This is a genomic window from Agathobaculum sp. (genome assembly GCF_022775115.1).
GTDB lineage: Bacteria > Bacillota > Clostridia > Oscillospirales > Butyricicoccaceae > Agathobaculum.
The window spans coordinates 1-56,505 of sequence record NZ_JALFLA010000056.1 but is presented as its reverse complement, the minus strand read 5'-3'; the positions used below and the strand labels follow the sequence as shown (position 1 = coordinate 56,505).

55 protein-coding genes and 1 tRNA gene (1 of these 56 only partly in view) are annotated in these 56,505 nt (G+C 61.4%); 25 read left to right on the top strand and 31 right to left on the bottom strand.

What is annotated here, in order from left to right; translation table 11 throughout:
- Positions 1–1,420, top strand: partial view of an ATP-dependent Clp protease ATP-binding subunit gene (locus MR935_RS07170; protein WP_290572292.1) — the 3' portion only. It extends 1,064 nt beyond the left edge of the window; the window shows 1,420 of its 2,484 coding nt (coding positions 1,065–2,484); its start codon lies off the left edge, out of view; it ends in the stop codon at positions 1,418–1,420.
- A gap of 129 nt (positions 1,421–1,549) precedes the next feature.
- Here the strand turns inward: MR935_RS07170 and acrA are convergent, their stop codons facing one another.
- Genes acrA through MR935_RS07155 form a run of 3 tightly spaced genes read right to left on the bottom strand, consistent with a single transcriptional unit; the run spans position 1,550 to position 4,652 of the window.
- Positions 1,550–2,659 (bottom strand): acryloyl-CoA reductase electron transfer subunit beta, encoded by a 1,110-nt coding sequence (acrA, locus tag MR935_RS07165; protein WP_290572291.1) that lies wholly within the window; start codon positions 2,657–2,659, stop codon positions 1,550–1,552.
- Between the two features lie 19 nt (positions 2,660–2,678).
- Positions 2,679–3,479 carry an acryloyl-CoA reductase electron transfer subunit gamma gene (acrB, locus tag MR935_RS07160; RefSeq protein ID WP_290572290.1) on the bottom strand — a complete coding sequence of 267 codons (801 nt, stop codon included), beginning with the start codon at positions 3,477–3,479 and terminating at the stop codon, positions 2,679–2,681.
- A 21-nt stretch (positions 3,480–3,500) separates the two neighbouring features.
- Positions 3,501–4,652, bottom strand: a complete 1,152-nt coding sequence (locus tag MR935_RS07155) for an acyl-CoA dehydrogenase (RefSeq protein WP_290572289.1) — start codon at positions 4,650–4,652, stop codon at positions 3,501–3,503.
- Between the two features lie 342 nt (positions 4,653–4,994).
- On the opposite strand from MR935_RS07155, the gene asnB reads away from it, so the two are divergent.
- From asnB to MR935_RS07135, 4 genes are read left to right on the top strand one after another with little or no spacing between them, the layout of a single operon-like run.
- A complete protein-coding gene (gene asnB, locus MR935_RS07150) occupies positions 4,995–6,824 on the top strand; it encodes an asparagine synthase (glutamine-hydrolyzing) (RefSeq protein ID WP_290572288.1) in 1,830 nt (609 codons plus the stop codon).
- Between the two features lie 41 nt (positions 6,825–6,865).
- On the top strand, positions 6,866–7,297 hold the full coding sequence (locus MR935_RS07145; RefSeq protein WP_290572287.1) for a hypothetical protein: 432 nt from the start codon (positions 6,866–6,868) through the stop codon (positions 7,295–7,297).
- Between the two features lie 6 nt (positions 7,298–7,303).
- A complete protein-coding gene (locus MR935_RS07140) occupies positions 7,304–8,743 on the top strand; it encodes a peptidoglycan-binding protein (RefSeq protein WP_290572286.1) in 1,440 nt (479 codons plus the stop codon).
- Positions 8,743–9,291 carry a peptidoglycan-binding domain-containing protein gene (locus tag MR935_RS07135; RefSeq protein ID WP_290572285.1) on the top strand — a complete coding sequence of 183 codons (549 nt, stop codon included), beginning with the start codon at positions 8,743–8,745 and terminating at the stop codon, positions 9,289–9,291. Before MR935_RS07140 ends, MR935_RS07135 begins: the two co-directional genes overlap by 1 nt.
- A gap of 142 nt (positions 9,292–9,433) precedes the next feature.
- Here MR935_RS07135 and MR935_RS07130 read toward each other — a convergent pair whose 3' ends face one another.
- The gene (locus MR935_RS07130) at positions 9,434–10,027 is read right to left on the bottom strand and encodes an ECF transporter S component (RefSeq protein ID WP_290572284.1); all 594 of its coding nucleotides are present in this window, start codon (positions 10,025–10,027) and stop codon (positions 9,434–9,436) included.
- Between the two features lie 161 nt (positions 10,028–10,188).
- Here MR935_RS07130 and spoVAC point away from each other — a divergent pair, with 161 nt between their 5' ends.
- Together spoVAC and MR935_RS07120 are read left to right on the top strand one after the other, a co-directional pair.
- Positions 10,189–10,641 carry a stage V sporulation protein AC gene (gene spoVAC, locus MR935_RS07125; RefSeq protein WP_290572283.1) on the top strand — a complete coding sequence of 151 codons (453 nt, stop codon included), beginning with the start codon at positions 10,189–10,191 and terminating at the stop codon, positions 10,639–10,641.
- The gene (locus tag MR935_RS07120; RefSeq protein WP_290572282.1) at positions 10,638–11,393 is read left to right on the top strand and encodes a hypothetical protein; all 756 of its coding nucleotides are present in this window, start codon (positions 10,638–10,640) and stop codon (positions 11,391–11,393) included. Before spoVAC ends, MR935_RS07120 begins: the two co-directional genes overlap by 4 nt.
- A 14-nt stretch (positions 11,394–11,407) precedes the next feature.
- Here the strand turns inward: MR935_RS07120 and MR935_RS07115 are convergent, their stop codons facing one another.
- The 3 genes from MR935_RS07115 to MR935_RS07105 all read right to left on the bottom strand — a co-directional run bounded on the left by MR935_RS07115 (position 11,408) and on the right by MR935_RS07105 (position 15,342).
- Positions 11,408–12,316, bottom strand: coding sequence for an asparaginase (locus MR935_RS07115; protein WP_290572281.1), 909 nt, complete (start codon positions 12,314–12,316; stop codon positions 11,408–11,410).
- Positions 12,317–12,347: 31 nt separating this feature from the next.
- Positions 12,348–13,505, bottom strand: coding sequence for an iron-containing alcohol dehydrogenase (locus MR935_RS07110; protein WP_290572280.1), 1,158 nt, complete (start codon positions 13,503–13,505; stop codon positions 12,348–12,350).
- A gap of 1,141 nt (positions 13,506–14,646) precedes the next feature.
- Complete coding sequence (locus MR935_RS07105) at positions 14,647–15,342, bottom strand: ClpP family protease (protein ID WP_442863026.1); 696 nt, start codon at positions 15,340–15,342, stop codon at positions 14,647–14,649.
- 510 nt (positions 15,343–15,852) lie between these two features.
- Here MR935_RS07105 and MR935_RS07100 point away from each other — a divergent pair.
- From MR935_RS07100 to spoVAE, 6 genes are all read left to right on the top strand, one after another.
- Positions 15,853–16,371, top strand: coding sequence for a peptidylprolyl isomerase (locus MR935_RS07100; protein WP_290572279.1), 519 nt, complete (start codon positions 15,853–15,855; stop codon positions 16,369–16,371).
- A 17-nt stretch (positions 16,372–16,388) separates the two neighbouring features.
- The gene (locus MR935_RS07095) at positions 16,389–17,126 is read left to right on the top strand and encodes a hypothetical protein (protein ID WP_290572278.1); all 738 of its coding nucleotides are present in this window, start codon (positions 16,389–16,391) and stop codon (positions 17,124–17,126) included.
- A gap of 127 nt (positions 17,127–17,253) precedes the next feature.
- Positions 17,254–17,463, top strand: coding sequence for a DUF6870 family protein (locus tag MR935_RS07090; RefSeq protein WP_290572277.1), 210 nt, complete (start codon positions 17,254–17,256; stop codon positions 17,461–17,463).
- A gap of 110 nt (positions 17,464–17,573) precedes the next feature.
- Positions 17,574–19,238, top strand: coding sequence for a recombinase family protein (locus tag MR935_RS07085; RefSeq protein ID WP_290572276.1), 1,665 nt, complete (start codon positions 17,574–17,576; stop codon positions 19,236–19,238).
- 24 nt (positions 19,239–19,262) lie between these two features.
- Positions 19,263–19,667 (top strand): hypothetical protein, encoded by a 405-nt coding sequence (locus MR935_RS07080; RefSeq protein ID WP_290572310.1) that lies wholly within the window; start codon positions 19,263–19,265, stop codon positions 19,665–19,667.
- A 5-nt stretch (positions 19,668–19,672) separates the two neighbouring features.
- Positions 19,673–20,029, top strand: a complete 357-nt coding sequence (spoVAE, locus tag MR935_RS07075; protein ID WP_290572308.1) for a stage V sporulation protein AE — start codon at positions 19,673–19,675, stop codon at positions 20,027–20,029.
- A gap of 13 nt (positions 20,030–20,042) precedes the next feature.
- On the opposite strand, the gene MR935_RS07070 is transcribed toward spoVAE, so the two are convergent.
- From MR935_RS07070 to MR935_RS07055, 4 genes are all read right to left on the bottom strand, one after another.
- A complete protein-coding gene (locus MR935_RS07070) occupies positions 20,043–20,750 on the bottom strand; it encodes a queuosine precursor transporter (protein ID WP_290572274.1) in 708 nt (235 codons plus the stop codon).
- Between the two features lie 323 nt (positions 20,751–21,073).
- On the bottom strand, positions 21,074–21,370 hold the full coding sequence (locus tag MR935_RS07065; RefSeq protein ID WP_290572272.1) for a hypothetical protein: 297 nt from the start codon (positions 21,368–21,370) through the stop codon (positions 21,074–21,076).
- A gap of 389 nt (positions 21,371–21,759) precedes the next feature.
- Positions 21,760–22,479 carry a radical SAM protein gene (locus MR935_RS07060; RefSeq protein ID WP_290572270.1) on the bottom strand — a complete coding sequence of 240 codons (720 nt, stop codon included), beginning with the start codon at positions 22,477–22,479 and terminating at the stop codon, positions 21,760–21,762.
- 89 nt (positions 22,480–22,568) lie between these two features.
- Positions 22,569–22,934, bottom strand: coding sequence for a hypothetical protein (locus MR935_RS07055; RefSeq protein WP_290572314.1), 366 nt, complete (start codon positions 22,932–22,934; stop codon positions 22,569–22,571).
- Between MR935_RS07055 and MR935_RS07050 the strand changes: the two genes are divergently transcribed.
- From MR935_RS07050 to MR935_RS07030, 5 genes are all read left to right on the top strand, one after another.
- A complete protein-coding gene (locus tag MR935_RS07050) occupies positions 22,816–23,958 on the top strand; it encodes an alanine/glycine:cation symporter family protein (protein ID WP_290572269.1) in 1,143 nt (380 codons plus the stop codon). The two genes, MR935_RS07055 and MR935_RS07050, sit on opposite strands and share 119 nt — an antisense overlap.
- 177 nt (positions 23,959–24,135) lie before the next feature.
- Positions 24,136–25,620: a Na+/H+ antiporter NhaC family protein gene (locus tag MR935_RS07045; RefSeq protein ID WP_290572267.1), complete on the top strand. Its 1,485-nt coding sequence runs from the start codon at positions 24,136–24,138 to the stop codon at positions 25,618–25,620.
- Positions 25,621–25,752: 132 nt separating this feature from the next.
- On the top strand, positions 25,753–26,409 hold the full coding sequence (locus MR935_RS07040; RefSeq protein WP_290572266.1) for an ABC transporter ATP-binding protein: 657 nt from the start codon (positions 25,753–25,755) through the stop codon (positions 26,407–26,409).
- A gap of 26 nt (positions 26,410–26,435) precedes the next feature.
- The gene (locus MR935_RS07035; RefSeq protein WP_290572264.1) at positions 26,436–26,924 is read left to right on the top strand and encodes a deoxycytidylate deaminase; all 489 of its coding nucleotides are present in this window, start codon (positions 26,436–26,438) and stop codon (positions 26,922–26,924) included.
- 75 nt (positions 26,925–26,999) lie between these two features.
- Positions 27,000–27,380, top strand: a complete 381-nt coding sequence (locus MR935_RS07030; protein WP_290572262.1) for a desulfoferrodoxin family protein — start codon at positions 27,000–27,002, stop codon at positions 27,378–27,380.
- 46 nt (positions 27,381–27,426) lie between these two features.
- On the opposite strand, the gene MR935_RS07025 is transcribed toward MR935_RS07030, so the two are convergent.
- Both MR935_RS07025 and MR935_RS07020 read right to left on the bottom strand, forming a co-directional pair.
- Complete coding sequence (locus tag MR935_RS07025; RefSeq protein WP_290572260.1) at positions 27,427–28,794, bottom strand: citrate/2-methylcitrate synthase; 1,368 nt, start codon at positions 28,792–28,794, stop codon at positions 27,427–27,429.
- Positions 28,795–29,059: 265 nt separating this feature from the next.
- Entirely contained in the window at positions 29,060–31,744 is a 2,685-nt protein-coding gene (locus tag MR935_RS07020; RefSeq protein ID WP_290572259.1) for a L,D-transpeptidase family protein, read from the bottom strand.
- Between the two features lie 197 nt (positions 31,745–31,941).
- Here MR935_RS07020 and MR935_RS07015 point away from each other — a divergent pair, with 197 nt between their 5' ends.
- Positions 31,942–33,252 carry a hypothetical protein gene (locus MR935_RS07015; RefSeq protein ID WP_290572257.1) on the top strand — a complete coding sequence of 437 codons (1,311 nt, stop codon included), beginning with the start codon at positions 31,942–31,944 and terminating at the stop codon, positions 33,250–33,252.
- 137 nt (positions 33,253–33,389) lie between these two features.
- Here MR935_RS07015 and rplA read toward each other — a convergent pair whose 3' ends face one another.
- The 5 genes from rplA to rpmG all read right to left on the bottom strand — a co-directional run bounded on the left by rplA (position 33,390) and on the right by rpmG (position 35,707).
- Positions 33,390–34,085, bottom strand: coding sequence for a 50S ribosomal protein L1 (gene rplA, locus MR935_RS07010; RefSeq protein ID WP_290572255.1), 696 nt, complete (start codon positions 34,083–34,085; stop codon positions 33,390–33,392).
- Between the two features lie 95 nt (positions 34,086–34,180).
- On the bottom strand, positions 34,181–34,606 hold the full coding sequence (rplK, locus tag MR935_RS07005; protein ID WP_290572254.1) for a 50S ribosomal protein L11: 426 nt from the start codon (positions 34,604–34,606) through the stop codon (positions 34,181–34,183).
- Positions 34,607–34,753: 147 nt separating this feature from the next.
- Entirely contained in the window at positions 34,754–35,290 is a 537-nt protein-coding gene (nusG, locus tag MR935_RS07000; RefSeq protein WP_290572252.1) for a transcription termination/antitermination protein NusG, read from the bottom strand.
- Positions 35,291–35,308: 18 nt separating this feature from the next.
- Entirely contained in the window at positions 35,309–35,539 is a 231-nt protein-coding gene (gene secE / locus MR935_RS06995; RefSeq protein WP_290572250.1) for a preprotein translocase subunit SecE, read from the bottom strand.
- Positions 35,540–35,557: 18 nt separating this feature from the next.
- Complete coding sequence (rpmG, locus tag MR935_RS06990; protein ID WP_031472614.1) at positions 35,558–35,707, bottom strand: 50S ribosomal protein L33; 150 nt, start codon at positions 35,705–35,707, stop codon at positions 35,558–35,560.
- Positions 35,708–35,962: 255 nt separating this feature from the next.
- Here rpmG and ruvX point away from each other — a divergent pair, with 255 nt between their 5' ends.
- A complete protein-coding gene (ruvX, locus tag MR935_RS06985) occupies positions 35,963–36,382 on the top strand; it encodes a Holliday junction resolvase RuvX (RefSeq protein ID WP_290572248.1) in 420 nt (139 codons plus the stop codon).
- A gap of 85 nt (positions 36,383–36,467) precedes the next feature.
- Here ruvX and secA read toward each other — a convergent pair whose 3' ends face one another.
- The 4 genes from secA to MR935_RS06965 all read right to left on the bottom strand — a co-directional run bounded on the left by secA (position 36,468) and on the right by MR935_RS06965 (position 43,904).
- Positions 36,468–39,224, bottom strand: a complete 2,757-nt coding sequence (secA, locus tag MR935_RS06980; protein WP_290572245.1) for a preprotein translocase subunit SecA — start codon at positions 39,222–39,224, stop codon at positions 36,468–36,470.
- 305 nt (positions 39,225–39,529) lie between these two features.
- Positions 39,530–40,750, bottom strand: coding sequence for an FprA family A-type flavoprotein (locus MR935_RS06975; RefSeq protein WP_290572243.1), 1,221 nt, complete (start codon positions 40,748–40,750; stop codon positions 39,530–39,532).
- 21 nt (positions 40,751–40,771) lie between these two features.
- On the bottom strand, positions 40,772–42,685 hold the full coding sequence (locus MR935_RS06970; RefSeq protein ID WP_290572242.1) for an acyl-CoA dehydrogenase family protein: 1,914 nt from the start codon (positions 42,683–42,685) through the stop codon (positions 40,772–40,774).
- A 289-nt stretch (positions 42,686–42,974) separates the two neighbouring features.
- Positions 42,975–43,904, bottom strand: coding sequence for a calcium/sodium antiporter (locus tag MR935_RS06965; protein WP_290572240.1), 930 nt, complete (start codon positions 43,902–43,904; stop codon positions 42,975–42,977).
- A 462-nt stretch (positions 43,905–44,366) separates the two neighbouring features.
- Here MR935_RS06965 and prfB point away from each other — a divergent pair, with 462 nt between their 5' ends.
- From prfB to MR935_RS06950, 3 genes are read left to right on the top strand one after another with little or no spacing between them, the layout of a single operon-like run.
- Positions 44,367–45,491, top strand: coding sequence for a peptide chain release factor 2 (gene prfB / locus MR935_RS06960; protein ID WP_290572238.1), 1,125 nt, complete (start codon positions 44,367–44,369; stop codon positions 45,489–45,491).
- A gap of 30 nt (positions 45,492–45,521) precedes the next feature.
- Positions 45,522–45,968, top strand: a complete 447-nt coding sequence (locus tag MR935_RS06955) for a sulfite exporter TauE/SafE family protein (protein WP_290572236.1) — start codon at positions 45,522–45,524, stop codon at positions 45,966–45,968.
- Positions 45,965–46,345: a sulfite exporter TauE/SafE family protein gene (locus MR935_RS06950; protein WP_290572234.1), complete on the top strand. Its 381-nt coding sequence runs from the start codon at positions 45,965–45,967 to the stop codon at positions 46,343–46,345. Before MR935_RS06955 ends, MR935_RS06950 begins: the two co-directional genes overlap by 4 nt.
- Before the next feature lie 55 nt (positions 46,346–46,400).
- Here the strand turns inward: MR935_RS06950 and MR935_RS06945 are convergent, their stop codons facing one another.
- The 8 genes from MR935_RS06945 to MR935_RS06910 form a co-directional block, all read right to left on the bottom strand.
- On the bottom strand, positions 46,401–47,369 hold the full coding sequence (locus tag MR935_RS06945) for a tRNA dihydrouridine synthase (RefSeq protein WP_290572233.1): 969 nt from the start codon (positions 47,367–47,369) through the stop codon (positions 46,401–46,403).
- Positions 47,370–47,388: 19 nt separating this feature from the next.
- Positions 47,389–47,853, bottom strand: a complete 465-nt coding sequence (locus MR935_RS06940) for a regulatory protein RecX (protein ID WP_290572231.1) — start codon at positions 47,851–47,853, stop codon at positions 47,389–47,391.
- Complete coding sequence (gene recA, locus MR935_RS06935) at positions 47,850–49,031, bottom strand: recombinase RecA (protein WP_290572230.1); 1,182 nt, start codon at positions 49,029–49,031, stop codon at positions 47,850–47,852. The genes MR935_RS06940 and recA overlap by 4 nt, the downstream gene beginning before the upstream one ends.
- Before the next feature lie 561 nt (positions 49,032–49,592).
- A complete protein-coding gene (gene prmC / locus MR935_RS06930; protein ID WP_290572229.1) occupies positions 49,593–50,465 on the bottom strand; it encodes a peptide chain release factor N(5)-glutamine methyltransferase in 873 nt (290 codons plus the stop codon).
- Positions 50,466–50,504: 39 nt separating this feature from the next.
- Complete coding sequence (locus MR935_RS06925) at positions 50,505–51,440, bottom strand: DUF1385 domain-containing protein (RefSeq protein ID WP_290572228.1); 936 nt, start codon at positions 51,438–51,440, stop codon at positions 50,505–50,507.
- Positions 51,441–52,997, bottom strand: a complete 1,557-nt coding sequence (locus MR935_RS06920) for a sensor histidine kinase (RefSeq protein WP_290572226.1) — start codon at positions 52,995–52,997, stop codon at positions 51,441–51,443.
- A gap of 40 nt (positions 52,998–53,037) precedes the next feature.
- A complete protein-coding gene (locus MR935_RS06915) occupies positions 53,038–53,727 on the bottom strand; it encodes a response regulator transcription factor (protein ID WP_290572224.1) in 690 nt (229 codons plus the stop codon).
- A gap of 24 nt (positions 53,728–53,751) precedes the next feature.
- Positions 53,752–55,092, bottom strand: coding sequence for a hypothetical protein (locus MR935_RS06910; protein WP_290572222.1), 1,341 nt, complete (start codon positions 55,090–55,092; stop codon positions 53,752–53,754).
- A gap of 293 nt (positions 55,093–55,385) precedes the next feature.
- Between MR935_RS06910 and MR935_RS06905 the strand changes: the two genes are divergently transcribed.
- Together MR935_RS06905 and MR935_RS06900 are read left to right on the top strand one after the other, a co-directional pair.
- Positions 55,386–55,468 (top strand) — tRNA-Leu (locus MR935_RS06905).
- Between the two features lie 165 nt (positions 55,469–55,633).
- Positions 55,634–55,885, top strand: a complete 252-nt coding sequence (locus MR935_RS06900) for a DUF6061 family protein (protein WP_290572221.1) — start codon at positions 55,634–55,636, stop codon at positions 55,883–55,885.
- A 389-nt stretch (positions 55,886–56,274) separates the two neighbouring features.
- Here the strand turns inward: MR935_RS06900 and MR935_RS06895 are convergent, their stop codons facing one another.
- A complete protein-coding gene (locus MR935_RS06895; protein ID WP_290572219.1) occupies positions 56,275–56,463 on the bottom strand; it encodes a hypothetical protein in 189 nt (62 codons plus the stop codon).
- Between the last annotated feature and the right edge of the window lie 42 nt (positions 56,464–56,505).

Sequence of the window (56,505 nt, the reverse complement as noted above, 5' to 3'; positions counted from 1 at the left end):
CATTCTCAAGGGGCTGCGCGACCGCTACGAAGCGCACCACCGCATCAAAATCCCGGACGAGGCGATCGAAGCCGCGGTCAAGCTGTCCGTCCGCTATGTGACCGGCCGCTTCCTGCCCGACAAGGCGATCGACGTGATCGACGAGGCCTGCTCGCGGGTGCGCCTGTCCACGCAGACCGCGCCGCCCGACCTGAAGGCGCTGGAGGACGAGATTGCCGCCCTTTCGGCCAAGAAGGAGGAAGCCGTCAAGGGGCAGGACTATGAAAATGCCGCCGCACTGCGCGACGAGGAAAAAGCCAAGCGCGACGCGATGGAGGCTCGCAAAAAGGAGTGGGCCGACCAGCAGAGCAAGGCGCACGGCACCGTTACTGAAGCCGATATCGCCGCCGTCATCTCCGGCTGGACGGGCGTACCCGTGCAGCGGCTGACTGAGGACGAGGGCGCGCGCCTGCTGCGGCTGGAGGACACGCTGCACCAGCGCGTCATCGGGCAGAACGAGGCCGTCACAGCCGTTTCCAAGGCCATCCGCCGCGGGCGGGTCGGCCTGCGCGACCCCAAACGCCCCATCGGCTCGTTCCTGTTCCTCGGCCCGACCGGCGTAGGCAAGACCGAGCTTTCCAAGGCGCTGGCTGAGGCCATGTTCGGTGACGAAAACGCCATGATTCGCGTTGATATGTCCGAGTATATGGAAAAACACGCGGTTTCCCGCATGATCGGCTCACCTCCGGGCTATGTCGGCTATGACGAGGGTGGCCAGCTCTCGGAAAAGGTGCGCCGCCATCCGTATTCGGTCGTGCTGTTTGACGAGATCGAAAAGGCGCACCCCGATGTGTTCAATCTACTGCTCCAAATCTTGGAGGACGGTGTACTGACCGACGGGCAAGGCCGCCATGTGGACTTCAAAAACACCATTATCATTATGACTTCAAACATCGGTGCGCACAAGATCACAGGCAGCGGCCGCAAGTCGCTCGGCTTTGCCGACGGCGAGGCCGACCAGTCCGCCCGCACCTTCGAGCAGATCAAAGAAGATGTGCTGGGCGAGCTGAAAAACGCGGTGCGGCCAGAGTTCCTCAACCGCATCGACGACATCATTGTGTTCAACCGCCTGAATGAAGACGAGATCGCGGCCATCGCGGAAAATATGCTGCGTCAGGTCGCCGCCCGCATGAAGGACATGGAGATCACGATGGACTGGACGGAAGCGGCCAAAAAGCATCTGGCCAAGGCCGGCTTCGACCCGGTGTACGGTGCGCGTCCGCTGCGCCGCGCCGTGACGAGCGAGGTCGAGGACCTGGTGGCCGAGACTTCCCTCCGGGGCGAGATCAAGGCCGGACAGCATGTCACGCTCGATGTGGCGGACGACAAGCTCACGCTGCGCCCGGCAGAGCCTGCGCCGCAGCCCGAAGCCGCGGAGTAAACAGTAACAAAGCGCCTGTCCGAAAGGACGGGCGCTTTGACCTTGCCCAAATCCCCGTGCCGCCCCGCGCTTGAAAAAAGAAAAGCGCCTGTCCAAAAGGACAGGCGCTTTGCCTTGTTTCGTTTTCGCTTACTTGCCAGCCTTGGCAGCCTTGAATGCGTCCAGCAGCATCGGGCCGACCTTGAACAGGTCGCCGCAGATGCCGTAGTCCGCCACGTCGAAGATCGGCGCGGAGTCTGCCTTATTGACAGCGATGATGCACTCGGAGTCCTGCATACCAGCCTTGTGCTGGATAGCGCCCGAAATGCCCAGCGCGATGTACAGTCTCGGATGTACGGTCTTGCCGGTCTGACCTACCTGATGGTCTGCGGTCAGCCAGCCGGCGTCAGTCGCGGCGCGCGAGCCGCCCACAACGCCGCCAAGCTCAGCGGCCAGATCCTCAGCGATCTTGATGCCCGCCGCAACGTCCTTGGAAATGCCGCGGCCAACCGATACAACAACGTCAGCGCCAGCCAGATCGACCAGCTCCTTGGCCTCCTTGACGACCTCGAGCACCTTGGTCTCGAGATCGGCCTCGCTCAGCGAAACGGCGATCTTCTCAACCGCAACGGCATTGCCCTTGGCCTCGTCGTACTCGCCCTTCTTGAACACGCCCGGACGCACGGTGGCGATCTGCGGACGGAAGCGCGGGCAGATGATGGTGGCCATCAGGTGGCCGCCAAACGCCGGACGGGTCATCTTCAGGTTGCGGTCGGCGCGGTTGAGCGCGTCGATCTGCGCCGCCGGCAGGGTGGACGCTTCACGCAGGAAGTCGGCGTACTTGTCCACATCCACGTCCAGATGGGTGCAGTCCGCGGTCAGGCCGGTGTGCAGGCGTGCGGCGCAGCGCGGGCCGAGGTCGCGGCCGATGTTGGTCGCCGCGATCAGCATAATCTCGGGCTTCTTGTCCGCGACGATGTCGCAGATGACCTTGGCGTAAGCGTCGGTCGTGTAGGTCTCCAGCAGCGCGTCGTCGGCTACATATACCTTGTCCGCGCCGTAAGCGCCCAGCTCCTTGGCGATGCCGTCAACGTCCTTGCCCAGCAGCAGGCCGCACAGCTCGGTGTTCAGATCGTTGGCCAGCTTGCGGCCCTCACCCAGCAGCTCGAGAACCGTCGGCTGCAGCTTGCCCTGACGCTGCTCGCAGAATACCCAAACGCCGGAAAAATCCTCCAGCTTGGTGCTATTGAATTCAGCCATTAGTAGTTTCTCCTTTCAATCAGATGATGTGCTTGGTCAGAAGCTCGGCTGCGAGGCTCTCGCAGGTCGCCTTGTCAGCGCCCTCGAGCATCTTGCCCTTGCCCTTCTGCGGGGGAGTGAAGGACTTGAAGATATTGGTGGGAGAACCCTTCAGGCCAATGGTATCGGGCTCGATCAGCGGATCGTCCTTCAGGGTGTTGTAATCATAAACGCTAAGCGGCTTGGCGTAGCAGTCCATAATGCCGCTGAGGGACATGTAGCGGGGCGCGTTAAGCTCCTTGATGCAGGTGAGCAGGCAGGGGGTGCTGGTCTGGATGGTCATGTAGCCGTCCTCCAGCATACGCTTTACCGTCACCTTGCCGCCCTCGATCTTGAAGTCGGCCGCGTAGGAGACCTGCGGGATCTCGAGCTTTTCCGCGATCTGCGAGCCTACCTGTGCGGTGTCGCCGTCGATCGCCTGACGGCCGCAGAGCACGATGTCCTCATCCTCGATGCCGATCTTGTTGATGGCCGCGGCGAGGATCTGGGAGGTAGCGTAGGTATCCGAGCCGCCGAACTCACGCGAGGAGACCAGCACGGCCTCGTCCGCGCCCATGGCGAGCAGCTCACGCAGCATACCCTCGGCCGGCGGGGGACCCATGGTCACCACGACCACCTTGCAGCCGGTCGCATCCTTGAGCTGGAGCGCGGCCTCAACGGCGTTCAGGTCGTCCGGGTTGGTGATGGTCTGCATCGACGCGCGGTTGAGCGTGCCGTCCGGGTTGACCGCGACCTTGCCGGAGGTATCCGGAACCTGCTTTACACAAACAATTGCCTTCATCGTTCTGTTTTCCTCCTTTTCTTAGCGCAGTACCTGACCGGCGATGACCATTCTCTGAACCTGAGAAGTGCCCTCGTAGATCTCGGTGATCTTGGCGTCGCGCATCATGCGCTCCATCGGGTATTCACGGATGTAGCCGTAGCCGCCGTAGATCTGCACGCACTTGGTGGTAACGTCCATGGCGACCTCGGAAGCGTACAGCTTGGCCATCGCGGCCTCCTTGGTGAACGGCAGGCCAACGTCGTGGTTGAACGCTGCGCGGCGCACGAGCAGGCGGGCAGCCTCGATCTGGGTGTGCATATCGGCCACCATCCACTGCAGGCCCTGGAACTTGTCCAGCGTCTTGCCGAACTGCACGCGCTCCTTCATGTACTGCACGGCCTTGTCCAGCGCGCCCTGCGCGATGCCGAGCGCCTGCGAGGCGATGCCGATACGGCCGCCGTCGAGGGTCATCATGGCGATCTTGAAGCCGCCGTTCTCCTTGCCCAGCAGACGGTCGGCGGGCAGGTGCACATCCTCAAAGATCAGCTCGGAGGTCTGCGAGCCGCGGATGCCCATCTTGTGCTCGATCTTGCCGATCGAGAAGCCGGGGTCGTCCTTATCCACGATAAAGGCCGAAATGCCCTTGTTGCCCTTGGTCTTGTCGGTCATTGCGAAAACAACATAAGTATCCGCGCGGCCGCCGCCGGTGATGAACACCTTGGTGCCGTTGAGGATGTAGGAGCCGTCGGCCTGCTTCTCCGCGATGGTCTGCTGCGCGGCGGAGTCAGTGCCGGCGTTAGGCTCGGTCAGGCCGAACGCGCCGATCTTCGCGCCCTCCTTGGGCTCGATCAGCGGGCGGAGCCACTTCTCCTTCTGCTCGGGCGTGCCGAAATGGTAGATCGGCCAAGCGCCTAGCGTGCCGTGCGCGGACATGATGCCGCCGGTCGTGCCGCAGAACTTGCTCATTTCCTCGATGGCGATCGAGTACATGACGTAGTTGCCGCCCGAGCCGCCGACCTCCTTGGGGAACTGAATGCCCATCAGGCCGTACTTCATCAGCTTCTGGACGGTTTCCTCAGGATAGCGCTCCTGCTCGTCGATCTCCGCGGCGAGCGGTTCAACTTCATTGATCGCGAACTCACGGCACATCTTCTGGAACAGTGCTTCTTCTTTCGTTAGCCTAAAATCCATGCCATATACCTCCCAAAAAAAATTCGCGGGTAACAGGGCGCGCCGCGTGCGGAGCCGTTTGACCGGCACCGGGCAGCGCACCAGCCGACACCCAACTTTGGAGCATGTCTATTTCTATTATATCGTTTAGTGGAAATATGTCAAGGATTTAACATGCCTTGCCGGTAAGTTTTGCCGAACTTTTGCGCATACTTTTCGCCTGCCTGTTCCACGGGCTTTTACGCGCGGTCAAAATGCCTGCAAAGTCTCCGTTTTGTAATCTACGCGGCACGCATATCCGCCGTCCCGCCGGCATAAAAAACAAAGGAGACCGTAGCTTGCAGTTGAAGGAGGAAAAAGCCTATGTGTGGAATCGGCGGCTTTGTCGATTACCAGCGCGGCGCGGCGCGCTACGCGCCTGCGGCGCAGCGCATGAAGCGCGTGCTGACCCCGCGCGGGCCGGACGCGGCGGGCGAATACGGCGACACGGACGCCATACTCGTCCACCGCCGCCTGATCGTTATCGACCCGGCGGGCGGGCGGCAGCCCATGTCATCGCCCGACGGTAATACCGTGCTTGTATATAACGGAGAGTTATATAATACTGAAGAAATACGCCGCGACCTGCTCGCCCGCGGGCATCACTTTGCAGGGCACTCGGATACCGAGGTGCTGCTGCACGCCTTTTTGGAGTGGGACACCGACGCTTTCCGGCGGCTCAACGGCATCTTTGCCTTTGCCGTTTGGCAGAAGGAGCGGCGGCGGCTCATCCTCTGCCGCGACCGGCTGGGCGTAAAGCCGTTGTTTTTCGCGCGCACGCCGGGCGGATTGGCGTTCGGCTCGACGATCGGCACGGTGCTCTGCCACCCCGAGGTCGAGCCCGACGTGGACGAGGACGGCCTGCGCACGCTGCTACTGCTCGGCCCGGCGCGTCCGCCGGCTGCGGGCGTGTTCCGGCAGATCGACGCGCTGCTGCCCGGCCATTATGCCGTGCTGACCCCCGAGCGCCTGACCGACCACACCTATTGGCGGCTGGAGGCGCGCGCGCACGAGGACGACACGGAAACCACCATTGCACGCACGCACGAGCTGATCTGCGACGCGGCGCGGCGGCAGCTGGTCAGCGATGTGCCGCTGGCCTGCTTTCTGTCGGGTGGGCTGGACTCGTCCATCCTGTCCATGCTGGCGGCGGGCGACTACGCCGCGCGCGGCCAAACGCTCAACACTTGGTCGGTCGATTACCGGGACAACGACAAGTATTTCACCAAAAGCGCCTTCCAGCCCAACAGCGACGATGTGTATATCAAGCTGATGGCCGACACGCTGCACACCGCGCACCACAACGTCGTCATCGAGCCGGAGGCGCTGTGCGCCGCACTGCTGCCCGCCACCGATGCGCGCGACCTGCCCGGCATGGCCGACGTGGACTCCTCGCTGCTGCTGTTCTGCGCCGCGGTCAAAAAGGGCGGGGCGACCGTGTGCCTGTCCGGCGAGTGCGCCGACGAGCTGTTCGGCGGCTACCCATGGTACCACCGGGAGGATATCCTGTTCAGCGAGGGCTTTCCGTGGTCGCGCTCGGTCGATCTGCGGCTCTCGCTGCTCGCGCCCGATGTGGTGCGGGACGGCGAGGAATTTGTGCGCGCGCACTATCTGGACGCCTGCCGCCGCGCCGACAAGCTGCCCACCGACAGCCCGAAGGACGCGCGGATGCGCGAGATGTTCGTGCTCAACCTCGACTGGTTCATGGCCACCCTGCTCGACCGCAAGGACCGCATGAGCATGTACTCCGGCCTTGAGGTGCGCGTACCCTTCTGCGACCACCGCATCGTCGAATACGCCTACAACATGCCGTGGCACATTAAAGCGCTGGACGGACGGGAAAAGGGCGTAGTGCGCCGCGCGTTTGCCCGCGAGCTGCCCGAGGACATCGTTTGGCGCAAGAAAAGCCCCTATCCAAAGACCTTCCACCCGGCCTACACCCGCCTGTGCGCCGACTATGTGCGCCGCATCTTTGCCGACAGCACCTCGCTGGCTGCGCAGCTGTTCGACCACCGCGCGGTCGAGCGGCTGATGGAGCAGCCCGACAGCCTGCCCGAGCCGTGGTTCGGCCAGCTCATGCGCGCACCGCAGATCCTCGCCTATATCATCCAGCTCGACTGCTGGTTCAAGCAGTACCATGTGCGGCTGGTGTAGGCCGCGCACCCTCACCCCGCTGACCGAATAAGGAGGTTTTTATGCCACAAACCAACAGCGGCATGGCCGATCTACGCGTGGTCGTCACGACCGCGCTCGGCGCCGTCCCGATCGAGGGCGCGTCGGTCACCGTGTCCACCGAAGCCGACCAGAACGGCGCGCGCACGCTGCTCTACTCGGTGCGCACCAACAGCAGCGGCATGACGCCGCCCCTTGCGCTTGCCACCCCGCCGCGCGCAAACTCGATGACGCCGGATGGCGGCACGCCCTTTTCGGTCTACACGGTCGAGGTCGCGCACGAGGGCTTTAACCCAGTCACCGCGCTGCGCGTGACCATGTTCGAGGGCGTGCCCGCAGTGCTGCCCGTCACGATGGTGCCGCTTGCCGAAAACCAGCCGACCGGCGAGACCGACCTGACCGCCACCGGCGAGCCGCAGGCGCTGTATCTCGGCCGCTACCCCGGAGAGGAGTGAGCCGCCATGCCCGAAACACCACCGGTTACTATCCCCGAGACCATCACCGTGCATCTCGGCCCGCCCTCGTCCAACGCGGAGAACATCACCGTGCCCTTTGCCGAGTACATCAAGAACGTCGCCTCGAGCGAGATATACCCCACTTGGCCGGAGGAGGCCATCCGCGCCAACATCTATGCGCAGGTGTCCTATGCACTCAACCGCGTGTTCACCGAATGGTATCGCGCGCAGGGCTATGACTTTGACATCACCAATTCGACCCGCTACGACCAGTCCTTTGTGCCCGGCCGCGATATTTTTGAGAACATCTCGACGATCGTCGACGATATGTTCAACAACTACCTCGTGCGCGACGACGCGATCGAGCCGCTCTTTGCGCAGTACTGCAACGGCACGACGGTCACCTGCCCGGGCGGGCTGAGCCAGTGGGGCACCGTGCCGCTGGCCGAGCAGGGCATGGACGCCCAGCAGATCGTGCGCCACTTTTTCGGCGACGATATCAACTTCGTCATGAACGCGCCGGTCTCGCCCAACGTCGGCGGCTCGTGGCCGGGCGTGGTATACCGCTTGGGCGACGTGGACGAGGACGTGCGCACCATCCAGCGCCGTCTCAACCGCATCTCGTCCAACTATCCCAGCATCCCCAAGATATACCCCGCCGACGGTGTGTTTGACGCGGACACCGAGCGCGCCGTGCGCGCCTTCCAGCAGCAGTTCAACCTGACACCCGACGGGCTGGTCGGCAAGGCGACCTGGTACCGCATCGCCTTTATTTACAACAACGTCAAGCGCCTTTCCGAGCTGGACAGCGAGGGGCTGCGGCTGGAGGACGTGTCCCGCCAGTTCCCCGAAACGCTGCAAACGGGCGCGTCCGGCCCGGGCGTGCAGCTGCTGCAATACTTCCTTGCCGTGGTCGGCGCGTATTACGACCAGCTGCCCGAGTGGAACGTCAACGAGATCGACGGCGTGTTCGGCTCCAAAACGCGCGAGGCCGTCGAGGCCTATCAGCGCATGATGGGGCTGCCAGTCAACGGCATCGTCGACCGGGTGACGTGGAACGCGCTCGTCTCGACCTATCAATCGGTGCTGCGCGCCCGTCCGATCGAGGAATGGCTGCCCGGCGCGGTCGGGCTGAACCTGCCCGGCGGCATTTTCCTGGTCGAGGGCATGCGCGGCGAGCCGGTACGCGAGCTGCAGCTTGCCATCAACACCATCGCGCGCGCCTATCCCAATGTGCCAACGGTGGCGGTCGACGGCGTGTTCGGCCCGGCCACGCGCGACGCGGTTTCGGTCTTGCAGGCCATGTTCGGCCTGCCCGCGACCGGCGCGGTCGGCCCGCTGACTTGGGAAGACCTCGCCGCGCTGGCCAATGACGTGCTGGCCGGCAGCCAGACCGCCGAGGGGCAGTATCCGGGCTATCCGGTCGGAGAGGAGGGCGAAGGCTGATGTATACCGAAGCGCAGCGCCGCGCCCATATTGACAATTTGCAGCGCTTTCTGCGCCGCATCCAACGCGCGCAGGGGCATCTGCAGCCGCTTGCGCCAGACGGTCTCTTTGGCACCGAGACCGCGGCCGCCGTGCGTGATTTTCAGCGCCAAAACGGTCTTCCCGTGACCGGCACAGCCGATTACGACACTTGGACGCGCATTTACGCGCAGTATCTGCCACTGATCGTGGGCGATGTGCTGCCCACCGCCGCCGTGGTCTTTCCGCCCAGCGCGGACGCCTGCCTGTCTCCCGGCGCGCGGGGCGCGGCTGTGCTTGCGGTGCAGATGATGCTGAACACCGCCGCACCGCATTTTTCCAGCGTGCCGCCCGTGCCGTTGACCGGCGTGTACGACGCGGACACGACCGCAGCCGTTCGCCGCGCGCAGGCCGTGTTCCTGCTGCCGGTCACCGGCGTGACCGAGCGCGCCACATGGGAGGCGCTCGCACTCTTCCACAACAGCTTTGCCTACCGCACGCCACTGCCTTGGCTGCTCGGTGAGCAATGATCGACACAAAAACAAGCCTTGCGGGCCGGTGGCTCGCAAGGCTTGCTGCGCTTGTGGAAAACGGCGGTCGTCCTTACCCCGGCAGCACCGAGAGGTTTTGGTCAACCGAGAACAGCGCTTCGTCTTTCCCGCTTAAAATGGCTTACGACCGGTTTCCCGCCTGCTCCATGCGCTGTCCGAACGAGGTCGACTGCATGGCCTTTTGCAGCGCGGGCAGCAGCGCCAGCGACACGACGACCGCGATGATCGTGTTCGGCGGCGAGGTCAGCATTTTGGGCAGATTGGCCACAAACGCCGGCACGAACGCGCTGCCGCCGAGCATCAGCGTGATGATGCCCTTGAACATATAAAACACGCTTGAGAACACCGCGGCGATAATGGTCGCGCACAGGTTGCGACGGAAGCTCTTGGCGCGCGCGCCCGCCCAGTGGGCGATCACGCCGCACAGCCACGCCATCAGGAAGAAGCGGACAAAGGTGATCCATGCCTCGGGCACATATTCGGGCGTCATCAGGTCGAAGAACATCGAGCCGAGTCCGGCGGCCAGACCGCCGCGCACCGGCCCGAGCAGCAGGCCGCACAGCAGCACGAAGGCGTTTGCCAGCTTGATCATGGTCGTGCCGGTCGGGGTCGGAATGCGGATGGACAAAAACATGGTGACGACGAACACGACCGCCGCCATCAGCGCGACCGCGACAATGTCATACAGGGTAAGCTTGCTCTTTTTGGTTTCCATGCAGGATTCCCCCTCTTTCTGAGATGTAGAATTGGTTTTCCCTATCATACCGCAAATATGACCTGTTTGAAATGGTCAATTTATATTTATTTTATAATGCCAGATGGATAATGGCGCACGCGCCGCACATGCTATGGGAAAAACGGAAGGGGAGAACATCCATGCAACTGGATAAACAGCGCTATCAGCAGCTGCTGGCGCAGAAAAGCCCGAACTCGCCCCTGTGGCGGGACTGCCTGATGGCATTCCTGTTCGGTGGGGCTATCTGCACGGTGGGCGAGGCGGTGAGCAATTTTTATCAAGGCCGCGGGCTGGAGACGACGGACGCCGCCGCCGCGACCGCGATCACGATGGTCTTTCTCGGCGCGCTGCTGACCTGCCTGCACCTGTATGACAAGATGGCCAAGCACGCGGGCGCGGGCACGATCGTGCCGATCACCGGCTTTGCCAACGCGATCGTCTCGCCCGCGATGGAGTTCAAAAGCGAGGGGCTGGTGCTCGGTCTGGGCGCGAAGCTGTTCGTCATCGCGGGGCCGGTGCTGGTTTACGGCATCTCGGCCAGCGTGCTCTACGGCCTGATACTCGTTCTGCTGGGAGGAGGCGGCGCGGCATGATCGAACGCATTGGACAACGCACGCTGCGCTTTGCCGCACAGCCCTACCTGCTCGCCCACGCATCGGCCGTCGGTCAAAAGGAAGGAGCGGGCCCGCTCGGCGCGCTGTTTGACTATGTGGCCGAAAACGACCGCATGGGCGAAAAATCGTGGGAGCTAGCCGAAAGCCGCCTGCAGCAGACTGCAATTGACGCGGCGCTGAAAAAGGGCAATTTGCAAAAGGACGAGCTGGATGTCATCCTCGCGGGCGACCTACTCAACCAATGCATCAGCTCGTTTTTGGCCTCGGTCGATTCGGGTGTACCCTATCTCGGCCAGTACGGCGCGTGCTCTACCATGGCGCAGGGACTGGCGCTCGGCGCGTGTCTGGTCGAGGGCGGCGCGGCGCGCCACCTGCTTGCGGCAGCCTCGTCGCACTTCTGCTCAGCCGAGCGGCAGTACCGCTTTCCACTGGCCTATGGCGGGCAGCGCACCCCCACCGCCCAGTGGACGGCGACCGCCGCAGGCGCGGCCGTGCTCTCCGCCAAGGGCACGGGGCGCATCCGCGTCACCCATGCGCTGTTTGGGCGCATGGTCGAGCTGGGCGTGACCGACGCTAACAACATGGGGGCGGCGATGGCACCCGAAGAGGTCAATATAGACCCATACATCCCCCGGCACGCCGGAATACTGTGTTTGAAAGCAAAAAGCGATCGCCCTGCGCGCTGCAAGGGATCGCTTTTTCCTTATACATTATATAATTGGATATCGTGATGCGCGCCGCCGCCCTATATCTCCCCGCACATGATCGCGGCCAGCGCGTCCTCGGTCGTGCGGTGGCCGAGCGAAACCGCGCCCATGGCCTCGGCCCGGCGGCCGACCTCGTACCTGCCCAGATCGGTCTCGCCCTCGATGCACTGGCTGGTCAGATAGACCTTAGTGCCGCTCTGGATGAGCTTTTGCACGACCTTTTCCAGCCGCTGCGGAATGCCGCCCGAGCCGAAGCCCTCGATGATGACCTTGGGATAGCGGCTGAGAAAGTCCAGAATAGAGGGGTCAAGGTCGGGCACCAGCTTGAGCAGCACGATGCGGGGATCGACATGCTCGACAAACCGCGGCTCGCCGCCCAGCAGCGGCACGATCTTGAGCCAAACGCGGCCGCTGTCGTCCACCGTGCCGGCCAGCGGCGCGCCGACCGAGCGGAAAGCGTCGACATCGGTCGTATGCACCTTGGCGACGTGATTGCCGCGGATGATCTGCCCGTGCAGCACGGCAGCCACGCCGACGTAACCGGCCTCGATGACGCGGAAGGCGTCGAGCAGGTTGCGCTCGGCGTCCGAGTCCGGCTCGCCCACCGGGTGCAGCGCACCGGTGATGATGACCGGCTTGTTCAGGTTGCGCAGCACATGATAGAGCAGCGCGGCCGTGTAACTGAGCGTATCCGTACCGTGCGCGATGACAAAGCCGTCGTAGCGGTCATAATTCTGCCAGATGATGGTGGCCAGCTTCATGCGGTCCTCGGCGCACATATCGGTCGAGTCGATGCTCATCGGGTTTTCGACCACGACCTTGCAGATACGGCCCAGCGCGGGCAGAAAGTCCAGCAACTCCTCGCCGGTGAGCGAGGGCGCCAGCCCATGGCCGGTTTGGCGGCTGGCGATCGTACCTCCGGTGGCCAGCAGTAAGACGTGTTTCATCGAATGCCTCCTTATGACTGGAAAAGCGCGCTCAGCGGCAGCTTTCCTGTACGATTTGGACGATATCCTCACGCGAGAGCGGCGCGGGGTCGACCTTAAACAGGCCGCCCATGGTCTGCATGGCGTTGTCCGCGATCCAGTCCGCGTCCTCGGGCCGGAAGCCGTAGTCGGCAAGGCGCAGCCCATCCACGCCGCAGCTTTGCTTGAGCCGGGCGAGCGCGGCGATAAAGGCCTCCGGCCGGTCGGCGGACACATCACCAAGCGCGCGCGCCATGGCGGTCATCCGCTCGCCTGCGGCTGCGAAAAAGCGCTTCCAATACGCCTCAGAGAGCAGGATAAGACCCGCGCCGTGCGGCAGCGCGGGATGGAGCGCGCTCAGCGCGTGCTCAATGGCGTGCTCGCCCGTGCAGCTGGACAGCGTTTCGACAAAGCCGGCCAGCGTGTTGGCCAGCGCCACCTCGGCGCGCGCATCCTTGTTATCCCCCTCCCGCACAGCAGTGGGCAGCGCGCGGCCGATCAGCTCGATCGCGCGCAGCGCGAACATATCGCTCATCGGGTTGCCGGTCTTGGCGACATAGCCCTCGCAGGCGTGAAACAGTGCGTCAAAACCCTGATAGGCGGTCAGGTGCGGCGGCACGGTCAGCATAAAATCGGGGTCGACGATCGAGATGGCCGGAAAGCACTTCTCCCCGCCGCCGCCGATCTTCTCCTCCCCGTTGGTGATGACTGTGAAGGGATCGGCCTCGGTACCCGTGCCCGCCGTGGTCGGTATGGCGACGATGGGCAGGCCGTCGTGCGGGATGCGCTTGCCGCCACCCGTGCCGCCGTGGACGTAATCCCACCAGTCTCCCTCGTTGGTGGCCATGATGGCGACCGCCTTGGCCGTGTCGATCGACGAGCCGCCGCCCAGACCGACGACAAACGCGATGCCCTGCTCACGGCAGATGGCCGCGCACGCGCGCACGCCCTCGATGGTCGGGTTGGGCTGCACCTTGTCATATACGATGATCTCATGCCCGCCCTGCGCGAGCGCGTCGGCCACCTTGGCCACATAGCCGAAGCGCGTGGTCGATGAGCCGCCCGTAATGATAAGCCCCTTGCCTTCAGGCAGGTGCGCCTTGGACAGCCTTGCGACCGCGCCCGCGCCGAAAAACAGGCGCGTGGGCATATAAAAGCTGAAGTTCTGCATATCAATCGTCCTCCTTTTCCAAAAAAGGGAGTCACCCGACCCCCTTTTAGACATAACACGCCAGATGTAACCATTATACCAAATTCTGCGTCCTGTGAAAAGGGGGAAAACGATGAAAGCGATTCGTTTTTTTGGTGCAGAATGCCCATATAAAAATAATAAATAACGCTTGACCTTGTGCAAAGTTAATGATATGATAAAGGCACAGAAAAGAGAAGGGCAAACACCGCAAGCGCAGGACACAGACCCTGCGGCGCGGCGGCAACCCAGTCTCTCATCTGAACGGGCGGCGGCAGAACCGCCGGAAAGCTCGAGAAAGGGGTGAGTCCAATGGTAACAGAAGAAATATCCTGTTCATTCGCGGGGCTCGCCGCGGTGCGTTCGCCAGGATAAAGCTAAGGTGAGGGCTATCGGAAAAAGCGAGTTTCACATCCCCCAGACGAACTGCCTGAAAAGCGCGATCGGCTTGTAAAGCGTGGGAACGGAAGCCTTGGAGGAAGCTATCCTCAGCAATCAAAAACGTCCGTAAAACAAACCGGAAGGCAAGGCGGATCGAGGCAGCAGGACAGCAAGGTTCGCACAGGACAGGGATATCAGGCATACACGACGTGCCGGCGAAAAACACAACCGGGCGATGACCGCATACGCCGCACAAACGCGCACCCGTTGGCCGATGGGCATACTGATGAGTATGGTGCGCACAAGGCAGAGCCAAGGCGGCAGGCCGCGATGATATCAAGGCTTGACCACACCGGATGCCGGGCGGTGCGGATTCGAATCGAACAGTTATCCGCCGTGTAAAGGGCGCGTCATGCATAGGAACATAGAGTTTGCGCGTGTTGCAGGTGACCGGACGGTACAAAGCGTTCGGTGAAAAGCTGAGAACATGACGATGGTGCGAACATCAATCCGTGAGGTTGCAAGCAGCATCCAAAGGTTCGATGAAAAAATCAAGAACCGCAGCCGGGCAGCCCCGCGAATGCAGGATAAAATGACACACTCGTTCGCTTATGGCGCAAAGGAATGGAAGGCAGCGGCATACACACCAAGGAAAGGGAACGATTCCCATGGGACAGACGGCATAAAAGGCCTCGTCGATGAGCAACTCATACGGCGAGGCCTTTGTTCTGTCCGCGGACACTCACGGCGCGGCAGCCGCCTTGCCGCGCGCCGCCGCGATCATCTCATACAGCGCGTCCAGCGCGTCGGACAGCGTGCCGACCTGACCGATCAGCCCCAGCTCAGCCGCCTGCCGACCGGAGATGACCGTGCCCACATCGGCGGTCAGCTGCCCGGTCTCGCGCATGAGCGCCTGCAGCCGCTCGGCTGTGATGTGCGAGTGCGCCGTGATAAAATCGACGATGCGCTCTTGAATACGCACGAGGTATTCAAAGGCCTGCGGCACGGCGATGATCGTGCCGTTCATGCGCACGGGATGGATGGTCATGGCGGCTGAGGCTGCGATAAAGCTCTGTTTCGCGGCAACGGCCAGCGGCACGCCGATCGAGTGCCCGCCCCCGAGGACGAGCGAGACGGTCGGCTTTGTCATGCCCGCGATCAGCTCGGCGATGGCCAGACCGGCCTCAACATCACCGCCGACCGTGTTGAGCAGCACCAGCATACCATCGATCTCCTCGGATTGCTCGACTGCGGTGATCTGCGGGATGAGATGCTCGTATTTGGTTGTTTTGTTCTGCGCCGGCAGCTCCATGTGCCCCTCGATCTGGCCGACGATGGTGATACAGTGCACCGTGCCGCGCGCGGTCTTGGCGGTAATCGAGCCGGTTTCCGCGATGCTGTTTTCCTCCGGCGCTTTGATGGACTGGATATCCTCCAATGCGAAGCTCCTCTCTTGATACATAGGTGGATGTATCAACAGTGTGCCGCGCGGCGGCCGCTTTCATACGGGATTTTTCCTGTTTCTGTATCGGATATTACAGCGCGTAAAGGGCAGATACAGGTATCACCGCGCTCTGCCGCCGGGGAATACCCGAAGTTATCCACTTTGTACACAAGGTTATCCCCAGCCATCCTGTGGAAACTTTTGTGCATAATGTGGATTTATTGACAGCTGCACAACCTCCCCCGCCCGGCGGCGCGGCGGCATTGTTTCATTATGGTAACATGACTTGCCGTTGGCGCAAATATTTGCTACAATAGTAGTAAGTCAGCGCCGCGTATGTTTTTCCCCGGCGGATTGCGGAAATTTTGTGCCCTGATTTGGCCGCGCGCCGTGCCTTATCAGAACAGAAAATTTCCACGCAAGCCGCCCCGGCTCAATGCCGCGGCGCTGCCTTTACTATCCGCCGGTGCATTGCGGGAATTATGATAATGGAGTGAAAAAACGATGAGCAATCCGGTCATCACCATCGAAATGGAAAACGGCGGCGTGATCCGTGCCGAATTATACCCTGAGGTAGCGCCCAACACCGTGCGCAATTTTATTGCGCTTGCGCAAAAGGGCTTTTATGACGGCACGATCTTCCACCGCGTCATCCCGGGCTTTATGATACAGGGCGGCGACCCGGACGGCACGGGCACGGGCGGCCCCGGCTATGAGATCCGCGGGGAGTTCACCGCCAACGGCTTCCGGAACGACCTCATTCACAGCCGCGGCGTGCTTTCGATGGCGCGCACGATGGCGCCCGATTCGGCCGGCAGCCAGTTTTTCATTATGGTCGAGGATTCGCCGCATCTGGACGGCGAGTATGCCTCCTTCGGCATGGTGACCGAGGGCATGGATGTGGTTGACGCGATCGTCAGCACCAAGCGCGACTGGCACGACCGCCCGCGCGAGACCCAGCGGATGAAGCGCGTAACAGTCGATACGCAGGGTGTGGAATACGAGCCGCCTGAGACCCTGTAAGAAAGAAGGGGACGGTATTGTACTACACCAATAAGGATATCTTCGTCCTGTCCGCGGTCGGCTGCATGGATACCGAACGGGATGGGCTGGAGTCCATCCTTGCCGGCAACGAGGAGGGCGCGAAGGGCTGCTGTTTGTCGGTCGATATGACGGCGGACGGCATCGCGGTGCTCTCGTCGGACGGATACTGCGTTTCGGCGGACGGGGTGCGCATGAACATCTCCGACTATACTTACGCCGAGCTGCATCAGACAGCGCCGCAGCTTGTCCCGGCCGGACAGGCCATCGACCTTGCGCGCGCATGCCACGCCAAGATCGCCATCACGGTGCACAACCAGACGCTGCTGCCCCAGCTGCGCATGACGCTGCGCCACGCGAACTATCTGGACAATACCATCTTTGTCGGCCTTGGGCTGGTTGAGGCGGCGCGCATCGCGGTTGCCAACCCCGACCTGCACATCATGGGCGAGCTGCCCGCTCTGCCCGATAACATTGACGCGCTCGTGCGCGCCGCGCAAACGACCGGGCTGTTCGGCCTGCGCGCCGCCGCGGGCGACCTGACCCCCAAGCTGATCACGGCCTGCCGCCGCGCCGGCCTGTTCACCATGAGCCTGCCGACGGGCAGCGAGCGCACGCTCGCCGGGCTGATCCACAGCGGCGTCAACTTCATCGAGACCCAGCGGCCGGATATCGCCGCCATGCTGCTGCCCGCAGGCGAGAGCGAACCGCACCCTATCCCGCTGATGCGGTATTGATACCAAGCCGCCCCCTGCAAAGCCGTTCCTTGGAAGCAAGGAGCGGCTTTTTTCTTTTGCCGCGCGGCAAAACCGCATAAGCAGACCGTCTTGCGCGCATAGTATAGCTGAAAAGGAGGCAGCTTTCATGAAGCCTACACCCTACTGCCCGCTTCCCGACATCCGCTCCACCCGCATCGACCCCACCCTGCCGGTCGACGAGCGGCTGCGCCTGTTCGCGGCCGCCGTAGGCGACCCCTACCGCTTCCGTGTGGGTGAAACCACGGTGCAGGTGCTGTTCGATGACGGCGCACCCAGCCTGCAAGCCTGTTTAACCGGCCTGTGCAGCCGTCTCTGACAAATTTAACCGCCCTCGCGCATCGCTTGCGGCACACCGGCGGCTGTGGTACAATCAAGGTACAAACACAGTCATCGGCGTGCCGCCTGTTTTTTGAGGAGGCACACAAAATGGCAAGAAAAAGTAAATACGACCAAGCCACATCCGCTCCCACGATACGGCTGTGGCACCCCGCACTTTACGTCCGTCTGTCCCGCGAGGACGGCGACCGCGACGAGAGCGACAGCGTTATCAGCCAGCGCGAGCTGCTGGCCGAATTTACCGCCGCGCAGACCGATATGACCGCGCCCCGGCTCTATACGGACGACGGCTGCACCGGCACCGACTTTGACCGCCCCGCCTTCCGGCAGATGCTGGCCGACCTGCGTGCGGGCGCGGTCGATTGCGTGATCGTCAAGGATTTGTCCCGCTTTGGGCGCAATTACGTCGGTGTGGGCGAGTATTTGGAGCGTGTTTTTCCGCTGCTCGGCGTGCGCTTCATCTCGGTCAACGACCGTGTGGACAGCCATCTTGATCCCCAGTCGATGCACAGCCTGATCGTGCCGTTCCGCAACATTCTCAATGACGAGTACGCCCGGGACATCTCCAACAAGGTGCGCGCCTCGCTCGACCTCAAGCGGCGGCAGGGCAAGTTCATCGGCTCGTTTGCCAGCTACGGCTACCGCAAAGACCCGGACGACCACAGCCGTCTGCTGGTCGACGAGCCTGCGGCCGCGGTCGTGCGCGATATTTTTGAGTGGTTTGTCGGCGGTATGAGCATCCTCGGCATTGCCAAGCGGCTCAACGCGGCGGGCGTGCCCAATCCCTCGGCCTACAAGCGGGCGCAGGGTATGAACTACCGCCATCCCGCCTCGGACAAGCTCGACGGCCTTTGGCCGGACAGCTCGGTGCGCCGTATCCTCAAAAACCGGCTGTACACCGGCACGATGGTACAGGGCAAAAACCGCATCAAAAGCCACAAGCTGCACGTCAGCGAGGCCGTGCCCGAGGCGGACTGGATCGCGGTCGAGGCGACCCACGAGGCCATCATACCGCCCGCGCTGTTCCGGCAGGCGCAGACCCTGCTCGCACGGGACACCCGCACCGCCCCGCAGCGCGGCAGGGTATATCTGTTTTCCGGCTTTATCCGCTGCGCCGACTGCGGCAAGGCCATGCACCGCAAGCAGATCTCCCAGCCGTATGGGAACTATGATTATTATATATGCTCGACCTTCAAAAAGCAGCACAGCGGCGCATGCACCAAGCATACCATCCGCAGCGACCACTTGGAGCAGGCCGTGCTTGAAACGCTGCGCCAGCAGATCGCGCTGGCCGTCGAGATGGACGCGCTGATCGCAGAGATCGAGCGCAGCGGCGTCAACAACCGCGCTGCCGCGCGGCTGACTGCCGAACGGGAGCGGCTGACGCGCGAGCGCGCGCGGCAGGAGCGCATGATGCTCGACCTGTATCCCGACTGGAAGGCAGGCGATATCTCCCGCGAGGAGTATCACCGGCTGAAGGCGCGCTTTACGCAAAAGCTGGGGCAGCTTGACGGGCAGCTCAAGGCGCTCGACAGCCAGCTTGCCGCCGCACAGGGCGGCATAGGCGAGAGCAACTGCTTTCTGACGCAGTTTGTCAAGCACCGCAACCTGCAAACGCTGACGAGAGAGGTCGTGGTCGAGCTGATCGACATGATCCTTGTCCACGAGGGCGGCGGCATCACCATCCGCTTCAAGTTCGCGGACGCCTACGCCGCAGCCAAGGCGTATATCGCGGGTCATACCCAGTCCGCGTGAGCGGCAGAACGGTATTGCCCTAAAATCACATCATCCCCCGCCGCCTACGACACCATTAGCGCGCTGCTGCGCGATTTGGGCGCGCAGCCGTCGGATTTTGACTGCATCGTCACCGGCGACCTCGGCCGCGTCGGCGCCGATCTGCTGCTGACGCTGCTGCGCGAGGACAAGATCGACCTTTCGCCGGTGTACTCGGACTGCGGCAGCCTGCTGTTCGGCGACGAGCAGGACGCGCACGCGGGCGCGTCGGGCTGCGGCTGCTCAGCGGCCGTGCTGTGCGGCCCGCTGCTGCGCGATATGCAGGCCGGGCGCATCCGGCGGCTGGTCTTCGCAGGCACGGGCGCGATGATGAGCCCCACCTCGGTGCAGCAGGGACAACCCATCGCGGGCATTTGCCACGCGGTCGTGATCGAAAGGAGCGGCACATGAACTGGATGGACTATATCAACGCCTTTTGGGTGGGCGGCGCGATCTGCGCGGTATGTCAGGTGTTTATCGACAAAACCAAGCTGACCCCTGCGCGCATTCTGGTCAGTCTGGTCGTGCTGGGCGTGATCCTACAGGGCATCGGCGTGTACCAACCGCTTGTCGACTACGCGGGCGCGGGCGCGACCGTGCCGCTTTTGGGCTTTGGCTACTCGCTGTCCAAGGGCGTGGCCAAGGCGGTGGCCGAAAAGGGGCTGCTCGGCGCGTTCACCGGCGGCGTGACTGGCGCGGCGGGCGGCATTGCGGCGGCCATCGTGTTCGGCTGCCTGTTCGCCCTGCTTGCCAAGCCCAAGTCCAAGAGCTGAGTGTCCGCTTCCCTCATTCCCCCGCCACGCTGCCGCGCCGGTCGTGCATCCGCCGCGCGAGATAAACGACCGGTGTGTCCAGCAGCGAGGTGACAATGAATATCGCATAGCTTGACAGCGCGACCGACAGCAGCGTCGGCATGTCATAGGTGCCGTAAAACGCAAAGACGGTGAACAACACAGCGTTGACCAGCTGGGAGAGCAGCGTCGAGCCGTTATTGCGCAGCCAGAGGCACGCCCGGCGGCTGCCGGTGTACCGCTCGGTCAGCGTCCACCATTTGTGGTACAGCCACACATCAAAGCTCTGCGCGAGCGCGTACACTGCCAGCGAGGACAGCATCATGCGCGGCGTGTTGGAAAAAACCGTGCGCATGGCCGGCATGACCCAGTCCCCCGCCGCCGGGACATAGACCAGCCACGATTGGGACACCAGAATGAACAGCAGATTGGCCGCGATGCCCGCCCAAACCGCCTTTTGCGCGGCCTTTTTGCCCGCAGTCTCGCTCAGGATATCGGTGGCGAGAAAGGTCGTGGCGAACAGGATGTTGCCCAGCGTCATCTCCATGCCGAAGGCGTCAACCAATATCATCACCTCGATGTTGGCCGCGATGGTGGCAAATACCGTAAACGCCATCAGCCCGCTCACACCGAACAGGTAAAACCACAGCAGCACCGCGCCGTACAGCACGAGCAGCGAGCCGGTCAGCAGCAATTCATTCATTTTTCTTTTCCTCCCATGTTAGCCCGGCAAACCGCGGCGAAAAAATAAGGCATACCCGCCGGGTATGCCATCACAACAAAGCCCCCGCGCCGTCCGGCCGGGGAGAGCCATAGTTTTGTTTAGAGACAGGATGGTCACGAACTGTCTGTTCTTCGCTTTACTGCCCCAGTATAGCGGAAAAATGCGGTCAAGTCAAGCCTGCTTTTACCCGCGCGGGCAAAACAAAGGGAATCGGCGGTCACAGTCTGCGCGCCCGTGGTCGTGCCGTAGGTTATAGTGCCGAAGTCGAGCGCCGCCAGCATATCTTGACCCTGAGCGCTCAGCTACATGCCATCCTGCACACCTACGGCCGAGATCGTTATCACGCCGGTGAGCGCGCCAGCGTCAACTGCAACCAGTCCGCTATTCGCATCATAGGTGTATCCGCTGTTCACTGTCAGCGTTGTGCCGCCCACGCTTACAGTAATCGTCTCAGGCAGACCGTAATCATTCACGCCCGCCTGCTTGGGCAGTGTGGTGGTGTACGGATGACCCTGCACCGCGTACCCCACGCCGCTGCCGTTTAGATTGGTCAGCGTTGTGGGTGACCTTGCCCCACACGCTTGCCGGTGCCGTCCCACGCGCGTCCTGTCGGCGCTTCCAGCTCATCGGTGATGGATTCGCTTGCGGCGAAGCTGAGCGCTCGGGTCGATCTTGATACCAGGGCGCGTCATTGCATTAGCAAATTGATCGCGCACCAGATCGATTGTTCCGGTCATATCCATACACTTCGGTCGCACCGGCAGACGTTCTGACCGGTACGATCTCGTTTTTCTCCGGCTCAGAAAAAGCCGCGTTGAAATACACGCCATTCTGTACTGTATTTTTATTAATAGCGGTGTTGCCTTAACAATAATTTTTCCACAATTTACAGGAAGATGTGGTTTTTTGTGCCTATGCATTAACGAAGGCAAACACTGTACACCTGCTTTGTCGATTTCAGCCGGTGCACCGCCGGAAGCGGGATAAGCTACCTTTTTTCTCCCTGCCCGCCAACGCCGAAATCCGTGTTGTCCAGCAGGATGTCAACGCGCGGCTCGTCCCGATAGCGCGGATACACCGCCCGCAGAAAGGCGGCGCGCGCGGCGGCATCCGGCCGGACAGGCGTGGTGTTTTCCACCATCAGGTTTACGCACACGCGGTCAAAATGGGCAAGGCCAATCTCAATATCACGCATCATGCCCTCGGCTGTCTGCCCGCTAAGGCCAAAAAGCAGGCAGCATTCGTCAAAATCCGCAGCGATCGCGGCGGGATCGGTCTGGTCGATGCCCTTGTCGAGCAGGCGCTCGCGGTAGTCCGCGTCGAAGGTCTCCACCCCGATTTTAACGTGCAGGCGCACCCCCTGCGCGGCAAACCGCGCGCGCAGCGCGGGCAGCGTGCGGCGAAAAAGCCAGTGGCTTTCAATATGCAGGTCGGCGATGCGCTTTTCGCGGCACACCCGCTCGACAAGGCGGACGGTGGATGCGTCCAGCTCGGCAAACGAGCCGGAGTTGATGACCTCCAGCCTATGAAACCGTCCGGTAACGCACGCGAGTGCCGCGCGGTTGATGGAAAGATTGTCCTGCTCGTCTCCGGATGCGTCCAGATGGTAGTCGCAGAATTTGCAGCGCTTCCACGCGCAGCCCCGCCCGCGCAGCAGCACGATTTCGCGGGGGTTTTTCTCCTGAATGACTGAATAACGGGTCAGCATGGGTGCGCCCGCCTCCTTTTTGGCAAAAATAAGCGCCACCGGTAGGGGTGGCTGTCCAAAACGCAGTATAGCGGAAAAATACGCGCGGGTCAAGCATATCCTGTTGCAAAGGGGGCGTTTGGATGCTTGACCGTTTGCTTTTGGTGAATGATATGGTGCGCGCGTTTGTGTGGGGTGTGCCGCTGCTGGTGCTGCTGCTCGGCGCGGGAATGTATTTTACGATAGAGACTGGTTTTTTCCAGCTGCGGTGCGCGCCGCTGTGGCTGCGGCGCACGCTCGGCGGGTGTTTTTCGCGCGCGGCGCGGCGCGGCGGGCGCACCCTCGCCCTTTGCGACGATGTGCACCGCGCTTGCCGCAACAGTCGGCACGGGCAACATCGCGGGCGTTGCGACCGCGCTGACGCTCGGCGGGCCGGGGGCCGTGTTTTGGATGTGGATCTCGGCGTTTTTCGGCATGATGCTGGCCTTTGCGGAAAACGTGCTGGGCATCCTCTACCGCGAGCGCGGCACGGACGGCGCGTGGCGTGGCGGGCCGATGTTGTATCTGAAGAACGGGCTGGGCAGCCCGTTTCTGGCAGGGGCGTTCGCGGGTCTGGCGGCGGCGGCCTCGTTCGGCGTGGGTAATATGGTTCAGTGCAACTCGATCGCGCAGGGACTGTGGGGCACGTTCGGCGTTCCGCCGCTCGTCACCGGGCTGGCGGCGGCGGCGCTGCTGACGGCGGCGCTGACGGGCGGACTTACACGCATCACCCGCGTAACGGGGATGCTCGTGCCGTTTATGGCGCTGTTTTACATGGGCGGCGCGGTGTATGTGTTGTTTGTACACCGCACGGCGCTGCTGCCCGTCCTGCGGGAGGTCGTAGCGTGCGCGGTTGGCCTGCGGCAAGGCGCGGCCGGCCTTGCGGGCTACGGCATGGCGCAGGCGGTGCGCGTGGGCGTGGCGCGCGGGGTGTTCTCCAACGAGGCCGGGCTTGGCTCGTCGGTGATGGTACATGCTGCGGGCGCGATCAGCGAGCCGTGTGAGCAGGGCATGTGGGCGGTGTTCGAGGTGTTTTTCGACACCATCGTCATGTGTACGGTGACGGCGCTGGTCATTTTGTCGAGCGGCGTTTACCAAGGCGCGGGCGGCGTCACCGGTGCGCTGCTGACCGCCGCCGCGTTCTCGACCGTCTTCGGCCGGGCGGGCGGGGCGTTTGTCGCGCTCTCGTTGGTGCTGTTCGCCTTTTCGACGCTGCTCGGCTGGTCGTTCTACGGCCAGCGCGCGGCGGAGTATCTGTTCGGCGCACGCGCTGTGCCGGTTTACCGGGCGCTGTTCGTCGCGGCGGTCGTGCTGGGCAGCACGATGCGACTCGAGCCTGTCTGGGCGCTGGCGGATACGTTCAACGGCCTGATGGCGCTGCCCAATCTGGCCGGGGTGCTCGGTCTGCGCCGTCAGGCGCTGGCCGAATGGCGCCGCTACGCCCGTGCAAACCATATTTGATAAAATCTGCCATATTCGGCGGCCGTCCTCCCGCAATTTGCACAAAACCATAGCGCAGAGTGGGTTTGCGGGCATTTTGTCCTTGTATTTCCCGCGGAATAATTGTAAAATTGAGATGTATTTGTGTGCAGCGCCCGCGCTGCGCCGCAAAATAATCTTAGGGGGAATCAAGAAATCATGACGGCTACCGTTTGGACGCTGCTCCCGCCGATCATCGCGATCGCGCTGGCGCTTATCACCAAGGAAGTCTACTCCTCGCTGCTGATCGGCATTCTGTCGGGCGCGCTGCTGTATACCGGCTTCCATCCGCTCACCGCCGTTGAAACGACCTTCACCATCATGGGCGATAAGGTCGGCGGCAACATCAACATCTGTATCTTTCTCGTGCTGCTGGGCATCCTTGTCTCGCTGGTCACCAAGTCGGGCGCGTCCCGCGCTTATGGCGAGTGGGCAGTCAAGTCGATCAAAAGCCGCCGCGGCGCGTCGTTTGCGACCTCGTTCCTCGGCATGTTCATCTTTGTCGATGACTACTTCAACTGCCTGACCGTCGGCACGGTCATGCGCCCGGTGACCGATAAGTACAATATCACCCGGGCTAAGCTCGCCTATATCATTGACGCGACTGCTGCGCCGATCTGCATCATCGCGCCGATCTCCTCGTGGGCGGCGGCGGTCGGCTCCTCGCTGCCCGAATCCAGCACGATAGACGGCTTTTCGCTCTTTCTCCAAACCATCCCGATGAACCTGTATGCCCTGCTGACGCTGGCCTTTCTCATCTGGCTGATGGCAGCCGATATTGACTTCGGCCCAATGCGCAAATATGAGCAGGCGCACAAGAACGACGACCTCGCCCATCTGGCGGAGACCCACGTCGTCGGCGGCGCGGGCAAGGTATCTGACCTTGTGCTGCCGATCGTTGTGCTGATCGTGATGTGCGTGGCCGCCATGCTGTACACCGGCGGCATTCTGGACGGCGTCGGCATCATCGAAGCCTTTGCCAACTGCTCGGCCTCGACCTCGCTGGTGCTCGGCTCGTTCTTCGCGCTGATCTTCACCTTTATCCTGTATATCCCGCGTAATATCCTGACCTTCAACCAGTTCTGCGAGTCCTTCACCGCGGGCTTCAAGGCCATGGTGCCCGCCATCCTGATCCTCACCCTCGCGTGGACGCTGTCCGGCGTCTGCTCGGGCGATTATCTGGACATCGGCGGCTTTGTCTCCTCGGTCGTGCAGAACAACACCACAGTCACCATGCTGATGCCCGCGATCTTCTTCCTGATCGCGCTCGGCCTGGCCTTTGCCACCGGCACCTCGTGGGGCACTTTCGGTATTCTCATTCCGATCGCGGTGGCCGTGTTTGGCGATGTGCCCAGCACCATGCTCATTATGACCGTCGCGGCCTGCCTGTCGGGCGCGGTCTGCGGCGACCATATCTCGCCCATCTCGGACACGACCATTCTCGCCTCGGCGGGCGCGCAGTGCAACCACATCGACCATGTTTCCACCCAGATGCCCTATGCGCTGCTGATTGCCGTGCTCTGCTTCTTCGGCTATCTGGCCGGCGGCATCACCGGCAGCGGCATCGTCGCGCTGGCGGTCGGCGCGGTGCTGCTGGTCATCGCCACGCTGGTCATCCGCGCGAAGTTCGCGCGCCGCGCCTGAGCACCACAGCTTACAAAGCTCCTCCATCCCCGGAGGAGCTTTTTTGCGCGCCCTTTCATTCCCCGGGGCATGGCGCGCCGGGTATAGTTTGTCCTCTTTTTCCATAAACTGAAAAAAAGGAGGTGAAAAATCTTGCTAAAACTCATTCATGCGAGTAAAATATACGATAGGGGCGGCGTGCGTGCGCTCGACAACGTCAGCCTGACCGTGCAAAGCGGCCAGTACGTTTCGATCACAGGCGCATCCGGCTCCGGTAAATCGACGCTTATGCACATCCTCGGCCTGCTCGATACGCCGACCGAGGGACGCTACCTGCTCGATGGGAACGAGGTATCCGCCCTGCCGCCGCGCGCGCTCGCGCGCCTGCGGGGGGAGCAGATTGGCTTTATCTTTCAGCACTTCCAGCTCATTGGCGGGATGAGCGCGCTGGAAAACGTCGCGCTGCCGCTAACGCTGCAAGGCGTACCACGCGCCGCGCGGCTGCGCCGCGCCGAACAGGCGCTAGCCTCGGTTGGCCTGATGCACCGGGCGGCGCACAAGCCCGGGCAGCTCTCGGGCGGGCAGCAGCAGCGCGTGGCTATCGCGCGCGCCCTTGTCACGCGCCCCTGTGTGCTGCTGGCGGACGAGCCGACCGCCGGTCTCGACCCCGCGTCGGCGACCGATGTGCTCGACCTGTTTGACCGGCTGCACCGCTGCGGCAACACTATCGTGCTCATCACGCACGACCCGGCCGCGGCCGCGCGCGCCGGGCGGCGGCTGTATCTGGAAAACGGTGTGCTGTCCAGCTGACGGACGGATACCGGAGGAGGCATACCATGAACCGACGGGACAAGGCCAATTACTACCTCGATATGGCCGAGGTCGCGCTCGAGCGCGGCACCTGCCTGCGGCGCAATTTCGGCGCGGTGATCGTCAAAAATGATGTGATCGTATCCACCGGCTACTCCGGTGCGCCGCGCGGACGGGATAACTGCATTGACATCGGCTTTTGCATCCGCCAAAAGCTGGGCATACCCCGCGGCGAGCGGTATGAGTTCTGCCGCTCGGTACACGCCGAGGCCAACGCGATCATCGCCGCCCCGCGCGAGCAGATGCTCGGCGCGACACTCTATCTGGTCGGCCGCGATATGTCCACGGGCGAAATCATGCCCGACGCCAATGCCTGCACCATGTGCAAGCGGCTCATCATCAACGCCGGTATCGGACGGGTGATCATCCGCCGCGACCATAACGTTTACGACACGGTCGATGTGCGCGAATGGGTCGCCTGCGACGATGTGCTGGACGGCCGGCACGGCTACTGACGCCGCACCCATTTCACACTGGAAAACGCGCAAACTGCGTTTTCAAAATACCAAAATACAAGGAGGACTTCAACAATGGAACTGAAGATTTTTAAGTGTATGCACTGTGGTAATATCATGGAAATGATTGACGACAAGGGCGTGCCTGTATTCTGCTGCGGTGAGCCGATGAAGCAGTTCAAGGCCGGCGAGACCGAGGGCGCTTCCGAAAAGCACCTGCCGGTCGTCAAGGCCGAGGGCGACACTGTGTCCGTCTGTGTGGGCGAGGTCACCCACCCGATGCAGGACGAGCACCACATCGCCCATGTCTGGCTGGTGACTGACAAGGGCGTATACCGCCGCGATCTGCCGCACACCGGCGCGCCGGAGGCGACCTTCCGCCTTGCGGCGGACGAAAAGGCCGTAGCGGTCTACGAATTCTGCAACCTGCATGGCCTGTGGCGCACTACGCTGTAAGGCAGAAACACAACAAAAACGGGTCGGGATTTCCCGACCCGTTTTTTTATTCCCGCTCGTCCAGATTGCGGTATTCCATCGCCTTGCCCAGCGGCTTGTACGCCGGGCGGATGATCTTGCCGCCCGTGGTCAGCTCCTCCAGCCGGTGCGCCATCCAGCCGACGATACGCGCCGTGGCAAACAGCGGCGTGTACAACGATTCGGGCAGGCCGAGCAGCTTGTAAACAAAGCCTGAATACAGGTCGACATTGGCACACATCGGCTTGTCGAGCTTTTTCTTTTCGTTAAAGACGGCGGGCGTCAGCTTTTCGACCAGCTCGATCATCGCCATTTCCCGGGAGAAGCCCTTGCGCTCGGCCAGCGGGCGCGCGGCCTCCTTGAGCGCGACGGCGCGCGGATCGCTCAGCGTGTACACGGCGTGTCCCATGCCGTAAATCAGGCCCGAGCCGTCCCCCGCTTGCCCGTCCATGATCTTGCGCAGATAGGCGGCGACTTCGTCCTCATCCGACCAATCACCGACGTTGGCCTTGATCTCGTCGAGCATACGCACCACGCGCAGGTTAGCGCCGCCGTGCCGCGGCCCCTTGAGCGCGGACACCGCCGCCGCGATCGCCGAGTAGGTATCCGTGCCCGACGAGGTGGCGACGCGCACGGTAAACGAGGAGTTGTTGCCGCCGCCGTGCTCGGCGTGCAGGATCAGGCAGCGGTCGAGCAACTTGGCCTCATCGTCGGTATAGCTGCCGTCCGGCCGGATCAGGTGCAGGATGTTTTCGGCCGTTGAGCGGGCGGGGTCGGGCATGTGCAGATACATCGAATCCCCGTCAAAATAGCGGCGCTTGGCCTGATAGGCGTGTGAGATGATGACCGGAAACTTGGCCATCAGGCTGATGCCCTGCCGCATGACGTTTTCGACCGTCGTCTCATCCGGGTTTTGGTCGTAGGAATAGAGCGCGAGCGTCGCCCCGGCGAGCTTGTTCATAATGTCTCGGCTGGGCGCGCGCATGATCATGTCCTCGGTAAAGTTATTGGGCAGCGCGCGCTCCTGTCCGATCATGGCCTGAAAATCAGACAGCTGGCGGCGGGTGGGCAGCGCGCCGCACATGAGCAGATAGCCGATCTCCCCAAAGCCAAAGCGGTTTTCCGCCTCCAGCCCGCGGATTAGATCGTACACGTCGTAGCCGCGATAGGTCAGCCGCCCCTCGATCGGCTCGCGCTCGCCCTCGTTGACGATATAGCCGTGCACGTTGCCCAGCCAGCTCGCGCCGACCAGTACGCCTGTGCCGTCCGCATTGCGCAGGCCACGCTTGATGCCGTACCGGGAGAACAGCGCTTCGGGTATCTGATTATGTGCGCGAAAGCTCTCGCTCAGCTCCTGCAAGAGCGTCTCGTTTGCAAAAGTATCCTCATATGTCATGGATGTGCTCCTTTCCGCAGCAAATGGCAGAATATGCATATATTTTACCGCACGGCTGCAGGATTGTCAAACCCCGCACCGGCCGCAGTCACGCAAAAATCATGTTTTTTGCAACTTTAATTCTACATTAAAACCACGATTTGCAGGATTTTATTTGTATTGATGCAAATAATTTTATACAGCAAAGCAGAAAAGCGCACAGCCTCCGGCGAGAGACTGCGCGCTTTGGTCTGTCAAACAGGGCTTTGGCGGTGCGGCGGGCGAATCAATGGATCACAACCGTCGTACCGACCGGAATGGTATCGTATATCCACTGGATATCGGGCTTTTTCATGCGCACACAGCCGTGCGAAACCGGGTAGCCGCTGCTGAAGTCATATTCCCGGTCGGTGCCGGGGTAGCACAGGCGCGAATGGAATGCATAGCCCGTGCCTGGATAGAAGCCAACCACCGGACGCACGGTGTACGACCCGGTCGTCCAGCCGGCGGCCGACTTATAGCTTACCGTGGTCACACCGACCGGCGTGGGTGAGCTCATTGCGCCCGTGCCGACGAGGAACGAGCGGTCGAGCTTCCAGTTGCCCTTTGAGCCGGTGAACACATTGACGTGCTGGTAGGCACGGTTGATCCACACGAGATACTCGGTCTTGCTGCTGTATCCCTTGGCATTGACCCAGATCTCCTTCTCATAGGGCTGGTAGTCATTGTTGATAGCATAGGCCGCGGCAAAGTTGCCGCGATAGGTCGAGGAGACCAGCCCCAGCACCCGCTCGGCGCTGCGCTGGTAGTACCAATCGTCCGAGTAGTTTTCGATTGGCACGGTGATCTCCCGAAATACCTCCTCGGTCCGGCCGGTCGAGGGGTTTTCATACAGCAGCTGGAAGCCCATCGTGACCGACGGCTTCATATCCTTGGTGAAAGTGAAATATGTAGTATGGTAGGAGGTTTTGTCCGGCGTGATGACAAATGCGTCGTTGGCGCAGTCCGGGATGGGCGCGCCGTCCTGATACCACACAGCGCGCACAGTCCTTGGTTCGTCCACGCCGGTGAAGCGGACCAGCGTGTTGAGCGCGCCGCCCGGCAACACCTTATTCGGCACGCCGAACTCGATACCGACCCCCGCAAGGCCTGAGTCGATATTCTCCACCATCGAGTTCGCCTTGACGCCGACCTTACAGTCGATCGCGCGGATATCGACCGCATCCGCCTTGCCGTGGCCGTCCACCACCGTGCCCCGGCCCGCAACGAGCAGCGTACTCACCGTGCCGTCCAGCGTGATCCTGTTGCCGCTGCCGGTGACGGTCAGCGTATCGGCTTTCATGCCGCCAAGGTCGATTTCACGGCCGGACGCGGTGATCTCAATGTTCGCCGCCTCGCCCGAGAAGGAGACCTTGCCGCCCTGTCCTGCAATGAGCAGCGTGTGCGCGGCGGCATCCTTTTTCAGCTTGACCGTCGCGCTGCCCGCCGGGTCGAGCGCCAGCACGCCGATCGCGGTCTCGCCGCTCGCGGTGAGCGAGAAATCCGCCGCGCCCTTGACGACCACCCGGCCGGGCACATTGGTGCTGTCCAGCGTGGCCTTGGCGGCGGACACAGGAAAGACCAAATCGCCGTCAACCGTGCTGTCCGCCAGCGTGGTTTCGGGCGCGAACAGCAGCGCACCGCCCGCCAGCCGCTCCATATCGCCACCCTCGTCAATGTTGGTGCGCACCACGCGCGTCAGCATCGTGACAAATTCGGCGCGCGTCAGCGGCGCGTCCGGCGAAAGGGTGGACGCCGTCGAGCCGTTGATGATGCCCGCCACAGCCAGCGCGGCAGCCGCCTGCTTTTGTTCGACGCTCATCGCCGCCGTGTCGGTAAACCCGGCGAGCGCATTCGTCTCATCCGCCGCACGCGCAAAGACAAACGCGCGGGAGAGGAGCACAAAGGCTTCGCCGCGGGTGGCGGCGGCATCAAAGTCGCGGCTGTCGTCCGCGTCGATCAGGCCGAGATAGATGCCCTTGGCCAGCTCGGGCGCGTACCACTGCTCACCCGTTACGCGGGTGAGACCGGAAAGGTTGGCCTGCTCAGTCGCGCCGAGCGCACGGACGAGCATGGTGACGGCCTCCGCCCGCTTCAGCGTGTTATTCGGCAGAAGCCGGCCGTCAATCCCCTTGAGCAGCCCCATCTGCACACCGGCTTGCAGCGCCTGCTCGGCCCAGTGGCCGCTCATATCGTCAAAAACCGGCTCTGCGGGGACTGCTGGCGTTTGCGCCGTGTCCTCCGCCTGCTCGATCAGCCGGAAAGGCACCGGCAGCGCACCGGCATTGACACGCGCGGCCAGCGCGGCCGCATCACTCTCGCTCAGCCCGGCGGCGATGTTCCAGCAGTCAGTCTCGATCCGTGCGCCACCGGGTATCTCGCCCAACGGCTCACCGCCCAGCGTGACCAGCAGTCTGCCGCCCGCTTCGCTCGCTTCCGCGAGCGCGCGCGCGCCCTGCTCGGTCAGCTCAACCTGCACAAGCGGCGCTTGGAGCGCACCCAGCACCGCATCCTCCACGTCCTCGGTCACAACGCGCGCCGCGCCATAGTCCGCCGCGCTGCCCAGCCACACCCTGCCGCTCTCATCGGCAAAGGTCAGGCCGGTGTAGGCATTCAGCGCATCCAGCAGCCCCGCCGCATCCGCCCCGGCGGGCAGCGAAACCAGCAGCGTATCCCCCTGCTGCGTTACCGTGCTGCCCGCATAGCCAAGCTGCGGCAGCTGCATCTCGAACACGCGCGCGGCGCGCTCCATCGCGTCCTGTGCGGCCTGTTGGCTGGTATTTTCCGGGAAAACAGCCTGAAACGCCGCCTGCTGCGCCTGTTCGACAGTTATACCCTCATTTTTCTGTTCGGCCGATACACCTTCGTTGACAGCCGCGGCCGTGAACAGCATCAGCGCGGCCAGCAGACCACTGAGCATTCTCTTTTTCAAGGTCTCTCTTCCCCCTGTGTTCCATAGTATTTATATTGTACGGTCGGCGGATAGGCTTGTCAAGCATAATCAAACTGCTTTGCAAACGATTCCCCGTGTTTTCCCGCCAAAATCAAGCAAAGGTTTACAATCGCGCAACTATGTGCTATACTTAAACTCAGACCTTTATGATGGACAAATCGAGGAGGAAACCACCCATGCTTTGCAAAAATTGCGGCAGGGAGCTGCCTATTTCCGGCAAATTCTGCCCCTTTTGCGGCGCGACCGTCGAGCAGACGGGCGCAAACGATGAGACCGCCGTATTCACCGGCCTGCCGGACGAGTTGAACACACCAATCGATCTTTCCGCGTTTGACGCCGCGATGGAGGACAGCCATCCTGGCGCCTCCCTTTCCGGTAAGGCGGGCGTGACCACCGGTGACCCGCTCACCGTGACCGATCCGCGTATGCCCACCGCCGGTGAGCGGCCGTCCACGCGCCGCCCTGCGGGCGCACCTCAGTCATCCGCGCAGTCCGCGCCCCACACTACATATTTCGATGCAGGCGCCCCGGCCGACGAGCCTTACCGCCGCCCCTCTAAGGCGCAGCGCGGTGTGACGGTCGTGCTTATCCTTCTGCTCATCCTTGGGCTGATCGGCGGCGGCGTGTGGTTCGCGCTCAGCCGCCGGCCGGATGAAAACCTGACCCTTGCCGAGAAATATATGGAGCGCAGCAAGTTTGATGACGCACTCATCGCCTTTGAGGCCGCACTGGCCGAAGCCAAGGATCCTGCTGCCATCCAGCTTCAGATCGACCAGCTCAAGAGCTTCCAGCAGGCGCGCAGCCTGGTTGAGAGCGGCGACTATACCGCCGCGCTGGCTACGCTCAACGACCTGCGCGGCCGTTTGCTCGACAAGACCGCCCCGCTGGGCGAGGCCGTGGACGCGCTCATCGAGCAGGCAACCGCCGGGCAGGCGGAAAACGAGTTTGCCGCCGATATCGCTGAAGCGCAGGCCTATTTTGATGATAAGAAGTACGATGCGGCCGCGGGCAAGCTGGACGCGCTCGCCGCGGACGACACGCTGAGCGCCGAGCAGAAGCGGCAGGTCGAGCAGCTGCGCACGCAGCTTACTGAGGCGCAGGAGGCCGCGCAGCGGCAGGAGCAGAACGCGCAGGAAGCCGCCGCGAAAAAGCAGGCCTTCAGCGCGCAAATCGAGCAGCTTGAGCAAAACGACCGCCAGATCGCCGAGGCCGAAACGACTGAGCAGGCCTTCGATCTGACCGCCGCCTCGTTCGAGGCGTGGGATCAGCTGCTGAGCAACATGTACGATCATCTGGCCACCGTGCTCAACGCCGACCAGTACGCAGCCGAGGAGGCCAGCTACCAGCAATGGGTCGAGGAGCGTGACGAGGGCGCGAAGAGCGCCTCGCGGGAGAGCGAGGACGAGATTTCCGCCCAGCTCGCCGCCGCCAGCTTTAAGCAGAGCTACACCAAGACCCGCTGCTATAAGCTGCTTGATCTGATGTAAGCACGGCCCTGCCGCAAAACCAAACGGGGAGGAACCTGACCGTTCCTCCCCTGCTTTTTTGTGCTGTCCCGGCGGACGGCATGAAAAAAAGGCGCATCATGCGCCTTTTTTTATTTTGTTTTACCGCGAAACCAGCCTTAACCCATGAGCTTGGCCGCGTTCACCTTGACGCCGGGGCCCATGGTGGACGCAACGACGCAGGAGCGGATATACTGACCCTTGGCAGCAGCCGGCTTAGCCTTGATGATCGCGCCCATCAGCGCGTCAAAGTTGTCCTGCAGCTTTTCCGGGCCGAAGGACGCCTTGCCGATCGGGCAGTGAATGATGTTGGTCTTGTCCAGACGGTACTCGATCTTACCGGCCTTGGACTCCTGCACAGCCTTGGCAACGTCCATAGAGACCGTGCCGGCCTTGGGGTTGGGCATCAGGCCCTTGGGGCCGAGCACGCGGCCCAGACGGCCGACAACACCCATCATATCGGGCGTGGCAATGACCACGTCGAACTCAAAGAAGTTCTCCTTCTGGATGCGCTCCATCAGATCCTCCGCGCCGACAATGTCCGCGCCGGCGGCCAGCGCCTCATCGGCCTTCGGGCCCTTGGCGAACACCGCCACGCGCACCTGCTTGCCGGTGCCGTGCGGCAATACGATCGCGCCGCGCACCTGCTGGTCGGCGTGGCGGGAGTCTACACCCAGCTTGACGTGCAGCTCGATGGTCTCATCGAACTTGGCCTTGGCGGTCGAAATCACGGTGGAAAGCGCGTCGGCGGTATCGTACAGCTTGGTGCGGTCGATGGTCTTCGCGCTGTCTACATATTTTTTACCTTTATGCACAATAAATCCTCCTTAAGTGGTTAAGCGGGAACTTAAAACCCTCCCACTGTATGCGGCGGTATGCCGCAGCTTGGTTTGGCCAGCGGCGCTGGGGCTTACTCCTCGACGGTAATGCCCATCGAGCGCGCCGTGCCGGCGATCATGCTCATCGCGGCCTCGAGCGAGGCGGCGTTCAGATCGGGCATCTTAGTCTCCGCGATCTTCTGGCAGTCCGCCTTGGACAGCTTGGCAACCTTGGTCTTGTTCGGTACGGCCGAGCCGGACTCAATACCGCAGGCCTTCTTGATCAGCACAGGCGCCGGGGGCGTCTTGGTGATGAAGCTGAACGAGCGGTCAGCGTAGACTGTGATGATGACCGGGATGATCATGCCGGCCTCATTCTTGGTGCGCTCGTTAAATTCCTTGGTAAAGGCCATGATGTTCACGCCATGCTGGCCGAGCGCCGGGCCTACCGGGGGCGCGGGGGTCGCCTTGCCGGCGGGAATCTGGAGCTTGATATAACCTACTACTTTCTGTGCCATGTTGAAAGGTTCCTCCTTCAATAAATGTGGTGGTTGGCGAGCGCGGTGGGCGCTCTCCCACTTCGGCGGCCGCAGCCGCCCGCCCGCCCGCTGCGCGGGGGGACTTTTCCGGACGGAGCGCACCCTTTGGCGGTGTGCTCCGGTGATTTATTCGTCGAGTGTCTCCACCTGATCGAGCTCCAGCTCGACCGGGGTCTCGCGTCCGAACATGGAAACGACGACATTCACACTGTTCTTCTCCGGCTCAACAGCCGAAACGACGCCGATAAAGCCGGCCAGCGCCCCGTCGATGACGCGCACGCTGTCTCCCACTGCGTAATTGACCTCGATCTCGCGCTTTTCCACGCCCATCGCGGCGATCTCCTCTTCGGTCAGCGGGATCGGCTTGGAGCCGCCGGACTTGTCCTGCCCGACAAAGCCGGTGCAGCCGCGCGTGTTGCGCACGAGATACCAAGTCTCATCGGTCATCACCATTTTGACCAGCACATAACCCGGGAACAGCTTGCGCTCAACCTCCCGGCTTTTGCCATCCTTCACCTCGGTGACGGTCTCGGTCGGGATGTTGACGGCTGTGATCAGGTCATGCAGCCTGCGGTTTTCGACCGCTTTTTCGATCGAAGAAGCCACTTTGTTCTCATAGCCGGAGTATGTGTGCACCACATACCATTTTGCAGTGTCTGCCATAAATGCCTCCTTTATCGGTTAGGCGGCAAAACTTGTGAGCAGCGCCTGTATGCCAAAGCCAAAGACGATATCGAGCACCCAGATAAAGATGCCGACAACGATGACGCAGGCGAATACGACCAGCGTGTTGTTGGTCGTCTGCTGGCGGGTCGGCCACACGATCTTGCGGCACTCACCCTTCAGCTCGCGGAACCACTTGCCGATTCGAGCAAAGAAACCGGGCTTCTTAACCTTGGATTCTTCAGCCATGGGGCTACTTCCTTTCTCTTACTTTGTCTCGCGGTGCAGCGTGTGCTTCCGGCAGAAACGGCAGTACTTGTTCATTTCCAGACGGTCCGGATTGTTCTTCTTGTTCTTCATCGTGTCATAGTTTCTTTGCTTGCACTCAGTGCAGGCCAGCGTGATCTTTACGCGCATAAATAACGGCACCTCCTTCTTAAAATTCGTCCGTCCCCTGTTGCGGGGCGCGGGACTGTTTGCCTCCCTTTGCCGGTGTTCCGGCGCGCGTTTTCCGGACACACGAAAAATGCGCGCAAAAAAAAGAACCCGCATAGGTTCTTAAAGTATAGCATGGCCATGTTTGGCGGTCAAGTAGTTTTTGTGAAAAAAGTGCTGATTTTTTTGCGTATCTATGCTATACTATGGCAAACCACAAGATATAGGAGTGTAGATATGCGTATTTTGGGTATTGATTACGGGGATGCGCGCACCGGGCTGTCCATATCCGATCCGTCGGGCTTTCTGGCCGGCTCGCCGCGCGTCATCCACGAGTGGAACCGAGACAAGCTGGTGGACAAGCTCTGCGCCGTCGTCACCGAGGAGCGGATCGAAAAGATTGTGCTGGGCTATCCGAAAAACATGGACGGCACGGTGGGCGCGCGCGCGCAGCAATGCGAGGCCCTTGCCGAAACCCTGCGGGCGCGCACGGGCGTGCCGGTCGTGCTGTGGGACGAGCGCCGCACCACGGTAGCCGCGCACGATATTCTGCATCAAGCCGGCAAGAAAACCCGCAAGCACCGCCAGACGGTCGACGCGGTGGCCGCCGCTCTGATTTTACAAGGCTATCTGGACTACAAGCGCAGCCGGGGATGACCATGTCGCCCTACATGACAGCCGCCGCGCGCCGGTATCACCCGGTGCGCGGCGGCTTATTCTCTGCTTTTCGTAGGCTATCCGCTTATTTGTACGGGTTATCCGCCTTCAGATAGCAGCATTTCTTATATTTTTTGCCGCTGCCGCACGGGCACGGGTCGTTCGGGCCGACCTTTTTGCCCACGCGCTTGGGCTGCTTCTGCACCGTGCCGTCGTCCGCGCCCGCCGCGGCGGTCTCCTTGGCGACCTGCTCGCGCTTGGGCTCTTCGCGGGTGCGCACCTGCGCCAAGAAGATCATGCGCACGGTGTCCTCCCGGATGGAGTCGATCATCGCGTCGAACATATCAAAGCCTTCGCGCTTATACTCGACCACCGGGTCATGCTGACCGTAGGCGCGCAGGCCAATGCCGCTGCGCAGCTCGGTCATCGCGTCGATGTGATCCATCCACTTGCTGTCAACGTTCTTGAGCAGCACCACGCGCTCCAGCTCGCGCATGATGGCAGGCGTGAGCGCCTGCTCCTTGGCTTCATACACCCGGTGCGCCTGCGCGGCAAGGCATTCGGTCAGCCGCTCGGCGGTCAGATCGTCGCACTCCTCCGGCGTGAAGGTGCAGTCCTCCGGTCGCAGGAACACGCCGATAAACGGGCGGCGCGCCTGCTCGACCATCGACGGCTCGATGACCGTGTGCTCACCAATGGCGGCGTGCACTGCGTTGGCAACAGTATCGTCGATCATACGCAGGATGCTGTCCTTAACATCCTTGCCCTCAAGCACCTGCAAGCGCTGGCTATAAATGGTCTGGCGCTGGGTGTTGAGCACATCGTCATATTCGAGCACATGCTTACGAGTGGCAAAGTTACGGCTTTCGATCTTCTTCTGCGCGTTTTCGATCGCGCCCGACAGAATCTTCTGGTCGATCGGCTCATCGTCTGCGATGCCGAGGCTGTCCATCATGTTCTGGATGCGCTCCGAGCCGAACAGTCGCATCAGGTCATCCTCGAGCGAAATATAGAAGCTCGACTCGCCCGGGTCGCCCTGACGGCCGGCGCGGCCGCGCAGCTGGTTGTCGATGCGGCGGGACTCGTGCCGCTCGGTGCCGAGGATATACAGGCCGCCCGCCGCGCGCACCTTGGCGGCATCCGCATCGGTCTCGGCCTTGAACTTTTTGTACAGCTCGTCAAACTTCGCGCGGATGGCCAGCACCTCGGGGTCATCGGTCTCCGCGTGGCCGTTGGCCTCATAGAGCAGCTCGGGCGTGTAATCACCCTTTTTCAGCTCGTCAAGCGCCATCGTCTCGGCGTTGCCGCCGAGCATGATATCCGTGCCGCGGCCGGCCATGTTGGTTGCGATCGTCACCGCGCCCGACTTGCCCGCCTGCGCGACGATATCGGCTTCGCGCTCATGGTACTTGGCGTTGAGCACGGTATGCTTGATGCCCTTGCGTTTGAGCAGCGCGGAAAGCTCCTCGGATTTTTCGATGGACACCGTACCGACCAGAATGGGCTGCCCCTTGGCGTGGCATTCCTCGATGCGCGCGATGGTCGCGCTGAGCTTGCCGCGCTCGTTTTTATAGACCGCGTCCGGGTTGTCCTTACGGGCGACCGGCTTGTTGGTCGGTATCTCGATCACGTCAAGCTTATAAATGTGGCGGAACTCCTCCTCCTCGGTCAAGGCCGTGCCGGTCATGCCGGACAGCTTGCCGTACAGGCGAAAGTAGTTCTGGAAGGTGATGGTGGCCAGCGTCTTGGACTCATGCTCGACCTTGACGCCCTCCTTGGCCTCGATGGCCTGATGCAGCCCCTCGTTATAGCGGCGGCCAAACATCAAACGGCCGGTGAACTCGTCGACGATGATGACCTGCCCGTCGCGCACAACATAGTCCACATCGCGCTGCATCACGCCGCGCGCCTTGATCGCCTGATTGATGTGGTGCTGAAGGGTGGTGTTGGCCGGGTCGGACAGGTTTTCGACCTTGAAGTAGCTCTCCGCGCGCGCTTGTCCCTTGGGTGTGAGTGTAGCGGTGCGCGCCTTTTCGTCGACGATATAGTCCGCGTCGATCTCGTCCTGCTCCTCCTTGGCGTCGACCTCCTTGACGCGCAGGCACTTCAGCCCGGCGGCAAAGCGGTCGGCCAGCTCATAAAGCTGGGAGGATTTCTCCCCTTGGCCGGAGATGATGAGCGGGGTGCGCGCCTCGTCGATCAGGATGGAGTCGACCTCGTCGACGATGGCAAAGGCGTGGCCGCGCTGCACCATGGCTTCCTTATAGATGGCCATATTGTCGCGCAGGTAGTCAAAGCCGAACTCGTTGTTCGTGCCGTAGGTGATATCGGCCGCGTACATCGCCTTGCGCTGGTTCGGCTCGATATCATGAATAATCAAGCCGACCGACAGGCCGAGGAAGCGGTAGACCTTGCCCATCCACTCGCTGTCGCGCTTGGCGAGGTAATCGTTCACCGTGATGATGTGCACACCCTTGCCGGTCAGCGCGTTCAGATAGGCAGGCAGGGTGGCGACGAGCGTCTTGCCCTCGCCGGTCTTCATCTCCGCGATGCGCCCCTGATGCAGCACGATGCCGCCGATCACCTGCACGCGGTAGTGGCGCATACCAAGCACGCGCCACGCGGCCTCCCGGCAGGCGGCAAAGGCCTCAGGCAGAAGCTGGTCGAGTGTTTCGCCGTTCTGGTAGCGCTGCTTAAATTCATTGGTCTTGGCGCGCAGGTCGGTGTCGGACAGCTGCTTGTATTGCTCCTCAAGCGCGTCCACCTTATCTGCGATGGGGTTTATTTTCTTCAGCTCGTGTGACGAATGTGTGCCGAAAAGTTTGGTGAGAAAATTAGCCATTTTGTTTGTTCAGCCTTTCAAAGGGGACATAAAGCACCCCTCGTTTTCATCATAGTTAGATGTATTATATCACAAAGGCGAGCGCTTGTGAAGTCAAATCATCCACACTGCGCCGCTGGTAATATAACTGTGCAATAATTGATATAATAGTCAATCTTCGGCTATTATATCACAGGCGAAGGGGGAAACAAACATATTTTTTGTAAACTGCAAAAACCTTTCTCCGTGCGCGCAAAAGCGCCGGAAAGCGGCGTATGCCAGCTTTCCGGCGCTTGTAAGCGGTTGGGATTGGATAGGTGAGAGGCTTACTTCTCGACCTTCATGGACTCGATGATCGCATCGGCCAGCGCATCAAGCTCGGTCTCCTTGTCGCCCTTGAGCGCGGAGGACATCGACAGGCGCTCGTTGAGCACAGTCATGTTCTTCAGCTCCTCGTCGACGAACTTCTGCATCAGATCGCCCGACTCGCAAGCCCACGAGCCGTTCTCGACGATCGCAAAGGTGCGGTTCTGCAGGTTGAGCGCCTTCATATCCATCAGGTAGTCGTGCATAACCGGATAGATGCCCAGGTTATAGGTCACCGAAGCGAGCACGATGTGGGACAGACGGAAGCTCTCCGAGATCAGGTAGGAAACGTGGGTGTTAGACACGTCGTACATAACCACGTTGGTCATGCCCTTCTCGCACAGGCGGGTAGCCAGCGCGTTGGCCGCAGACTCGGTGTTGCCGTACATGGAAGCGTAGACGATCATGACGCCCTGCTCTTCCGGCTCGTAGCGGCTCCACTTGTCGTACTTGTCGATGAAGTAGCCCAGATCCTTGCGCCAGACCGGACCATGCAGCGGGCAGATGTACTTGATCTTGTCAAGGATGGGCGCGGCCTTGCCCAGCAGCAGCTGCACGTGGGGGCCGTACTTGCCAACGATGTTGGTCAGATAACGGCGCGCCTCGTCGATCCAGTCGCGGTCAAAGTTGACTTCGTCGGCAAAGAGCTTGCCGTCGAGCGCGATGAAAGAACCGAAAGCGTCTGCCGAGAAGAGTACGCCGTTGGTGGTGTCAAAGGTGACCATAGCCTCCGGCCAGTGTACCATGGGCGCGCCCACGAACATGACCTCGTGCTTGCCGAAGCTGTAGGTATCGCCCTCAACGACCTCGATCAGCTCGTGGCCGTCGATCTCGAAGCCAAACTGACGCATCAGCATGAAGGACTTCTCGGTGCTGATGACCTTGACATCCGGCCAGCGGAGCAGGATCTCCTCGACCGAGGCGCCGTGGTCAGGCTCCATGTGGTTGACGACCAGATAGTCGAGCGGGCGGTCGCCCAGCACGTGGTAGAGGTTCTCCAGCAGCTGGCGGCAGGCCGACCAGTCTACGGTGTCAAACAGTACGGTGGACTCATCCATCAGCAGATATGCGTTGTAGGATACGCCCTTGGGGATGGGATGGATGTTTTCAAACAGGGTCAGACGACGGTCGTTCGCACCAACCCAATACAGGTCTTCAGTTACATTGCGTACACAATACATCGTTTTTCCTCCTTCCAGCCGTCAGGCTTCGATAAACTGATCTTTTTCCTCAGCACATTTGGGGCATACCCAATCCTCGGGCAGCTTTTCAAACAGGGTGCCGGGCGCGATCTCGCTGTCCTCGTCGCCCACCTCGGGGTTGTATTCGTAGCCGCAGCCGTTGCACACATAGCTCTTACCGATCGGGGTCGGCTTGGGCGGCTGCGGGCGCTTCATCTTGATCATCGGCGGGGCGGGAGCCTTCTCGCCGCAGTCAAGCGCCTCGGCCAGCAGCGGCAGGATCTCGTTGAGATCGCCTACAATGCCGTAGTCGCAGTTCTTGAAGATGGGTGCGTTGCCGTTCTTGTTGATGGCAACGATGGTGGAGGCATCCTTGATGCCCTTCAGGTGCTGTACCGCGCCCGAAATACCGCAGGCGATGTACAGGTTGCCGCGGAACTTCTGGCCGGACATACCTACATAGCGGTTGAGCGGCACATACTTGAGCGTCTCCGCCACCGGACGGGACGAGCCGATCGCCGCACCGGCCGCCGCAGCCACCTTTTCGATCAGCGCCATGTTCTCCTTCGAGCCAATGCCCTTACCGGCGGAAACCACGCGCTCAGCCTGCGCGATGGGCGTATCGATCGGGATGCCGACCGAGAAGTCGTGGCCGTCCTTCTTCAGCGCGGCCACCAGCGCCTCTACGCGCTCCTTGGCGTCGCCCTCGCGGAAGATGTTCTTCTTGCGCACACCGGTTACCGGCGCGGGCTTCTTCATGACCGAACGGCTCGAACCGCCGGCCTCCTTACCCAGCTTGCCGACCAGCGAGGCCGCGATAACCACGCGCTGGACTTCGTTGGTGCCCTCGTAGATGGTGGTGATCTTCGCGTCGCGGTAAGCGCGCTCGACCTCCATGCCCTTGAGGAAGCCCGAGCCGCCGAAGATCTGCAGCGCGTCGTTGCAGACTTCCAACGAGATATCGGAAGCGTACAGCTTGGCCATCGCCGCTTCCATGCCGTAAGGCTGGTGATGCTCCTTCATCTCAGCAGCGGAGTAGACCAGCATGCGCGCGCAGCGCAGCTTGGTCGCCATGTCGGCCAGCTTGAAGGACACGCCCTGCTGCGCCGCGATCGGCTTGCCGAACTGGATGCGCTCCTTGGAGTACTCGAGCGCGTGCTCGAACGCACCCTGCGCAATACCGAGCGCCTGCGCCGCGATGCCGATACGGCCGCCGTCGAGCGTAGCCATGGCGATCTTGAAGCCCTGGCCTTCCTTGCCCAGCAGGTTCTCCTTGGGAACCTTGACGTCATTGAAGATCAGCTCGGCGGTCGTCGAGGAGCGGATGCCCATCTTGTCGTAGTGGTCGCCGAACTCAAAGCCCGGCCAGCCCTTCTCTACGATAAAGGCCGAGATGCCGCGCGTGCCGATGTCGGGCGTCGTAACGGCAAAAACAACATATGTATCCGCACGGGGCGCGTTGGTGATGAAGATCTTGCCGCCGTTGAGCAGCCAGTAGTCGCCCTTGTCGATGGCGGTGGTCTCCGTGCCGCCGGCGTCCGAGCCTGCGTTGGGCTCAGTCAGGCCGAAGGCCGCGATCTTCTCGCCGCGAGCCAGTGGGGTCAGGTACTTTTTCTTCTGCTCCTCCGTACCGAAGGCGAAGATGGGGAACGAACCCAGAGAGACGTGTGCGGACAGAATAACGCCCGCGCCGCCGTCGACGCGTGCAAGCTCCTCGACAGCGATCGCGTAGCTCATGATATCCAGTCCTGCGCCGCCATACTCCTTGGGATAGGGCAGGCCCATGAAGCCCAGCTTGCCAAGCTTCTGCACCGCTTCCTCGGGGAACTCATTGTTTTGATCAAGCTCAAATGCAATGGGCTTGATCTCCTCCTCCGCGAAAGCGCGCAGCTTGGCGCGCAATTCTTCATGCGCCGGCGTGGTTTGGAACAACATACCGTTACCTCCTTTGTCCTTATCTTAAATTTGCTGTTTTCATCCGCCCTTATTCTGGCCAACGCAGAAGGACAACGGGATAAGGGTGAATGCTGCAAACTGGATGCATTTCATCCACTTTTTTGATGGAATCCTTCATCCGTTTGTTTTCTGCTTATATGATAAACGACTCTTGTCTGTATTGTCAAGTATTATGAAATTTACAATGTGAATTTTGGGAAATTCACCAAATCAACCCCCATGCTTTTGTATATTCTGGATGGGCATTCCAGTTCTGCCCTCTGCGGCCTTACCGCCCGATGAGATAGACCATATACGCCGCGTAGCCGAGCGCCATCAGCGCGCCGGGCGCGCGCCCGAGCACGCCCTTACGGGCGGGCAGATAGCATATCGCACTCGCCGCGATCAGAATCAGGCAGTCGACCGGCGCGGTGGGCTGCACCGGGATGGGCGTGATCGCCGCGGACACGCCGAGGATCAGCAGGATATTGAACAGGTTCGAGCCGATCACGTTGCCCATGGCGATGTCGTTCTCGCCCTTGCGCGCGGCCACGAGCGAGGTGACCAGCTCGGGCAGGCTGGTGCCGACGGCCACGATAGTCAGGCCGATGAGCGTTTCCGACAGGCCGAACATGCGCGCGATGCCGGTCGCGCCGTTTACCGAAAGCTGGCCGCCCAGCACGATGCAGCCGATGCCCAGCACAATATTGACAAGCGTCAGCCACACCGGCATGGCCGAGTCATCGTCTCCCTCTGTCCGCACGGCGCGGGTGTGCAGCGCAGGGCGTATCTGCGAGACCATGACCGCCGCAAAGCAGGCGAGCAGGATAAACCCGTCCACGCGGGACAGCCCCCCGCCGACAAACAGCATCGCGCCCAGCATGACCGCCGCGCCGAACGAGAGCGGCCAGTCCCGCCGCAGCAGCGCACGGTCAAGCGTCAGCGGGCACAGCACGGCCGACAGCCCTGCCACCACCAGCAGGTTAAACAGGTTTGAGCCGAGCACGTTGCCGACCGCGATCTCGTTTGCACCCTTGAGCGCCGCCGTCACGCTGACGGCCAGTTCGGGCGCGGATGTGCCGAACGAGACGATGGTCAGGCCGACCAGCAGCTCGGACACGCCCATGCGGCGCGCGGCCGAGGCCGCACCCGCCACGAACTTATCCGCCCCCCAGACAAGCAGCATGAAACCGATGACAAGAAGAACGACTGACAACATAAAAAACACCTCTTACAGAAAGAATACAGCATCGGGCGTAAAAAAAAGAGACTTTTATTGCGGCTGGCGCAATAAAAGTCTCGCTGCTGTCCGGTGGACGCCGGGCGCGCCCCAAAGGCTGCGCCGGGTTTGACGACGTCGACCACGCGCGGCCCGCGCGTGAGCTACTCCCTTTTACTTGCGTATACTATACAGCAAGGCGCGCCGCGCTGTCAAGCAAAACTGCGAAAAAACTTTACAAGCGGCCGTTTTATGCGTATACTATAAAGGCAATACCGCACAATTATGTCTTCGGCGCTTTGCGGCAATTTTTCGCTCTGATTTTGTTGTAATTGCTTGCAATACATCAAGTATTGCTGTACAATTGTGCCTCATCAGTGCGCAGAATTTTCTCGCAAGCCGCTTTTGCCGAATTATGCGGTGTTGCCTAAGATAATGAAAAATACGTGAAGGAGCATTTTCATGCTGCAATTTGAGGAATACAAGGTCAAGCTGAACAACTTAAAGCCCGCGCTGACCGAGCTTTACACCGCGCTCGGCCTGGAAAAGGCAAAGCGCGAGGTCGAGGAGCTGGAGCTCAAGTCCTCGCAGCCCGGCTTCTGGGACGATCCCGCGTCCAGCCAGAAGATCGTCTCGCGCATGGGCGCGCTCAAGGGCAAGATCGAAGCCTACGCCCACCTGACCGAGCTGTGTGACGACCTGCTGACCATCTGCGAGATGGCCATTGAGGAAAACGACGAGTCCATGCTCGGCGAGCTGGAGAGCGGCTATAAAGAGCTGGAGGACGGTGTGGCCGAGCAAAAGCTGTCCACCCTGCTGACCGGCGAATACGACAAGAACAACGCGCTCGTCTCCTTCCACGCGGGTGCGGGCGGCACCGAGGCGCAGGACTGGTGCGAAATGCTCTACCGCATGTACACCCGCTGGGCCGAGCGGCACGGTTATACCTATAAGATCATGGACTATCAGGACGGCGAAGAAGCCGGCCTGAAGAGCGCCGATATCATCATTGAGGGCGAGAACGCCTACGGCTTTCTCAAGGGCGAATCGGGCGTGCACCGTCTGGTGCGCATCTCGCCGTTTGATGCCTCCGGCCGCCGCCACACCTCCTTTTCCGCGGTCGAGGTCATCCCGGATATCCCGGACGATTCGGCCGATTTCGAGATCAAGCCTGACGATTATGAGATGCAGGTGTTCCGCTCGTCGGGCGCGGGCGGCCAGCATATCAACAAGACCTCGTCGGCTGTGCGCCTGATCCACAAGGCGACCGGCATCGTCGTCTCCTGCCAGACCGAGCGCAGCCAGTTCCAGAACAAGGACAACTGCCTGCGCATGCTGCGCAGCAAGCTGGTCGAGATCAAGGAGCGCGAGCACCTCGAGAAGATATCCGACATCAAGGGCGACCAGAAGAAGATCGAATGGGGCAGCCAGATCCGCTCCTACGTCTTCATGCCCTACACCTTGGCCAAGGACACCCGCACGGCCTACGAAAACGCCAACATCAACGCCGTGATGGACGGCGATATCGACGGCTTCATCAATGCTTACCTGTCTGCGCTGGCAACCGGCAACTGGGCGACCAAATAAGCCGCCGCGAAAACATCAAAGGGGAAAGCGATGCTTTCCCCCTTTTTTGTGCGCCCAGCCTGCCTTTGGCACATAAACCCCCGCCGGCCGGCAAATGCTATCCGGCGGAGGGGTGCTATGAAAACCAACGTCAAATACGCGGCCACCGGCGCGCTGGCCGGCGCGGCCAACGGCTTTTTCGGCGCGGGCGGCGGACTGTTTCTGGTGCCGCTGCTCGTCTCATGGGTCAAAATGGACGAGCGGCAGGCGTTCGCAACCTCGGTCGCGGTCATTTTGCCGCTGAGTGCGGTGTCGGCGGCGATCTACTGGCTCAAGGGCGGCCTTGACCTGACCGCCGCATGGCCTTATCTGCTTGGCGGCGCGGCGGGCGGGCTGATCGCAGGGCGCGTTTTCGGCAAGGTCAAGCTGCTGTGGCTGCGCCGGGTGTTCGGCCTGCTCATCCTGTACGGCGGCGTGCGGGCGGTGCTGCTGCTATGAGCCTGCTCGCCATGCTGGCCGGTCTGCTGACCGGCATCCTGTCCGGCTTTGGCGTGGGCGGCGGCTCGCTGCTGCTGCTCTATTTGACGCTGGCCGCCGGACTGGACCAATATCAGGCGGGCGGGATCAACCTGCTGTATTTCATCGCCTGCGCGCCCGCCGCGCTAGTCTCGCACATCCGAAATGGACTGGTGCGGGGCGCGGCGGTGGGCTGGTGCGTACTGGCGGGCATACCCGCGTCCGTGCTGGCCGCGCTGGCCGCTGCGCGCATGGACACCGATTGGCTGCGCCGCGCCTTCGGTATGTTCCTGCTCTATATCGGCATCAAAGAGCTGCTTGCAGGCCGTAAGCAGGGCAAAAACAAGCAAGTCCGCTGACGCAAACACCGCGTCAGCGGACTTTTCCGTATGCGCGCAGGCTGCGCGGCGCGGCTCACGCGGGCTGGAACCAGCGGGGCGCGGCATCGTCCAGCAGGGCAAGCTCGTGGAAGATCGCGGCAGCGGCGGCTTCATACTCCTGCGGAGAGACGGCCTTTCGCAGCCGTTTGCCGTGCTTTTCGCTGTCCGCAAACAGCCCCAGATGGTAGAACCAAACCTCCTTCATCCGCAGTATGGCGGTGCGGCGGTCGCCGAACGCCGCTGTGTAGCCGTCAAACAGGTCGTGGTGAAAGGCTTCAAGCGTGCTTTTGTCGGCCCGCGCGCCGCCGCGCAGCCGCGTGACCAGCGACGGATCGGCAATCAGCCCGCGGCCGATCATCAGCGCGCCGACCGACGGATACCGCGCCTGCACCGCGCACGCGTCCCGCTCGGTGACGATATCGCCGTTATAGCACACTGGCATAGCGCAACGCGGCAGCGCGGCGGCGAAGGCCCCATGCCGCACGCTGCCCTTGTAAAAATCCTGCCGCACGCGCGGGTGGATGGTCAGCTCGGCGATGGGATAGCGGTCGTAAACCGCCAAAACGCGGTCAAACTCAGCCGGGTCGTGCATCCCCAGCCGTGTCTTGACCGAAATGCGTCCCGCGCAGACGGCAAACACCGCGTCAAAAAAGCGGTCGAGCGCGTCCGGCTGCGCCAGAAAACCCGCGCCCTTGCCCTTGGCCGTCACCGTGCCCGAGGGGCAGCCCAGATTGAGGTTGACCTCGTCAAAGCCCATGTCGAACAGCGCGTTCGCCGCCCAAATGAAGTCGGCGGCGTTCTTGGTCAGCAGCTGCGGCACGGTCGGCACACCCGCGTCCAGCGCGGGCGCAAGCTCCCGCTTTTGGCGCGGCGTAAAGCGCGCGGCCGCGGTCGGCGTAAAAAAGGGCATAAAATACTTATCCACACCCGGGAAATATTTCTGGTGCGCGCGGCGGTAGACCGCACCCGTCACACCCTCCATCGGGGCGAAGTAATACTTCATGGGCAACCCTCACTCGTCCTTATTCGGGCGCGCCGTCCTGCGCGTATGCGGTGAGCGCTTCCTTGATCTGCCCCCACGAAAAGCCCCGCCGCTGCAAAAAGGCGACCGCCTTGTCGACCTGCTTCCGGTCGCTCGTATCGCCCTTGAGCCGCTTGTCCAGCAGCTTCAGCAGCAATGCGCGGTCGGGTGCGAAGCCCTCCAGCGCGGCGGCGGCGGTGTCCCGGTCAAGGCCGCGCGCGGTCAGCTCCTGCCGGATACGCTGCGCGCCGTAGCCCCGGTGGGCATAGGAGCGCACGACAGCCTCGGCGTAGGCCGCGTCGCTCAGCAGACCGCGCTCGCTCAGCCACGCAAGGGCGTAATCAGCCGCCTGCTCGTCGTGTCCCTTGTCCAGCAGCTTTTGACGCAGCATAGCCGTGCTCAGTGCGCGATAGGAAAGCTGCTTTGCCGCTGCGTCAAGCGCCGCGTGGTATTTGTCCTCGCTCATACCTCGTCCAGATCGTCAAAGTCGTCCGCGTCGATGCTGACCGCCTTGGCCGAGCTTGCCTTGGGTGCGACCGGCTTGGCAGCAGGCACATCCTCGGGCGCGGCCTCGCCCTTGGCGCTTGCCGCCTTGGCGCCCGCCGCCTGATACTGCTTGCTGCGCTCCTCCTCGACCGCCGCCATGATCTGCTTTTGCACCGCGTCGGCCTCGTCTGGGTGCTCCTTGAAATACCGCTTGGCCGCGTCGCGTCCCTGGCCGAGCCGCTTGTCCCCCATCGAGAACCATGCGCCCGATTTGTTGATAATGCCATACTGCACACCCAGATCGACCAGCTCGCTCGTGCGGGAAATACCCTCGCCGTAAATAATATCGAACTCGGCCTCGCGGAACGGGGGCGCGACCTTGTTTTTGACCACCTTGACGCGGGTATGGCTGCCGTAGCTGACGCCGCCCTCCTTCAGATGCTCGGTGCGGCGCACATCCAGCCGAACGGAAGCGTAGAACTTGAGCGCGCGCCCGCCGGTCGTCACCTCCGGGCTGCCGTAGATCACGCCGACCTTTTCGCGCAGCTGGTTGATGAAGATGGCCACGCACTGGCTCTTGGCGATCGAGCCGGCCAGCTTGCGCATGGCTTGGCTCATCATGCGGGCGTGCAGGCCGACGAACGAGTCGCTCATCTCGCCCTCGATCTCGGCGCGGGGCGTGAGCGCGGCAACCGAGTCGATGACCACGATGTCGATCGCGCCCGAGCGCACAAGCGCCTCGGCGATATCCAGTCCCTGCTCGCCGGTATCGGGCTGGGAGACCAGCAGGCTGTCGATGTCAACGCCAAGCGCTTTGGCGTACACCGGGTCGAGCGCGTGCTCTGCGTCGATAAATGCAGCCGTGCCGCCGAGCTTTTGCGCCTCGGCCACGCAGTGCAGCGCGACCGTCGTCTTGCCGGAGGATTCCGGCCCGTATATCTCGATGATGCGGCCGCGCGGCAGGCCGCCGATGCCAAGCGCAAGGTCGATGCCGATCGAGCCGGTCGGGATATGCTCGATGGCCATGCCGGTGTTTTCGCCAAGGCGCATGACCGAGCCTTTGCCGAAGTTCTTTTCGATCTCGCCCAGCGCCTTGGCCAGCGCTTTTTTCTTATCGGCCGCGGGCGCGACCGTTTCCAGTTGCTTTTTGGTAGCCATGTTGACAGCCTCCTGCTTTTGATGCGATAGCCTTATTATAACAGGGTGTCCGTTTAATTGCAAGAATTTTATCGAAAATTTGTTCGTTATTTTTGCATAAAAAAATACCCGCCTTGATTGCCTATCGGCAAAGGCGGGCGGGACTTTGAACGGCGGTATATGTATGCGCCGCTGTTGACTCGCTCGGCTGGCCTTGCTATCTCCTCGACAAACTGGAATTTGTGAAAGCATCACTCTAAAATCAATTGCTTTGCATCGCACGCATTAAGCTCAATGTATCCACAACTCGGACATACATAACACGCAACAGAGCTTCTCTTTTCTGTTTCAAAAACACCTTTCCTTTTGTTTGTCAGATAAACAACTGTACCAACTGCATCTCCTCTCAACTTTGCTTGAATCATTTTCTCGCTGCATTTTATACATTCCATCATACTTCCTCGCTTTGGAGCTGGATTTTTCAGCAAGTCCAACTTATCCGCAGCTCAAGGGCTGCGCCGTTTATGTCCTGCTGTATCGCACCGCGGTTTTCATCCGCTCTCACCGGTGCGGCGGGTAGTGTCATATCTCCTGCGCGGCGGCGGGACAGCCGTACACGATGCGCGGCACGCCGGACAAATCCTCTGTCACGCCGATGCCGGCAAAGCCGTTCTCCTCCATGATGGCCGCCACCTGCGTGGCCTGCCGGTAGCCGCACTCGAACAGCAGCATCCCGTCCGGCGCGAGCAGGCCACCCCATTTGGCGCAGATCGCATGGTAGAAATCCAGCCCGTCCTCGCCGCCGAAAAGCGCTTCGTGCGGCTCGTAGTCGTATACGCTCCGGTCGAGCCGGCTCATCTCGGCGCGCGTGATATAGGGCGGATTGGACACGATGATATCAAACTCGCCCATGCCTGCGGGCGGGCGGAAGCGCACATCGGCCTTGAGCGCGATATAGCGGTTTTGCACGCCCAGCCGCCGCGCGTTCTCGCGCGTGACGCGCAGTGCGCCGTCCGACAGATCGACGCCCGCCACACGCGCCTGCTCGACCGCGTGGGCGACGGCGATGCCGATGCAGCCCGAGCCGCAGCACAGGTCGAGCACGCGCGGCGCGACCTTGGCGCGCGCCCGCTCGATGACCAGCTCGCACAGGCGCTCCGTGTCCGCACGGGGAATGAGCACCGACCGGTCAAGCTGAAAGGTCAGGCCGTAAAAGTCCCACTCGCCGAGGATATAGGCCAGCGGCTCACCATCCAGACAGCGGTCGCACAGCAGCTGTGCGTAATCGACCGTCGCGTCGTCCAGATAGGCGTGCGCCCACTCGGCTGTGCGGCGCTTGTCCGCCTTGCAGGCGTAGGCCGTCAGCTCCCGCGCGGACAGCGACGGCTGCGGGTCACCCGCCTCCTTAAAGCGCTTGAACAGCTCGATATACACATCGTTGATCGTCTTGGTCACAGGGGTCACACCCGCCTTTCGTATCGTATCGCCTTTGCCTTACCAGTTATCCGAGCCGTCCGCCGGGATGACTGCCTGCATCGCCGTGATGGCAAGCTCGATCATGCTGTCATCCGGCTCGAACACGGTCAGCCGCTGGATCATCAGCCCCGGCCAGCGCAGCACACGGGAAACAAGGCTGTCCGACCGGCCGGCGTAGCGGTTAAACTCATAGCTGATGCCGACGACCAGCGGTAGCAGCAGCAGATGGGCAAGCATACGCAGCACGGGATTGACGATATCGACCAGCGAAAACACGATGGATGAGACAATGGTCATCACGATGATGAGCACGAACATAAAGCTCGTGCCGCAGCGCGGGTGAAAGCGCGGCTGGCGGCGGACGTTGTCGACAGTCAGCGCCTCGCCCGCTTCATAGCAGAAGATGGTCTTGTGCTCAGCGCCGTGGTAGGAAAATGTGCGGCGGATATCCTTCATATGGGATACCGACCACATAAAAAGCAGGAAAATCACAACGCGCACGCAGCCTTCGAGCGCGTTGCGCGCCAGCACGCCCCAATTTTCCGGCACGAAGCCGCCCAGAAAGCTGGGCAGCAGCATGAACAGCCCGACCGGCAGCGCGATGCCCAGCGCGGTCGACAGGCCGAGGATGCACTTTTCGATGCCCGCAGAGCCGAGCTTGCGCTCGAGCCACGCTTCAAATTTGGAGGGCGGCACGTCGGCCTGCTCGTCCTCAAAGAAGGTGGCCGAGTAGTTGATGGCCTGTACCCCGTCCTTCATGGCGGTGAACAGGCCGTAGGCCCCGCGAAAAACAGGCAGCTTCCACAGGGGCGCGGGCGTGTGCGCCGGCTCTTCTTTAGAGATCAGCTCACCGTCCGCCTTGCGCACGACGGTGCAGGACTTCTTCGGGCCTTTCATCACAATACCCTCGATGATGGCCTGACCGCCGATGGTGGTTTTTTTCTGTGTTGTCATTTATCCGTCTCCTTCGGGTTCGGGGATAGGCGGCGCGTCGGCTATTTTGGGCAGCGCGCCCGTGATGCCGAGCGCCTCCTCAGCGTCGGCCGCAGGCAGGGTGACGGTCACCGTCGTGCCCTCGCCCACCGTCGAGGCGATATCGAGCGTGCCGCCGTGCAGACTGACGATCTCCTCGGTCACGGCAAGGCCGATGCCGCTGCCGCGCTGCTTGGACGAGCCTTTGTAGAACTTCTCCTTGACAAAGGGCAGTTCGGCCTCGGGGATGCCCGCGCCGTGGTCGCGCACGACCGCGACGATCCTGCCCCCGGCGCGGCGCAGCGTGATCTCGATCTGCTTGCCATCCGCGCCGTATTTGGCCGCGTTGTCCAGAATATTGAGGAACACCTGCTTCATGCGGTGGCGGTCGCCGTTGATGTAATAATTGGCGTCCACATCCTCGTCATAATGCAGCTGCATACCGGTTTTTTGCAGCAGGTTTTCATACATATAAACGGCCTCGTACAGCTCGACCGACAGGTCGAACAGCTCGACCTCAAGCTTCATGCGGCCGGATTCGATGCGCGCAAAGTCCAAAAGCTCCTCGACCATGCGGGTCAGCCGCCCGGCCTCCTTCTGGATGATGGTCAGCCCCTGCATGACCTCCTCGGGGTCCTCTCCCCCGCCGGCGAGCAGCGTTTCGCTCCAGCCGCCGATGGCGGTGAGCGGGGTGCGCAGCTCATGCGAAACGGACGAGATAAAGTCGTTCTTCATGCGCTCGGCGCGGCTGATCTCGTCGGACATGTAGTTGATGGTGTCGCACAGCTCGCCTATTTCGTCGTCATAGGTTTTTTGCAGGCGCACGCCGTAGCGGCCGGCGGCGATCTCCTTTGCAATCGTGTTGATGCGCAGCACCGGCTCGATGATCGAGCGGATAAAGTAGCTGTTCGAGGCGACGACCAGCATCAAAAACAGCAGGCAGACCAGGATGACCGTGCCGATGATGAGCCATATCTGCTTTTCCGCAATGCGCAGCGACGAGATGACGCGCACACCGCCGATCAGCTCGCCCCGCGAGGACAGCAGCGGCGCGGTCACGCTCATCACCCGCTCGTCCGAGAGCGGGTCGCGCCCGGTGAACACGCTGGCCTTCTGCATGGCCAGCGCCTGCACGGCCTCCTCGGTCGAGGCCATGCCGCCACCCGTCAGCCCTGAGGTGGACAGCAGGATACGGCCGTTGCGGTCGAGAAACTGCATCTCTACCTTGTCCTTCTGCTCATAGGTAGTGACCGAGGACTCGGCCTGCGTATAGAACTGGTCGTAAGTCTCGGTGAAATATTTGCGGTAGATATCGGCCGTCTGCGTGGCGCGGGCGAGCAGATTATCCCGCACAGAGGCGTAATAATAGCCCGACACACCCACCGACACCAAAATCACCACGGCCGCCAGGATGACGAGCACAAAGGAAAGCGAGTTGCGCATCCAGCGCCCCCGGATGCCGCCCGGGGAATGCAGCACCTTAGGCGCGGACGGCTGCGGCGGCGCGGACGGCTGCTTTTTGGGTTTGCGATCATTCATAGAAACTACCTTTCCCTGCCGGGGCTTCGCGCGGGGCGGCTCACCCCTCCCACATATAGCCATAGCCGCGCACGGTGACGATGTGCGAAGGATTGGCCGGGTCGTCCTCGATCTTGATGCGCAGGCGTCGGATGTTGACGTCAACGATCTTCAGCTCACCCACAAAATGATGCCCCCACACCATCTCAAGCAGCTCATCGCGCGAGAGCGCCTTACCGATATTCTCCATAAACGCCTTGAGCAGGCCGTATTCGATCTGCGTCAGCTCGATCTTGATGCCGTTTTTGAGCACCTCGCGCGCGCGCAGATTGAGCTTGAACGGGCCGGACTTGATAACATCCTCCTCGGCAAAGGGCGCGCCGGAGACACGGCGGTAGAGTGCGTCGACCCGCGCGGCCAGCTCGATGACCGAAAAGGGCTTGGTCACATAATCGTCCGCGCCGTTCATCAGGCCGGTCACCTTATCGGCCTCCTGCGTGCGGGCGGTCAGCATGATGACGCCTGCGGCGTAGCCCGCGGCGCGCATCGCGCGGCAGACCTCGTAGCCGTCGATGCCGGGCAGCATCACATCGAGCACGGCCACGGCGATATCCTGATTTTCGTGGTATTTTTCCAGCGCCATTTCACCGGTCTCGGCCTCTATCACCTCGTAACCGCCGCGCTTGAGGTTGAGTACCAGAAACGAGCGGATATTCTCTTCATCCTCCAACACAAGGATCTTGCGCTTCATGATGTTCCTCCTTCATCTATCCTATCAGTTGTCCCAGTCCTGCGTGACAAGCGAGAAGCGGCTTTTCAGCCCGTCCGCGTCGATGCGTATCGCGCCCTGCTGCGCGCCCTCATCCAAACGGGCGAAATAGACCGCCTTGGGCGTCTGCCCAAGCTGGATCAGGTCGCTGCGCTCGGCATAGCCGTCACGCAGCGCGCCGGTGGCGCAGCAGATGGTAAAGAGCGGCATCCGGTAGCCGTTTCCCGTATATTCCAAGAACTGCACACAGCTCAGACCGCTGTCGCTGCTTTTTGCGGCGGTGATGCGGTCGTGCCATGTGTCATCAAGCCGAAGCAGCCAGCCGTCGGATACGTTGTTATAGGTTGTCTCGGCCAGCCGGGGCGCGCTGCTCACGCCGTAGGCGTACCAATCGAGCATGAAAATAGCGTCCGCCGCAGCCGCGTCCGTATAGCCGGCCATCAGCACGGCGCTGGGCAGCTCGGTCACGCCGTCGCCGTTGATATCGGTCGCGTAGACCGACACCGGGCGGTAGGTGCCGCGTGTGACTGAATCCTCACCGTCGAGCGCGATATTGTGCAGCCCGCCGTCGGTATAGACAAAGATATCGGTCGTCAGGCCGACGCCGCCCGTGGTCTTTTGCTCGACCAGCACGGCGGGCAGTTCATCGGTCACGCGGCCGCTGCTGATGCGCTCGACCGAGACGGCCTCGGCGCTGGTCGGCGCCTCGCCTATCAGCGTGAGCGCACCGCCCGCGTAGCGGTACAGCCGCGCCACGCGCTTGCCCACCGGGTTATTGGTCAGCAGCAGCAGGTCGCGCGCGCCGTCCCGGTCGAGATCGGTCAGCTCCATCGCGGAAAACTCGGTTTCCAGCAGGATGCCGGGCGCGCAGTTTATATCAAAATCGCACATGGTCAGCGCGTCTACCCGGTCACCCAAAAGCCGCCAAGTGATCACCATGCCGCGCCGGCCGTCGGGCGTGATGGCCGGATAATCGACCGACAGGATGGCCGCCGTGCCCTTGCCGTCGATCGAGCCGGTGCAGACAAAGCGGTCGTCCTTCTTTTTATAAATATACACTTTGAAGACGTTGCTCGTGGCCGCGGTCGTGCCGCGGAAAAAGGCGATGGCCTCGTCCACGCCGTCGCCGTCGAGGTCGACCAGCTGCACGGTCGAGCGGTTGTCCCCCTGCGTGGGCGCGGTGTAGGTGACGCCCGAGGCAAGCAGCTGATCCAGCTCGGCCTGCATCGTTTGGTAGTTGGATGAGGGTCTGGGCGCGGCCAACAGCTCATCTCCCGTTGGGAGCGCGCAGCCGGACAGCCCCAAAAGCAACGCAAGCTGCGCGGCAATACATCGGAATGCTTTCATGATATCATGCTCCTGCGCGTGGCTAACAACAAATACTGATACGATTTTAAGTATAGCACAAAGCTTTTGCGTTTGGTACTCTAATTTGCAGAGTTTACAGCTATTTTACCAGTTGGCACGCGGGGACCGGGCATTGAAGCGGACAGTCATTCCGCCGCCCGCTGATTATTGACAAACTCCGCGCCAGCGGGTATACTGGTTGATATGCGAGAGGCCGGCGCCGGCGGATGCAGCCGGGCTCGCCTTGAGACGTGCGTTTGTGATTAAAAAAAGCAGCATCTGCTTCCATATTTGCGGGTATGGTGGAATTGGCAGACACGATGGATTTAGGTTCCATTGGGAAACCGTGCAGGTTCGAGTCCTGTTACCCGCACCAAACCAATATAATCCGAACCAGATCTTCCCTGTGGGAGATGGGTTCGGATTATTTGTTTTCTTCGGAAGATTCGAGGAAACCCATTTCCGAAACGGTGTCATCAAACGGCCAGAATCAAAGCCCAGAGGCCCGAGAAAAAAGAAACAGATTTAGGAGGATACTGTTATGGAGAAGAAAGTTATTTCTTGTGCGTTTAATATCGACACCGCCTGTGTGGAGGCCAAGTATGCAGATGGCAGTATGATCTCCATCGACTGTATTCTGGTGGAAGCTGAGGTTGCACGGAATATATTCGAGAGCAACGAGCTGGAATGGTTGGTGAATAATGTACCGATTGAATATGTGAACCTGCTGCTCCACGGGGATGTTCGGGAGTATTTGAGGAATGTGACGGAGTACCATCCCTTTGAGAACTGATATCGTATTCCAGAGGGATATCGCAAGAGACCTAAATGCTGTTTTCCAATCTTGGATAATCCAATACTGGAAAATCCAAGATTGGAAAAGCTTAAACTGGAAAATAGCACACAATAAATACTAAACAATCAAATAAAGAATAATCAAATACTGATCTATCAATCATTCATTCTATCAAGAGGGATGCGGAAAGAACGGCGGACAGAATTTGAGGATTCACGCATATAGAACACCTGTTTTGGACATCCAAAGGTAATTGTATTCCCAGATCAAAAATGTGTCCAAGAAGCCTTGCTATTAGCCGCTATTTCACCTCCGAAATGCGTGAGTGGAAGTGCCTTTTGCATGAGAAAAGGTGCCGCCAAACTTGCGGCACCCTATGTGGTCACTTACTTGCTTTTCCCTACCTTTCTTTCCGTCTGTTCCGTTTCACGCTGAGTCAGCCACTCCCGGAACTCCCGCTGACCTTCTTCGCTGTCGTAGTAGGCTAGGATGTCAGGGAGAATGCACCGGGCGATGTACTCGATTTCGTGTTGCGGAATACCGGAATTGTTGATGAGCTTTTTCCTGCGGTCCAAGCTGGTTATTCCCTCCGGTTCGATATGAAATTATTAAGGTTC

Excerpts from the sequence above, each read along its gene's own strand:
- acrA (WP_290572291.1), bottom strand. The coding sequence starts at position 2,659 with ATGGCTGAATTCAATAGCACCAAGCTGGAGGATTTTTCCGGCGTTTGG.
- acrB (WP_290572290.1), bottom strand. The coding sequence starts at position 3,479 with ATGAAGGCAATTGTTTGTGTAAAGCAGGTTCCGGATACCTCCGGCAAG.
- MR935_RS07155 (WP_290572289.1), bottom strand. The coding sequence starts at position 4,652 with ATGGATTTTAGGCTAACGAAAGAAGAAGCACTGTTCCAGAAGATGTGC.
- asnB (WP_290572288.1), top strand. The coding sequence starts at position 4,995 with ATGTGTGGAATCGGCGGCTTTGTCGATTACCAGCGCGGCGCGGCGCGC.
- MR935_RS07145 (WP_290572287.1), top strand. The coding sequence starts at position 6,866 with ATGCCACAAACCAACAGCGGCATGGCCGATCTACGCGTGGTCGTCACG.
- MR935_RS07140 (WP_290572286.1), top strand. The coding sequence starts at position 7,304 with ATGCCCGAAACACCACCGGTTACTATCCCCGAGACCATCACCGTGCAT.
- MR935_RS07135 (WP_290572285.1), top strand. The coding sequence starts at position 8,743 with ATGTATACCGAAGCGCAGCGCCGCGCCCATATTGACAATTTGCAGCGC.
- MR935_RS07130 (WP_290572284.1), bottom strand. The coding sequence starts at position 10,027 with ATGGAAACCAAAAAGAGCAAGCTTACCCTGTATGACATTGTCGCGGTC.
- spoVAC (WP_290572283.1), top strand. The coding sequence starts at position 10,189 with ATGCAACTGGATAAACAGCGCTATCAGCAGCTGCTGGCGCAGAAAAGC.
- MR935_RS07120 (WP_290572282.1), top strand. The coding sequence starts at position 10,638 with ATGATCGAACGCATTGGACAACGCACGCTGCGCTTTGCCGCACAGCCC.
- MR935_RS07115 (WP_290572281.1), bottom strand. The coding sequence starts at position 12,316 with ATGAAACACGTCTTACTGCTGGCCACCGGAGGTACGATCGCCAGCCGC.
- MR935_RS07110 (WP_290572280.1), bottom strand. The coding sequence starts at position 13,505 with ATGCAGAACTTCAGCTTTTATATGCCCACGCGCCTGTTTTTCGGCGCG.
- MR935_RS07100 (WP_290572279.1), top strand. The coding sequence starts at position 15,853 with ATGAGCAATCCGGTCATCACCATCGAAATGGAAAACGGCGGCGTGATC.
- MR935_RS07090 (WP_290572277.1), top strand. The coding sequence starts at position 17,254 with ATGAAGCCTACACCCTACTGCCCGCTTCCCGACATCCGCTCCACCCGC.
- MR935_RS07085 (WP_290572276.1), top strand. The coding sequence starts at position 17,574 with ATGGCAAGAAAAAGTAAATACGACCAAGCCACATCCGCTCCCACGATA.
- spoVAE (WP_290572308.1), top strand. The coding sequence starts at position 19,673 with ATGGACTATATCAACGCCTTTTGGGTGGGCGGCGCGATCTGCGCGGTA.
- MR935_RS07070 (WP_290572274.1), bottom strand. The coding sequence starts at position 20,750 with ATGAATGAATTGCTGCTGACCGGCTCGCTGCTCGTGCTGTACGGCGCG.
- MR935_RS07060 (WP_290572270.1), bottom strand. The coding sequence starts at position 22,479 with ATGCTGACCCGTTATTCAGTCATTCAGGAGAAAAACCCCCGCGAAATC.
- MR935_RS07050 (WP_290572269.1), top strand. The coding sequence starts at position 22,816 with ATGTGCACCGCGCTTGCCGCAACAGTCGGCACGGGCAACATCGCGGGC.
- MR935_RS07055 (WP_290572314.1), bottom strand. The coding sequence starts at position 22,934 with ATGCCGAAAAACGCCGAGATCCACATCCAAAACACGGCCCCCGGCCCG.
- MR935_RS07045 (WP_290572267.1), top strand. The coding sequence starts at position 24,136 with ATGACGGCTACCGTTTGGACGCTGCTCCCGCCGATCATCGCGATCGCG.
- MR935_RS07035 (WP_290572264.1), top strand. The coding sequence starts at position 26,436 with ATGAACCGACGGGACAAGGCCAATTACTACCTCGATATGGCCGAGGTC.
- MR935_RS07030 (WP_290572262.1), top strand. The coding sequence starts at position 27,000 with ATGGAACTGAAGATTTTTAAGTGTATGCACTGTGGTAATATCATGGAA.
- MR935_RS07025 (WP_290572260.1), bottom strand. The coding sequence starts at position 28,794 with ATGACATATGAGGATACTTTTGCAAACGAGACGCTCTTGCAGGAGCTG.
- MR935_RS07015 (WP_290572257.1), top strand. The coding sequence starts at position 31,942 with ATGCTTTGCAAAAATTGCGGCAGGGAGCTGCCTATTTCCGGCAAATTC.
- rplK (WP_290572254.1), bottom strand. The coding sequence starts at position 34,606 with ATGGCACAGAAAGTAGTAGGTTATATCAAGCTCCAGATTCCCGCCGGC.
- nusG (WP_290572252.1), bottom strand. The coding sequence starts at position 35,290 with ATGGCAGACACTGCAAAATGGTATGTGGTGCACACATACTCCGGCTAT.
- secE (WP_290572250.1), bottom strand. The coding sequence starts at position 35,539 with ATGGCTGAAGAATCCAAGGTTAAGAAGCCCGGTTTCTTTGCTCGAATC.
- rpmG (WP_031472614.1), bottom strand. The coding sequence starts at position 35,707 with ATGCGCGTAAAGATCACGCTGGCCTGCACTGAGTGCAAGCAAAGAAAC.
- ruvX (WP_290572248.1), top strand. The coding sequence starts at position 35,963 with ATGCGTATTTTGGGTATTGATTACGGGGATGCGCGCACCGGGCTGTCC.
- secA (WP_290572245.1), bottom strand. The coding sequence starts at position 39,224 with ATGGCTAATTTTCTCACCAAACTTTTCGGCACACATTCGTCACACGAG.
- MR935_RS06975 (WP_290572243.1), bottom strand. The coding sequence starts at position 40,750 with ATGTATTGTGTACGCAATGTAACTGAAGACCTGTATTGGGTTGGTGCG.
- MR935_RS06970 (WP_290572242.1), bottom strand. The coding sequence starts at position 42,685 with ATGTTGTTCCAAACCACGCCGGCGCATGAAGAATTGCGCGCCAAGCTG.
- MR935_RS06965 (WP_290572240.1), bottom strand. The coding sequence starts at position 43,904 with ATGTTGTCAGTCGTTCTTCTTGTCATCGGTTTCATGCTGCTTGTCTGG.
- prfB (WP_290572238.1), top strand. The coding sequence starts at position 44,367 with ATGCTGCAATTTGAGGAATACAAGGTCAAGCTGAACAACTTAAAGCCC.
- MR935_RS06955 (WP_290572236.1), top strand. The coding sequence starts at position 45,522 with ATGCTTTCCCCCTTTTTTGTGCGCCCAGCCTGCCTTTGGCACATAAAC.
- MR935_RS06950 (WP_290572234.1), top strand. The coding sequence starts at position 45,965 with ATGAGCCTGCTCGCCATGCTGGCCGGTCTGCTGACCGGCATCCTGTCC.
- MR935_RS06945 (WP_290572233.1), bottom strand. The coding sequence starts at position 47,369 with ATGAAGTATTACTTCGCCCCGATGGAGGGTGTGACGGGTGCGGTCTAC.
- MR935_RS06940 (WP_290572231.1), bottom strand. The coding sequence starts at position 47,853 with ATGAGCGAGGACAAATACCACGCGGCGCTTGACGCAGCGGCAAAGCAG.
- recA (WP_290572230.1), bottom strand. The coding sequence starts at position 49,031 with ATGGCTACCAAAAAGCAACTGGAAACGGTCGCGCCCGCGGCCGATAAG.
- MR935_RS06925 (WP_290572228.1), bottom strand. The coding sequence starts at position 51,440 with ATGACAACACAGAAAAAAACCACCATCGGCGGTCAGGCCATCATCGAG.
- MR935_RS06920 (WP_290572226.1), bottom strand. The coding sequence starts at position 52,997 with ATGAATGATCGCAAACCCAAAAAGCAGCCGTCCGCGCCGCCGCAGCCG.
- MR935_RS06915 (WP_290572224.1), bottom strand. The coding sequence starts at position 53,727 with ATGAAGCGCAAGATCCTTGTGTTGGAGGATGAAGAGAATATCCGCTCG.
- MR935_RS06910 (WP_290572222.1), bottom strand. The coding sequence starts at position 55,092 with ATGAAAGCATTCCGATGTATTGCCGCGCAGCTTGCGTTGCTTTTGGGG.
- MR935_RS06900 (WP_290572221.1), top strand. The coding sequence starts at position 55,634 with ATGGAGAAGAAAGTTATTTCTTGTGCGTTTAATATCGACACCGCCTGT.